Origin of the sequence: Glycomyces arizonensis DSM 44726, assembly GCF_000482705.1 — a bacterium.
Taxonomy (GTDB): Bacteria; Actinomycetota; Actinomycetes; order Mycobacteriales; family Micromonosporaceae; genus Glycomyces; species Glycomyces arizonensis.
In genome coordinates, this window is sequence record NZ_AXWO01000004.1 from 1 (window position 1) to 56,203 (window position 56,203).

Below are 56,203 nucleotides of genomic sequence, written 5' to 3' on the forward strand. Positions count from 1 at the left end.
GGATCGAATTATATGTCGCAACGGTTCAGCGAGTATTGCGCCTCGCATGGGCTGCTGCGGTCGGTGGGGCGGACTGGTATCTGCTTCGATAACGCGATGGCAGAAAGCTTTTTCGCGGCGCTGAAGAACGAACTCGTATCCCGAGTCACATACACGACCCGTCGCGAAGCCAAGCGTGACATCATGCGATATATTGAATTGTGGTACAACACTCGGCGGCTTCACTCCGCTGTCGACTATCGACCACCAGTCGAAGTCCGGGAAGCCTACGAGCTGACCTGATAGGAAGACATCACCCCAGGAAGTTGTCAGCAACCAACTGTCCGAAAAATGCGGGGCACCTCAGAGACAGCTCCGACCCTCACCTGCCCCGTCCTCGCTGACTCGCTTAAAGTCGGGCCGAATACAACCCCGGAGACACAGAGACAGCCCCAGCTCCCGCTTCCCTCTCGATCGCTGACCGATTGAACTCCCACCCGAGCGAGCCTCCTCGCTGGCAGGCCACCCTGAGCACTTCCCCACCTTCCATCGCTGACTTGCCCGAAGCCGGACCGAAAGCGATCTTGAGGACACAGAACCACACCCAACTCTCTCTCACCTCATTGCTTGGTGCCGCGATCGTCGGTGTCGCAACGGTTGTGACCCCGTGTGGTGGCCTTGTCGGCGGTGGCCAGGTTCATCGACAAGTTCATTCCATAGCTCTCCACCGAGGAGGCCAAAGTCGAGATGTGATCCTGAAACGAGAAGCATCTCACCTACAATGAGCTGCGGGTGGGGCGTTTTTTCTGTCTCAGTTTCCCTTCAGTTTCTCGATGTCCTCCATCGTTGCAACGGGGACCCGTCCGGGACGGCGAACGACAGGTCGGTTCTTGATCCGATCCAGCACGCCTTTAATCGGCTTGGCGTCATCTTCACACAGGTCCGCACTGAAGCTGCCCTCCTCGGTCTTGATGGTGTACGGGGCAGCGTCCTTGGACCGGTCGCCGCATATATCGCAGATCGTGAGGTTAATCTTCGCCATTCGGACTTTCTCCTGTATTCGGTGCCGCAACTGGCAACAATCATAGCAATGTGATTGTTGGATTTGACAATAGATCGTTTACCAGTCAAACTTGCATACGTCTCATCGTGAGACGTGACAGTAAGGAGGTCAACATGCCGGCGTCGAAGATCGTGAACGAGCAGGAGGTCATTCGGTGGTTCGAGGAAGGGAGGACCTACCAGTGGATGGTGACGGAATACAAGCGCAAGTACAACATCGACACCGTTCCTTCGCTCTGGGGCAATTTCCGCCGTCGCCGCGGCCTGGAGCGTCGCACCCTTCGCGACGACACGATGCTCCCCTGGGGCATGAAGGATGAGCACCGATGGCTGTTCCCCGCCCAGATGCTGCGAGCTGAGGCCCGGCGCCGAGCGGGCAAGCAGCTTCGCCCCGATGAAGAGAAGCGGATCGACAACTTCATCAACCGCCTCAAGCGAGACGGCCTGGTGGTCCACTACGACATCGACACGAAGGAAGGCTTCTTCTATGTACCGGCCAGGGAGGGGATCGATACCGACCTGATCCGCGAGCCAGAACGTAAGACCACCACCCGACCGCGGGCCGACTAGGAGACCCCCAGCAGCCCGCTGGAGACTCTTCCGTTTCTGCGATCAGTGCCCGTCGGCGCCGCACTCCACCTCCTCCGTCCACCTCCGCGTCGACGGGAATCCTCAGAGTGAGCAGGACCTGGCGCATGGTTCGGTGATCCACCCCCGCGTAGGCGGGGAATCGAAGCATCTCAATACTCTCGCCACGCGATTCTTTCCCATCGTCGCACTACACGGCCGCCAGTAATCCGCCGACGCTCATCCAATAAGTTTCGGATCAATAATGAAGCAGACTCTCCCCCATCCAACCGACCGCTCAGAACCCTTCCCCGCTTTCTATCGCTGCTTCGTTTGAGGTGCAAGGGGTTCACCTCGATTCCAGACCCAACAGGGAATCTCGGTGCGCCGCCAGCTTCGCCGCGGCCGCCATGAAGCCTCGATCGTGGCGTTCGCGGCGCTGCACCTCGAATTGCGGGTCACCGGCCCTGATGCGCTGCCGCAGGAACATCCCGGTCGAGTAGAGGCGCAGAACCGCGTCGTCGACGACGTCCTCCGGGTCGAGTCCGCCGTAGGCGTCGCACAGGAGGGCGAGTCGGGCACGCCGGTCCGGCGGGCGGTCCCACCCCCAGCTCGATATGTCGTCGTCCAAGTGGAACGGGACGAACTGGTGAGCAAGATAGGCCATGTCCCAGGACCGGGTCATCGGCCCGGCCGCGTCCCAGTCGATGATGCCGGTCACTTCGGTGCCCTCGAACACGAGGTTCCATGGGGCCAGGTCGCCGTGTCCGATGATCTCGGTGTCGTGGACCGGTCGGCAGGTCTCGAGCGGATGCCATTCGTGGGTCCCGCGATCGATGAAGGACACCGAGAGGTCATGGATCGTCCGGGTGGCTCGCGCCGCCGAGACGAGTGCTTCCTCTGACCGCAGGTCTTCGGTCAGTGGTGGATAGCCGGTGACGCCGGGGATATAGGAGAGCCGCTCGTGCTGTGCGGATGCTTCGAGTATTCGAGGTGTCAGGCTGCATCCCCGGTCCTCGAAATGTCGGAGCAGTGCACGGGAACCCGAATTCTCGACGGTGGGGTGCCGCACCACGGTGTCGCCTTCGCGGCGTACGCCGGCGAACCGGCCCCGCGCCATTTCATCGTCGATCGGATCGATCGGCATCCTGGACGACCTCTCTGCGCAGGTGGTATTGAGCCGGAATCAGATGGTACCGACGGTGTATCCGGCATGGAGCGCAAGGAAGCAGACCCTCAGGGGAGGCACACTTCTGGACGATGTGGAAGCACGACTGGACGGCGGCCTCCACGCGCTCGCCACCAAGGAGTGCGCGAACCCGTCGCGTCGCAGTCCGACGCCTGGGGCGACGGCTGCACCTCATGCGACCGGCGTCGTGGGCCTTCGGGTCCACTGCATCCCGATCTCAGGCGGTCTGCCTGTCGGTACCATTGGCGGCTCTGTTCCACCGGCGCAGCGGGCCATCGCTGTCGCGGCCCGCCGATTGAGGAAGGCGTGAGGGTATGCCGATCGGCATCTTGCATCCCGGTCAGATGGGCGCCGCCGTGGGCGCTCAGGCCGTCGCCGCGGGCGCGCGCGTGCTGTGGTGTCCCGAGGGGCGCAGTGGCTTGACCGCTGAACGCGCCCGTAAGGGGTCGTAGAAGTATTACTTGAGGGTTTGCTGCTGTGTGTCTGTTTCAGGCGGGGTGGATGGTGTAGTTCCAGGAGCCATGCCATTCGTGGGGTTCGATGGGGAGGCTTGCCATTTCGGCGTCAGTGATCTTGATGCCGGTCGGGTATTCGTGTTCGTCGAGCCAGGCGGTGACCGACAGGCCCTCCTCGGTTTCGGTGCCGCCGATGAGGTCGAGGATCACCTGGTAGTCCGTCAGGGGCCTGCCGCGCCAGTTCATGGACACGAAACTGAACAGGCGATGCTCGACCCGGTTCCACTTCGAGGTGCCCGGCGGGTAATGGAGCACGGTGACGCTGATGCCGGTCTCGGCGCAGAACGCGGCCAGCTCGGCCTTCCAGGCACGGGAACGGTAGCTGTTGGACCCGCCGGCATCGGCGGTCAGGCACAGCCGGTCGATGTGCCCGTAGAGGTCACGTCCGGTGGCATACCACCATTGCCGGAGCGTGTTGACCGCGAACGCGGCGGTCTCGGCCGAGACCCCGACCGAGACCCAGCCTTCGTTCGCGCCGATGTCGTAGATGCCATACGGGATCGCCTTGGGGACCCCGGCGGGGAAGTCGTGGCCGTTGACCTCGACAGGGTTCCCGCCCGGCTGCCATTCCCGTCCAGCCTGGGCGTACTCGCCGACCAACTCTTTTTTCTTGCAGTCGATGCTCAGGACCGGGTCCCCGGTGTCTAGGAACGCGGCGCAGGTGTCGTTGATGTAGCCGAACTGGGCATCCCGGTCCGGATGGTCGGCTCCTTCCTTGGTCTTCTTGACCTTCTGCAGCCGGTACCCCAGGCCCTTGAGCAGGGCCGCGATCGCTTTGATCGAGGCGCGGAACCCGGTCCGGCGCAGCCCCTCCCGCAATTGTTTGCGACTGCGGGTCGTCCACCGCAGCGGCCCGGTCGGCTCGCCGCGCGCATCGGGCTCGACCAGTGCCTCGAGCGCGGCAGTGATGCCGGGCTGTTCGACCTCCAGGCTCGGCCTGCCGCCACCAGGTGCGCGGACCCGGTCGGTGATCTCGGCGCCGTTCTCGATCTCGCGCAGACCCTTCCGGACGGTGTTCGGTGCCGCGCCCGAGGCCCGCGCGACCAACGCGACACCACCGCGTCCCAGGTCAAACGCTTCACTGCCCAGGTACAGACGCCACTGCCGCTCGTTCAAGTGCGGGCGCATCCGGTCGAACTTCTCGGCCAACACCGCCTCATCGATCACACCGGACTAACGAACCAGCCCGAACACGAAGCACGGCCTACCGATTAACTTGTTCAGCCACGAGCCCTTAAAGATCAAGTTAGGCGTGCAGAAGCTCGGTCGAGACCGTCCAGAGTCGCTCGGCGAGAGCGGGGTCGAGCGCCCATTCCTTGACACCATGGGGATGCTGCGCAAGGTCGGCGTCATTCGGCACGGTGTAAGCCTCTTGCGCGTCATCGAGGTAGTGGCCGCCGGAGTGGGCGAAGGCCGGGAAGACGGCCGCCACAATGCTGGTCGCGGCCCCCTGTTCGATCGTCTTGTAGGTGAAGAGGCCGGCGGCCTCGGCGGCGTCGAGCGACTGCCGCTGCTGTGGTGTGAAATTCCTTTGCAGTCCCGTGGCGACGCCGCCGGGGTTCACGGTGTTGGCGACGATCCCATCCGGTGCCCACAGGCGGGTGGCATGGACGGCGAACAGGGAATTCGCCGTCTTCGACTGGGCGTAGGCGATCTGCGGGTCGTAGCTGCGGCGTTGGAAGTGAAGGTCGTCGAAGTCGATGCCCGAACGCATGTGCGCGGTCGAACTCACCGAGACGATCCGGGCGCCGTCTCGGTCGGACGCGCCCAGAGCCAGGGCGCTGCGCAGACCGGTGGCGAGGGCGAAATGGCCGAGATGGTTGGTTGCGAACTGCAGCTCCCAGCCTTCACGGGTTCGTTCGTAGCCGCCGGTGACCACACCTGCGTTGTTGACCAGCAGGTGCAGCGGGCCGCGCCAAGCCTCGACGAATCGTGCGATGGTCGTCGTATCGGCGAGGTCGAGCTGGGCTACCTGGGGCCGGGCTCTTCCAGTGGAGCTCGCGATCGCGTCAGCGACCGTGCCACCCGCAGTGGTGTTCCTGACAGCCAGGGTGACCTGTGCTCCGGCAGCGGTCAATGCGCGAGCGGTCTCGATCCCGATACCGGAGGAACCTCCCGTCACGATGGTGCGGACGCCGGTCAGGTCGAGGCCTTGGAGCACGTCGTCTGCGGTGCTGGCGGCGGTGAAGGGAGTGGAGATGAGCGCAGGATCGGTCACGACGAGAACTATACAAGATATATTCAACTTGTATAGTTAGTATAGGCTCGTATGATCATTCCATGAGCAGTCCCGATCTCGGTCAGCCGTCCCCTACCACCCTCGATATCAGTCGACGGGCCATGGTCTTGGACGCCGCCCTGACCACGTTCGCGCGATTCGGCTACAGGAAGACCTCGATGGAGGAGGTGGCGCGGGCGGCGCACATCTCCCGGCCAGGGCTCTACTTTCTCTTCTCTTCCAAAGAGACCCTGTTCCGTGCCGCGGTCACCCAGGCCCTGGAACGCGACCTCGCCGCGGTCGAGCGCGTTCTGGCCGACACCGGACGGCTCCTGCCGGAGCGCCTCATCGAGGCGTTCGATCAGTGGGCGGGCCGCTACGTCGGCCCATTGACGCGCGATGTCACGGAAGTCATCGAGGCCAACCCGGACCTGCTGGGCGAGATGGTCGCGACCGCGCCACGGCGTTTCGAGGCACTGCTCACCGATGCGATCGCCGCGGAGATCGGGCGGAAGACGGCGCTTGCCGTCGCCCAGACGATGATCAGCGCTTCGATCGGCCTCAAACATCAGGCACCCTCACGGGAGTTCTTTCTCGAACGGCTGAAGGCCGCCATCGCTCTGCTTGTCCGCTGAGCAGGCCCGGGCGTCTTCTGCAGAGGTGAGAGTTCGCGCCAGTCACGGACCTCAATGCCTCATCGTCGCGTACTTCGGCGGGGCGTGTTCGGCTCCTACGGCCGGCCCGGTGCCAATGGCCCCCCATCCCGGTCGGTGCTCCGGGGATCGTCGAGTTCGACGCCGGGCTCAACCGCGAGCAGACATCGGGAACATCGGGGATCACCGTGGTGGTCCCTGTTTTCTTGCCCGACACGGCCTCGGCGCGGCCGTTCCCTACCAAAGTAGGAGGCGGCTCCGCCGGAGGCGGGACTCGGCGCGGCCTCGCGGCTGATGCGGTGACCCGGCCCCGTCGATGAGGCTGGGCGGCATGAGCAAACGCACGCGACGCTTCCTCGTCGTCATCGGCGCCTCGGTCGCCGCGCTGGTCATCTGGGTCCTGGCGGTTCCCCTCGCCGGGGTCGATGTGACCGTGCAGCCGCCCGAATCCCAGCTGGCAGTCGGACCGATCGCCGCGGTGAGCACCGCGGTCGTGCTCGTCCCCGGGCCGGTGCGCCGATGAACCTTCCCTACGGCTACCTGGTGGGCGTGATCGTCCTCGCGATCCCGCTGCTGCGCTTCCGGCGCCTGCCGATGGCGCTGGGCTCCACGGTCTTCCTCGCCAGCGTCGCGATCAGCGAGCTGCCCTTCCTCGCCATCGCCGCGTTCGCGGCCAGCACCGGTCTCGCGTTCGCCGAGGGCGACCTCGCCTCCCCGGTGACGATCGTCGCGGCCGTGCTCGGTGCGGCCTGCGTGGCGCTGACGGCCTGGCGCGGCATGAGGGCGCTGCCGGTCCTGCGGCGCGCCATGGGCACCGCGCCGGTCTCGCGCCGCCTGCCGTGGTCGCGGATCCTGCTGCGGCCCTTCGCGCTTCGTCCCCGCTCGGTCGAGCGCATCGCGAACCTCCCCTACGGTCCGCACGGCAAGCGCAACCTGCTCGACGTCTACCGCCACCGCTCCGCCCCGGGCGGCGCACCGGTCCTGATCCACTTCCACGGCGGCTACTACACGACCGGCCGCAAGAACTCCCAGTCGCTGCCGATGCTCCACCGACTCGCCGAGCGGGGCTGGGTGTGCATCAGCGCGAACTACCGCTTCCGCCCGGAGGCCTCGTTCGAGGACCACCTGATCGACGCCAAGCGCGTGGTCGCCTGGGTCCGGACGCACGGCCGCGACTTCGGCGCCGATCCCGACCGGATCGTCCTCTCCGGATCCTCGGCGGGCGCGCACATGTCGACGCTGGCATCGTTCACCGCCGGCGACCCCTCGTACCAGCCCGGGTTCGAGGACGTCGACACGTCCGTGTCCGCGGTCGTGGTCCTGGGCGGCTACTACCGCGCCTACTTCAATCGGCCCGACACCGAGCCGACGGCGTTCGCCCGGCCGGACGCGCCGCCGTTCCTCGTCGTCCACGGCGACCACGACTCCGTGGTCCCCGTGGACGACGCCCGCCACTTCACCGAACGCCTGCGGCAGATCTCGACGCAGCCGGTGGTCTACGCCGAGCTGCCCGGCGCCCACCACGGCTTCGACCTGTTCCACTCGCCGCGCTTCGAGGCGGTCGTCAACGCGGTCGAGGCCTTCACGGCACGGGCCTTCGCCTCGGCGGCGTCCGTTCGTCTCTCAGCGCGAGGGCGCTCCGAGCCAGGCCGCGAGCGCGGCCGTTAGACCCTGCATGTCCGCTCCGGCCCAGGCGACGACGCCGTCGGGGCGGACCAGCAGGCCGTCGACGTCGGTGTCCGGGCTCTTGGCGCTGACGACGGCCGCTCGGTCGCGGTACGCGTCGGCCGCCTCCCGCAGGTCGGCGCGCCCGGCGAGGTCGAGCAGGAGCGCCCGGCCGTCGTGGAGGTGGTCGGCGAGCGCGGAGCCGTCGGCGAGGGCCAGGTCGGGGGCGCTCCGGCCCACCAGATCGTGGTCGCCGGGCAGGTCGTAGCGGTGCCAGACGCCCGAGATCTGCTTGACGGCGTAGGTGGTTCCCGCGGTGGTGGACAGCAGGTCGTGCACGATGCCCCGCAGCGCGCGAGAGCGCTCGTCGGTGCGCATGAGCGCCACTTGGGCGCGGCTCCAGTCCAGCACCCAGGCGCCGATCGGATGGCGCTCGGCCGTGTAGGTGTCGAGCAGTCCGGCAGGGGCCCAGCCTTGGAGGGTCGCGGCGAGTTTCCAGCCGAGGTTGAACGCGTCGCCGATGCCGAGGTTGAGTCCCTGCCCGCCGAACGGCGAGTGGACGTGGGCGGCGTCGCCCGCCAGCAGGATCCGGCCCTTGCGGTAGGTGGTGGCCTGTCGGGCGTTGTCGGTGAAGCGGGTGGCACTGTGGACGTCGGTGATCGTGACGTCGACGCCCGAGACGTGGCGCAGGCCGGCCTCCAGCTCGGCGGCGGTGATCGGGGCGTCGCGGTCGGCGGGCGGCCCGTCCAGTTCGACGGTGAGGATGCGCCCGGGGAAGGGCCCGTTGGCGTAGATGCCGGTGGGGGTGGTGTTCCAGCCGCCGCCGAGCCGCTCCGCGCCCTCCATCTCGACGATCGCCTGGTGGCCGGTGATCTCGGGGTCGGTGCCGGGGAAGTCGAACGCCGCGAGCCTGCGGACGGTGCTGCGTCCGCCGTCGCAGCCGACCAGCCACCGCGCCCGCAGCGGCCCGGCGCTGGTCTCGGCGGTGACCGCGTCGCCGTGGTCGGTCAGGCCGGTCAGCGCGGTGCCGCGCCGGACGGTCACGCCGAGGCGCCGCGCCCATTCGTCCAGGATGGACTCCATGTCCTGCTGGTTGACCATCCCGACGTCGCCGGCAGGGCCGTGTCCGGCGAAGGCGGGATCGTCCTGGTCGAAGTGCTCGGCGCTCATCATGAGCCCGGCGAAGTGGCCGGCGAACTTCGGCGGGGCCTTGCGCGGCGCGTCGACGCCCCGCGAGGCCAGGAACGACCTGAATCGTTCGAGGTTGCGCTCCTGGGCCGCGGCGAGTTCCGGCAGCAGCCCGCGGCGGTAGAGCGCTTCGGCGGTGGGCGTGTTGATGGCCCCGGCCTTGATGGTCGTGTCGGGCTCGGTCAGCCGCTCCACCACGGCCACGGTGACGCCGCGCAGGCGCAATTCGCAGGCGAGCAGCAGGCCGACGGGTCCGGCACCGCAGACGACGACTTCGAAATCGGTATCAATCATGCGGTTCACTTTACTCGGTTCATTAATGAGTCGGGTATAGTTGTGGTGTGAACGACACGCCCGCACCGCCCACTCGGCGCGACCGCCGCAAGGCCCAGACCCGACAGCGCATCTCCGACGTGGCCACCGTCCTGTTCCTCCGGCACGGCTTCGACCAGGTCACGGTCGGCCAGATCGCCGAGGCGGCCGACGTGTCCAAGGTGACCGTGTTCAACCACTTCCCGCGCAAGGAGGACATGCTCCTCGACCGCGGCCCCGAGGCCGCGCGGCTGATCACCGACGCCGTCGGCGACCGCGCCCCGGGCGAGACGCCCCTGGGGGCGCTGCGCCGGGTGCTGGTCGAGCGCGCCCGCACCGAGGAGCCGCTCGGCGGCTTCGCCGACCGCTTCACCGAGTTCTGGCGGCTCGTCGCCGACTCGCCCGCCCTGCGCGACCGCGCCCGGGAGCTGTACCAGGAACTGGAGTCGGTCCTGGCCGAGTGCCTGGCCGAGGCGAACCCCGAGCGCCGCGCCGACGCCGCGCTGGCCGCGGCGCTGGCCCTGGCCGCCTACCGCACCGCCTTCCACGCCGCGGCCTCGCGCATGCTCGCCGGGACCCCGGCCGCCGAGGTCGTCGACGACCACATCGCGGCGGTCGAGCGGTCGCTTCGCGCTGTTGAACACGCTGTTGAATGCGCTGTTGAACGGGCCGCCGACGAGCGCTGAGCACCGAGCGGCCGTCAGCGGATCAGCGCCTTCTGGAGCGCCTCGGCCGGACCCGCCGCGAAGCGCGCCAGCCACAGCCGCGATCCGACGACGAGGAACGCGCCGATCGCCAGCCAGAGCGCGGCCTCGAACCACCCCGAGCCGCCGAACCGCGCCCCCAAGCCCAGGCCCCAGCCGTAGCAGACCGCCGAGGCCAGCAGGTTCTGCAGAATATAGCCGCTCAGAGCGGTGCGGCCCAGGCTCGTCAGGCCGGTCATGAGCGGTCCGCGGCGTGCGCGGTCGACGATCCAGCCGACCAGTCCGATGTAGCCGATCGCCAGGAGCGGCGCGGACACGTAGCGCTCCACGAAGAACAGATCGGACGGCCCCGCCATCAAGACGGCGGTGAGCGGCGCGCCCGCGCCCAGGCCCCACCGCAGCAGGCGGCCCCGGATCGCGCGGGCGCGCTCGTCGCCGCCGAAGGCCCCGGCGCGGAACAGCTCGACGCCCGCCAGGAACAGGAACACCATCATCGGGAAGGTGATGGCCAGTTCGATGCGGAACACGGGCATGTCGTCGAGCCGGAACTGAACCTGCTCGATCCACGAGCCCGAGGCGTAGAGCGCCTCGATCGAGCGGTCGCGCTCCGGGCCGGACTCGGGCCCGGCGAACATGGCAGCGGTGAGCAGAGCGATGAACGCCAGGTGCAGCGCCAGACTCGTCCACATCACGACGCGGCGGAGCGTGCGCGACCGCGTCAGCATCCAGGCGACGGCGAGCGCGGTGACCGCGTAGCCCATGAGGACGTCCCAGGCGAAGACCAGCGTGAAGTGGACGGCGCCCTCGACGAACAGGAACAGGGCCCGCCAGTGGTAGCGGCCGGGCCAGCGCCGCCCGCGTCCCGCCGCCGATCGGTACTGGATGGCCAGGCCGGCGCCGAACATGAGCGTCAGCATCGAGAAGAACTTGCCGTTGGCCAGGAACTCGAAGACGGCGCCGATCGCCGTCCCCTCGGTGGCCGTCCAGCCGAGGAGCGGACCGGCCTCGCCGTGCGGCGAGGCGAAGATCCAGATGTTGGTGGCGAGCGTGCCGAGGATGGCGACGCCGCGCAGGACGTCGAGCAGCGGCAGCCGCTTCGAGGCCGGTTCGCGTTGCGTCGGTGCGGACTCGGTGGTCACGGAGGTGTGCATGGATGCAAGCCTGTCCGCGCCCGGGCGGTGATGAATCCTCCTGCGGCACGGACTTTCGGCGGCGACGGGCGGACCTGCGTCGCACTCCGGGCCGCATCGAACGGTGGAGGCCGCAGGGCCGGCCTGCCACTTTGGTGGCAGACCGGCCCTGCGGTTCGGGCTGTCGGTCAGGCGTGCAGCGAGCGCCAGAAGCCGAGGTGGTGCTCGTCGGCGAAGTCGATGTTGCGAGCGCCCTCAGGCGAGAGTTCGCGCACGTCGGCGTCGGTCGCGTACGGCTCCCACGGGCCTTCGCCGTCCGGGTCGCCCGAGCGGGCGAACTCGGACCAGCTCGCGATCATGAGCTCGGCGAGCGGCTCCTGCGATTCCCGCATCGGCTCGAAGAAGGCGGTGTCGAACAGGAAGGCGCAGTCGACCATGTGGAAGGCGTCGAGGCGGTAGCCGGGGCGCGGGACGTAGTCGAAGTACGGGGCATCGGACACCGAGAGCTCGTAGGTGAAGGCCGGGACCTGGTCGCCCAGGACCTCCCTCGTCCGCTCCATGCCAGCGGCCCAGTCGGAGTCGGTCATGATGGCGCCCACCGCCTTGGCGGGGACCTCGAAGTCGTCGAGCGGGTACTCCTCGGCGATCGCGGCCGCGTCCTCCCCGAACAGCCCGGTCAGGGCGGCCAGGTAGCTCTCCTCGTCCTCGACGCCCGCGCCGGCCGGGTGGCCCTGCATCTCGTCGCTGTTGACGCCGTGCAGGATCGGGACGCGGTTGAACTCGCCCGAGGCGAGCGCCTCGCCGGTCGGCACCGGCATGACCGGGCCTCCGATGACCGGCTGGGTCTCGAACAGCTCGCTCCCGGCGGCGATGACGTCCGCGGTGTCGATCTGGCGCAGGCACGCCGCGATGTCGCCGGTGCTCTCGTCGCACCCGAGGCCTTCGGCGATGCCGACGGCGAGGGCCTGCCCTTCCTCGCGGCTCGTCGCCCAGTCCGTGGCGCACATGGCACTCTGAACGATCGCCTTGTCGAACAGGCCCGCCGAACCGGCGGAGGCGAGGTGGGCGCACACGTCGTAGCCGCCGCCCGATTGGCCGAAGACGGTGACGCTGCCTTCGTCGCCGCCGAAGGCCGATGCGTTGGACCGGACCCATTCGAGGGCGGCCTGCTGGTCTTGGAGACCGTAGTCGCCCGAGAGGATCTCGCCGTTCCCGCCGTCGAGGGCGGGATGGGCCAGGGTGCCGAACAGGCCTTGGCGGTAGTTCACGGTCACGACGACGACCTCGCCGTCGGTGACGAGCCGCGACGGGTCGTACTGCTCGGCGGCGCCGTAGGCGTTGCCGCCGCCGTGGAACCAGACCATGACCGGCAGGTCGTCGTCGGCGATGTCGGGCGCGTAGACGTTCAGGTAGAGGCAGTCCTCCGCCTCGCTGGGGACGCTCGGCATGCCCATGGCGGATTCGCCTTGGGCGCAGGCGGGCGCGAACTCGTCGGCGTCGCGGACGCCGTCCCAGGATGCGGCCGGCTCGGGGGAGGCCCAGCGGAGGTCGCCGACCGGCGGGGCGGCGTAGGGGACGCCGAGCCAGGAGCGGACGCCGTCGTCGGTGGTGCCCTGGAGCCGTCCCTGCTCGGTGGCGACCAGGGTGGGGTCGGGCTCGTCGGCTTCGGCGGTGCCGCAGGCGATCGTGCCGACGGCGAGACCGGCCGCGGCGATGACGCCGGCGAGTCGTTTGGCGGTGGTCTTGAGGTGCATGGGGAGTCCGTTTCCGTTCGGGACCGGGGTGGTGGTCGCGCTTGCGGGAGAACCGTACCAAGGATTTGGGCAAACGTGCAATGCGATCGCGCAAAAAATTTGCCTAAGGCTCGCGATCTATGCAAATGATCTAGGAAAATGCCCAGTTCATTGCTAGGATCGGCCCATGGGAAATCGCGAGGCGCTGCTCGACGGGGCCAAGAAATGTCTGCTGGAGAAGGGCTACGACCGGACCACGGTGCGCGACATCGCTTCCGCGGCCGGAGTGAGCATGGCCGCGATCGGCTACCACTACGGCTCAAGGGAGGCACTGCTGCAGCAGGCGCTGTTCACCTCGCTGCACGAATGGGACGCCGGGCTGAAGGAGGCGCTGGCCTCGCTCGACGTGCCGCAGGGGTCGGGTCGGTTCGCGGCGGTCTGGAACCTGCTCATCGGGCATTTCCAGCAGCATCGTCCGCTGTGGATGGCCAGTTTCGAGCTGTTCCTCCAGGCGCAGCGGTCGCCGGAGCTGCTGGAGGAGTACGCGAAGGGGCAGCCGGGCGCCTTCGCGGCGATGGCCGCGCTGGCCACCGGCGAGCTCGAGGAAGACGTCGACGACGATACCGGCCGCACGGTCGGCGCGGTGCAGCTGGCGCTGGTGAGCGGGGTCGTCATGCAGTGGTTGAGCAACCCGGACACCGCACCGGGCCCGGCCGAGATCGCCGCGGGGCTGCGCGGCCTGGCGGACACGATCGACTCCTGAGCCGCGCCGAGCCAGGGCCCGCTGCGAGCCATCGGGCCACGAGACCCCCGGCGTCGAAACCGTTCGGCGAATGGGAGACCGCCGGGCGGCATCCGGAAACGGACGCCACCCGTGCCCGGTTTCCCGTCGCGGTCAGGCGGTGGTGGCGGTGGCCTGGCGCGGGATGGCGCTTCGTCTGCGGGACTTGGGGCGCCGGTCGAGCCACCACTGGGCGATCATCAGGTTGACGATCCAGCTGATCCAGATCGAAGCGACGGCGACGTCCGCGAACATCGCCTCCGTGTCACCGGCGTAGTAGCCGTCGACGAACGGCAGCAGCGCCATCACGAGGATCCCGATCCACAGCCGGTTGGCCACGATCGAGAAGCACAGGGCGAAGCTGCGGACCATCCACCGGCGGTGGTCCTTGAAGCGGCGCTGCCGCGCGGCGCGCAGCCCGGCGAAGGTCGTCCAGAACCACAGCGCCGTCAGCATGAGGTTGCCGATCTTCCCGGGCGGGCCCACCACGGACACGACGCTCACCACGCCGGCCAGGATGCCGGAGGGGACCACGCCCGCGAACACGTAGAGGCGCCCCGAGGCGCGGTGGATCCTGGGATGCGCCTTCCGCAGCCACGGCCAGACCTGCATGCTGCACGTCAGCAGCGCGATCGAGCCGAACGCGATGTGGCCGCTGAGCAGCAGGTAGTGCGTTTCGGGGAAGTCCTCCTGGAGCTCGACCAGGGCGTCGCCGGTGTCGAAGCTCAGGTAGGACGGCAGCCGCAGCGCCACGAACAGGACGGCGACCGCGAACAGCGGCACGATCCACGGGCGCTTGTACCACTTGGGCCCGGTCTCGGCGGGCGGCGGTGCGGGTGCGGCGGAGAGCGGGGTGGTGTCCTGCGCCATGGTGCGCTCCGATCATGCGGGGGCGGACGGATGCGTATCTCATACGCTAATTAGCGTAGACTATACGCTAAATCGGTGATGGAGAGGGGCGCCGAGGAACGACGTAGTCTTCAGTTCGCATCACCGGCCGGGAAAGGAGCGCGCATGGGGCAGGACGTCCGCGAACTGCTGTGGGGCGACGCCGCCCGCCCGCCGCGCGGGCGCCCGGCCGGGCTCAGCCGCGAGCAGATCGTCGCCGAGGCCATCGCCATCGCCGACGCCGAAGGGCTCCAGAAGGTCTCCATGAAGCGCGTCGCCGAGCGCCTCGACTGCGGCGTCATGTCCCTCTACCGCCACGTCGACGGCAAGGAGCAGCTCGTCGCGCTCATGCACGACACGGCCATCGGCCCCGCCCCGGACCTGTCGGCCGACCGCGGCTGGCGGGAGGCGGTGGCCGAGTGGGCCAGGGCCACGCGCGCGTACTTCCTCGCCCACCCGTGGGCGCTGCCGCTGGTCACCGAGGACCGGCCCGTCGGCCCCAACGAGGTCTCCTGGCTCGATCAGGGCCTGGGCGCGCTCGAGTCGACCCGCCTGTCGGGGGCGGAGCGGCTGGCCGCGGTCATGGTCGTCAACGGCTTCGTCCGCGGCGGGGTCCAGCCCGAGGTCCAGGAGAGCTACGCCGGTGCGCAGTGGTTCGACTTCATGGCCGACCCGCGCGCCCGCGAGCGGTTCCCCAACACGTCGGCCCTGTTCGCCGACGGCAGCATGTCCTATGAGACGCCCGAACTGTCCTTCGAGTTCGGACTCCAGGTCGTGCTCGACGGGCTGGAACGCCGCATCGGCGACGCGGCATAGCGAAACGCCGCCGACGGCGGCGTCCGGCTCGCCGCGAAGGGGCGAGGCCCCTCCACCGCGGCCGTCCCGGCGACCGCGCTCCCGAAAGTACGGCGTCGCCGGTTCCTGAAACGGATTGCGACCCGGTTCGATACGGGTGGGCTCCGCCGCGCGGCGCAAGGCCGGGGCCGCCGCCTCCCCCAAAGGTCGCAAGCCGATTTCCGACTCGCGCCAGTCGTCGCGGGCCGCTCCTCCCAGTGAAGATGGATTTGTTCGAACGCAAGGGTTTCCCGCACCGATCGCATCGGCGATCAAGCAATTCCTCACAGGACAGACCAACTCACCAGGAGCTGACATGCACGCCAGTGCAACCGCGCCCCGCCGCAAGACGAGCGGCATCGCGGCCCGGATCGGAGCCGCGTTCGGCGCCGCCGCGCTCATCGCGACCACCGCCGCCTGCGGCCAGACCGACCCCGACCTCCCCGAACCTCCGGCAGGCGACAGCGCCGCCCCCGAAGCACTGACAAAGGCGAACGTCGACGCCTGGCTCGACGGCACGCTCCCCGAGCAACTGGAGCGCAACGGGATCGCCGGGGCCGTCGTCGCGGTCGTGAACGACGGCGCCGTCGTCACCACCCGCGGCTTCGGCTACGCCGACACCGGCGACGACGGCTCCGAGCCGGTCGAGGCCGACCCCGAGGAGACGCTGTTCCGCGTCGCGTCGGTGTCGAAGGTCTTCACCGCCACCGCCGTGATGCAGCTGGTCGAACAGGGTGAACTCGACCTCGACGCCGACGTCTCGCGATACCTCGACTTCGAGCTGGAGCGCGAGTACGACGACGACATCACCCTGCGGCACCTGCTCACCCACACCGCCGGGTTCGAGGAGCGCCTCCGCGGCCTCATCGCCTACGGCGACGAGCCCGTCGACCTCCGCGAGGTCCTCGCCACCGACCCGCCCGAGCAGGTGTACCGCCCCGGCACGACGCCCTCCTACTCCAACTACGGCAACGCCCTGGCCGGCTACATCGTCCAGCGCGTCAGCGGCGAGCCCTTCGAGGCCTACATGGAGCACCACCTCTTCGAGCCGCTCGGCATGGACGCCTCCTCGTTCCGCCAGCCGCTCCCAAGCGACCTGAGCGACCGCGTCTCGAACGGCTACCTGGACGGCTCCGGCCCGGCCCAGGAGTTCGAGATGGTCGGCACCCCGCCCGCCGGGGCGCTGTCGATATCCGCGAACGACATGGCCCGGTTCATGCTCGCCCAACTCGGCTCCCTCCCCGAGCAGTCCCTGCTGGCCGACGAGACCCGCGAGCAGATGTTCACCCCGGCGCTCACCGAGGAGTCCCTGGGCGGCTTCGCCGAGTCGGAGCGGATGACCCTGGGCTGGTTCCAGGAGGACCGGGGCGGCCACCGCATCGTCGGCCACGGCGGCGACAGCAACTTCTTCCACTCGCACCTCCAGCTCTACCCCGACGACGGGACCGGGGTCTTCATCGCGCTCAACAGCTCCGGCGGCGAGGACGCCGACACCCTCGGCCTGCGCGCGGACCTCATGGACGGCTTCACCGACCGCTACCTCCCCGCCGACGAGGCCCCGACCGCGACCGTCGACGAGGCGACCATGCGGGCGAACGCCGAGCGGATCGCCGGGACCTACGTCTCCTCGCGGGGCTTCCACAGCACCTTCCTGTCCGCGCTCGACCTGTTCATGACGACCGAGATCACCGCCCTCGACGACGGCCGCCTGTACTTCGAGGCCGACCCCGGCACCGGCAAGCCCGGCGTCTACGAGCAGACCGGCGAGTCCACCTGGCGAGAAGTGGGCGGCGACCGCACGATCGCCGTCCGGACGGACGGCGGCGAGGTCACCGGCATCGTCCACGACGCGGCCTTCACGCTGCTGCCGCTCGAGACCGACCGCGCCATCGGACTGCCGATCCTCATCGGCGCCACCGCAGTGCTCCTCCTCGGGCTGCTCGCCTGGCCGGCCGGCGCGATCTACCGCAAGCTGCGCGGGCGTCCCGCCCCGGAACGCGACGGCCGCCCGATGCGCATCCTGGTCCGAGTCGGCGCCGCCTGCACCGTCCTGGCGCTCGCCGGATGGGTGACGATCGTGCTCACCGTCATGGGCCTCACCGATCCCCCGGCCGCCGCGATCCGCGCCGTGCAGGCGCTCCAGCTGATCGGCGCGCTGGGCATGGTCCCCGCGATCGCCAAGCTGGTCGGCGAGATCCGCCGCAAGTCCGGCTGGAAGCCCGTGGCCGGGACCGTGCTGACGCTGCTGGCCCTGTCGGCGGTCGGCAACTTCGCCGTCCAGTTCCAGCTCCTGTCCCCGAACATCTCCTACTGACCTGAACATCTGCCACTGACGAGGCGGCCGTCGCCGATGCGAAAGGGCGAGTGAAGATGAACCACATGACCGGAAGCCCCAAAGCATCCGCGACGGCCCTGCCGACCCTCCTCAGGCGCCTGGACGCCCTGCTGTCCCGCTTCGGGATCCGCGGGACGTTCCCCCGGGACGCCGTCCTGGCGCTGGTCGTCGCGGTGCTCACCTTCGGGATGTTCGCGACCCTGACCAGGCTGGCTCCGACCGACCCGACGATCGACCTGTCGGCCGCCGAGGGATGGACCATCACCGCGTTCGGCGTCGTCCAATCGCTGCTGCTGTGCCTGCGGCGCCTGCGTCCCGTGCTGTGCGTCGCGGCGGTCATGGCCTGCCAGATGGCCATGACCGCCGTCGCGCCCGGCATCTCGGGCAACGGCATCGGCCCGGCCGTCGCCGTCTACACCATCGGCAGCATCGCGAGCCTCCGGTTCACGATCGCCGTCGCCGCCACCGCGGTGCTCGCCCCGACGGCCGCCGCGGCGGCGGCGAGCCTGGGCGAGGACGCCATGTTCGCCGTGGTGACGAACCACCTGACCTCGAACGCGGTGGTCCTCACCGCCGCCGCGCTCATCGGTATGTACGTGGCGGCCCGGCGCCGCAACGCCGCGCTCGATCGTGAACGGGCGACCGCGGTGCTCCGGGCGCACCGGGAGCGGGCCGAGGCCGCCGTCATCGCCGAGCGGGCCCGCATCGCCCGCGAACTCCACGACGTGGCCGCGCACCACCTCTCGGGCATGGTCATCCAAGCGGCGGCGGTGGAGCGGCTGATCGGCCGGGACGCCGAGGCGGCCAAGTCGGGGGCGGCGTGGATCCGCTCGCAGGGCAAGGCGACACTGGAGAACCTCCGGCAGGTCGTGGGGCTGCTGCGCGACACCGACACCGACGGCAACGCCCCCGTCCCGGGCGTCTCGGCGCTCCCGGCGCTGATGGCCGAGGCCCGTCAGCTCGGATCCGAAGTGGAATCCGAGTGCTCGGGCGAGCCGCTGCGGCTGCCGCCGATCGCCGACATCTCGCTCTACCGGATCGCCCAGCAGGCACTGACCAACGCCAGGCAGCACGCGCCCGGGGCGAGCGTGCGAATCCGGCTCGCCTACGGCGACAAGGACGTGGTGCTCGAAGTGACGAACGGGCACTCGTCGCGCGGCGAGCTCGCCGACGTCGGGCGAGGTGGAACGGGCCTGGTCGGCATGCGCGAACGCGCCGACCTCGTCGGGGCCGACTTCACCGCCGGTCCGACCGGCGACGGCGGTTGGCGCGTGAGGGTGGCACTGCCGGTCCGCGACACCGAGCGGCGGGCCGAGGACATCGAGTTCGAGACGGGAGACCGGACGTGATCAAGACGCTGCTCGTGGACGACCAGGCGGTGGTGCGCGCGGGATACCGCGTGCTGCTGGAGGAGGCCGGGGACATCGAGGTCGTCGGCGAGGCCTCGAACGGCCCGGCCGCGGTGAAGGAGACCGCGCGCCTGCACCCGGATGTCGTCTGCATGGACGTGCGCATGCCCGGCGGCGATGGGATCGAGGCGACGCGCCGGATCGTCGCCGAACGGGACGGGGAGCGCCCCGCGGTCCTGGTCGTCACCACCTTCGACCTGGACGACTACGTCTTCGGCGCGCTGGAGGCGGGCGCGAACGGGTTCATCCTCAAAGACTGCGAACCGGAGGAACTGGCCGAGGCGGTCAGGAAGCTCGCCGCCGGTGAGGGACTGGTCGACCAGGCGGTCACGAGGCGGGTGATCACCGAGTTCGCCAGGCGCCGCAGGAAGGCCGAGCCCTCACCGGGCGCGGCCGAGGTGCTCACCGCCCGGGAGACCGAGATCGTGCTGCTGCTCGCGCGCGGCATGTCCAACGCCGAGATCGCGCGGGAGCTGTTCGTGGAGACCAGCACCGTCAAGTCGCACCTGGGCCGCGCCATGGCGAAGATCGGCGCCAGGGACCGGGTCCAGACGGTGGTGTGGGCCTACCGCAACGGGCTCGTCGACCACTGACGGCGGAGCACGGCCCGATGCCGTGCCCCGCCCGATGGCTGCTAACTCCATTCGACTTCGCGGCGGCTCATGGTTCCCTCCCCTCTGGGGCGCCGGTGGGTTCCAATGGCGCTCCGACGTTCTCGGTCGGCTTCAGGACCAGTCGTGTTCGCGGTTCATCGCCTTCCCTCCGTTCCTGTCGTTTGTCGAGGCGGCAGACCGCGCCGACGGCCAGCGCGCCGAGCGAACCGGTGGCGGCGCAAGCCGCGATCGCCGCCGACGCGGGCATCAGTTCGGCCAGGACTCCGGCGATCAGGACTCCCACACCCTGGGCGGTCCGCAGACCGGCCGAGGCGAGCCCGATCGCGCGAGCGCGCAGTGCGTCCGGCACCAGCTGCGTGAACGCGATCTGAGCGAGGACTGCGTAGTCGGCCAGCAGCCCCGAGAGCGCCCACAGTGCCACGGTCACCGCCGGTCCGGGCCCCGCGAAGGTGGCCAGCAGCGGCACCCCGGTCCCCACCGCCGCGGGCACCAGCAGCCGCTGCCGCAGGACGGGACCGAGCCTGCCGACCAGGAACGAGCCGATCACCATGCCGACCACGTCCGCGGCCATGAGCACCCCGACCGACGCCTCACCGGACCCGATCTGGTGCGCGTACGGCGCCGCCAAAGCCTCCGGCGCCAGGTAGAGGCCGAGAAGATCCACACCAGCGACGCCAGGCCGAGCAGCTTGCGGTCCTTCGCGATCAGCGCGATACCCGCCAGCGCGAACCCGCCGCGGGCGGCGGGCCCGGCGGCGTCGGGCGCCACCAAGGGGCGATGCGGGCGCAGACCCCACCGCAGGAGCGCGGCCGACAGCAGGAACGTGGCGGCGTCCACGGCGAGCACGAGGTGCGGGCTGCCGAAGAAGGCGACGAACGCGCCTCCGGCGGTGAAGCCGAGCACCTGCGCCAGACCGTTGGTCGACGTCATGATGCTCATGCCGACCGGGTAGCGCTCGCCTTCGAGCACATTGGGGAGGGCGGCGCTGCGGGCGGCCGAGAACAGCGGCTGGGGGCAGGTGGCCGCCACGAGCAGGACGGCCACCACCGGCAGCGGCAGGGCGGGGACCGCCATCGACCCGATGAGCGAGGCCCGCAGCAGCTCGATGACCACCATGACCGTGCGCCGGGAGTACCGGTCGGCCAGCCCGGCGAGCAGCGGCGCGGTGAGCAGCGGCGGCAGGAACGTCAGCGCGTAGACCAGCGTCGTCAGCGCCGGAGAGGACGTCCGGTCGAACACCAGCAGCGCCAGTGCGACCTTGGCGAGCTGGTCGCCGATCCGGGACTGCGCCTGGGCGATCCAGAGCACCCGGAACTCCGGCACGGCGAGCGCCTCCCGGTACCTCGCCGTGCGCTGGGACATCGGGTCCTCCAAGGCCGATCGCGGTCGCCGAGATCGGCGACCGAGGCACACTCTGGTGCGCGGTTGCACGGCATCGGCACGCCTGCTGCACGGTCCGACCCCGTGCTCGCGGTCAACGACCGGCTGAGGCGATAAAGCGCGAGGGGCCGCCCCGGACGGGACGGCCCCTCGCTTCAGGAGAGGAGGAAAAGACCTAAGTGGCCGGTTGCAGCTCCGGCTTGAGCGGCTCGGCCTCCGGCGACGGCTTCGCCTCATCGATCGGCCCGTCCAGCGGCTGCGGCGGGGCGTCGTACACCTTCTGGTCCAGCAGCCCTTCGGACTTCGCGACCAGCACCGGGACGGTCATCTGCCCGGCCACGTTGGTGGCGGTGCGGATCATGTCCATGATCGGGTCGATCGCCAGCAGCAGGCCGACGCCCTCCAGCGGCAGACCCAGTGTGGACAGCGTCAGCGTCAGCATGACCGTCGCGCCGGTGAGCCCGGCGGTGGCCGCCGAGCCGATGACCGAGACGAACGCGATCAGGAGGTAGTCCTGGACGGCCAGGTCGATGCCGTAGACCTGCGCGACGAAGATCGCGGCGATCGCCGGGTAGACCGCGGCGCAGCCGTCCATCTTGGTCGTGGCGCCGAACGGCGAGGCGAACGAGGCGTAGTCGCGGCTCACGCCGAGCCGCTCGACGACGGTGCGCTGCGCCAGCGGCATCGTGCCCACCGAGGAGCGCGACACGAACGCGAACTGGATCGCCGGCCAGGCCTTCTTCAGGAACTGCACCGGAGAGACCCTCGCGGCGAAGCGCAGCAGGATCGGGTAGACCACGAGCATCACCAGCAGCGTGCCGACGTAGATGTCGATGCTGAACACCGCGAACTGGCCCAGCAGGTCCCAGCCGTAGGAGTACACCGACTTGCCGATCAGGGCGGCGGTGCCGATGGGCGCCAGGCGGATCACCCACCACAGGGCCTTCTGGACCAGGTCGAGCGCGGACTGGTTGAACTTGAGGAACGCCTCGGCCTTGTCGCCGATCTTCGCGGCGGCCGCGCCGGCGATGATCGCGATGAACACGATCTGGAGGACGTTGACGTTCACGAAGGCGTCGACGACGTTGGTCGGGATGATGCCGGTCAGGAAGTCGGTCCACGAGCCGGTCGTCTCGGGCCGCTCGGCCGCGGCGTCGAGGGCGATGCCCCCGCCGGGGTTGGTGAGCAGGCCGATCGTCAGGCCGATCGCGACGGCGATCAGGGACGTGGCGAGGAACCAGCCGAGCGTCTTGGCGACCAGGCGCCCGGCGTTGGCAAGGTTGCGCAGGTTGGCGATCGAGGCGACGATCGCGGTGAAGACGAGGAACGGGACGATCAGGAACAGCAGCTGCACGAACAGCGTGCCGACCGTCTCCAGGGTGGTGCCGAGCCAGGCGAGCGACCATTGGCGGGCGGCGTAGCCCAAGGCCAGGCCGAGCGCCAGGCCGATCAGGAGCTGCGCGGCGAACGGGATCTTCCGCCGCCGCTTCGGCTCGACCGCGGCATCGGTTTCGGACATGTGAGAGCACCTCTGATATCGGGCAGGCGGCACGGCGCAGAGCGCCGCGCGGTGCGGCTGCCGGAAGACTTGACGATCGCTGGAAGGGGCCCGGTCCAGCGGAGAAGAGGGTGACGTCGGCGAGCCCGCCGGTGAGGTGGATCGAGCTAACGACACAGGACGGTCGACACGCGGCAGAAGTCGAGGTGACGCCTGCGTGTCAGGTGCTGGTTCGTAACGGTGTAGCTCATCGCGGATCAACTCTACGAACCGCGGGGCCGCGAGCGCAAGGTTCGGTGATCGAACGCATATCCGCGCGGCAGCGCTGCGGAGCAGACAGCGCTGCGGACAAGGCGGCGCCGTGGACGCGACGGGGCTGTGGACAAACCTGTGGACAACGCCGCCGCGCAGCGTTTCCTGTCGGACACCGAGCGTAGCGTTGAATAAAGGGGTCCCCCAAAGGGGGCAAATCAGCAAATATCCGCTTTCACGTTTGCCTCGGGGAACGTGAGGCGGGGCGGCCGCTACATTCGAATGGTGCCCCGAAAGCAGCAAGGCCCCCGCTTGAGCCAGGTGCTTCGGGCGACGCCCGGATCGGTGCTCGCCGCCGTCGCCCTCGGCGGCGCCGTCGGCGCACTCGCCCGCCACGGCCTCACCGTCGCCCTTCCCTCCGTGACCGGCTCGTTCGGCGTTGCCGTATTCGACATTGCCACGTTCACCGCCAACCTCGTCGGCGGCCTCCTCATCGGCGTCCTCATGGTCACCATCACCGAGGTCGCCCCCGGCCCGGCGCACCTGAGGCCGTTCCTCGGCGTCGGCGTGCTCGGCGGCTTCACCACCTTCTCGACCTACATCGTCGACATCGGCGCGGCCGCGAACGCCGGCGCCGCACTCCTCGCCCTCATCTTCGCGTTCGCCACCATGGCCGCCGCACTCGTGGCCGCCGCCGTCGGCATGTGGGCGACGCGCCGCCTCCTGGTCCGCAGGAGAGAGGCGGACGAGTGACGCTGCTGCTCGTGGCCCTCGGCGCGGCCCTCGGTGCGCCCCTGCGCTTCCTGACCGACCTCGTGGTCGCCCACTACGCGGGCCGCCGCCTGCCGTGGGGCACGCTCGTGGTCAACGTCGCCGGGTCGGGCCTGGCCGTCTTCCTCGCCGTTGCCGTGGCCGACCCCGGCTGGACCGCGCTGCTCGCCGTCGGCTTCTGCGGCGCGCTGACCACCTACTCCACGCTCTCCTATGAGACGCTGCTGCTCGTCGAGGACGGGCGCTGGAACCACGCACTGTGGAACGTCGCCGCGAACCTCGCCGGTGGGCTCGGGGCGGGCCTGGCGGGGTTCGCCCTTGCCCACCTGCTGTTCATTTAGGAGACACGCCGGGCCCGCGTCCCCCGCTCGCCCCTCCATATGGCCGAACATCGGGGTTCCTGCCACCGAACGGAGAGGACCCCTGATGCCGGGCCACCGCACCCTGGCGCTCGCCGCCGCGCTGCTGCTGCCACTCGCCACGCTGTCCTCGGCGGCGCAGGCCGCCGAGGAGGCGCCGCAGGACGTCTGGCTCGTCGAACTCGACCCCGGCGTCACGGCCGCCGACCTCGAGGACGCCGCCCCGGGCCTGGACTTCACGATCCGCCACGACTTCGAGCGGATCTGGCACGGCGTCTCCATCGACGCCGACGCGGCCACCGCCCACCGGCTCGAAGCGGTCGGCGCCGTCGACCAGGTCTGGGCCGACGTCGAGCTCTCCGGGCCCGCCCGGCCCGACAGGCAGACCGAGCTGGCGCTCGCCACGGCCACCACGGGCGCCGCCGAGGCCCACGAGTACGGCATCGACGGCAGCGGCGTCAAGGTCGGCGTCATCGACACCGGCATCGACTACACCCACCCCGACTTGGGAGGCTGCTTCGGCGACGGTTGCCGCGTCGCGTTCGGCACCGACTTCGTCGGCGACGACTACAACGCCGACGAGCCCGAGACCGCCGTCCCCGCGCCCGACGACGACCCGGCCGACTGCGCCGGACACGGCACCCACGTCGCCGGGATCGTCGGCGCCGACGGCGAGGTCACCGGCGTCGCGCCCGACGTCGAGCTCGGCGCCTACCGGGTCTTCGGCTGCGAGGGCAGCACCAGCGCCGAAGTGGTCATGCAGGCCTTGGAGGCCGCCCTCCTCGACGGCATGGACGTCGTCAACCTCTCACTGGGCCAGGCGTTCCAGTGGCCCGACTACCCGACCGCCGAGGCCGCCGACACGCTCACCGACAAGGGCGTCGTGGTCGTCGCCTCCATCGGCAACGCCGGGGAGTCCGGCGTCTACTCCGGCGCCGCGCCGGGCGTCGGCGCCGACGTCATCGGCGTCGCCTCCACCGACAACCCCGCCGAGCGGTTGAGCGAGGCCCGCGTCGAGGCCCTCGGCCGGTCCATCGGCTACAAGCCCGTCGAGGCGGTGCCCGAGCCCGAACCGGACACGGCCACCGACCCGCTCGTCTGGCTCGGGCGGGCCTGCGCCGAGGACGCCTCCGAGAACGACGTCGACGGCAAGGCGGCCTTGATCGTGCGCGGCACCTGCACCTTCAAGGAGAAGTACGAGCGGGCCGTCGCCGAGGGCGCCACCGGCGTCGTCATCTACAACGACCGGTCCGGGCCCTTCGGCGGCGGCGGGGTCGACGACCTCGGCGTGCCGCTGGTGGGCATCACCCAGGCCGACGGCGAGGACCTGAAGGACCTGGCCGAGATCGGCGCCGAGCCGCGGCTCGAGTTCACCGGCGGCACCGTCATGGTCGACCTGCCGCGCGGCGGGCTCGTCTCGGCGTTCAGCTCCTACGGGCCCGCGCCGGACCTGACGCTCAAGCCCGACCTGTCCGCGCCCGGCGGCGGCGTCTGGTCGACCTACCCGGTCAAGGACGGCTCGTACGCGTCCCTGTCGGGCACGTCGATGGCCGCGCCGCACGTCGCCGGGGCCGCGGCGCTGCTGCTGGAGGTCGAACCCGATCTCGACCCGGCACAGGTGCGGACCCGCCTGGCCAACACGGCGGAGCCCGTCATGTGGGGCGAGAACCCGGACCTGGGCCATCTGGAGGCGACGCATCGGCAGGGCACCGGCGTGATCGACGTGATGGCCGCGCTCGGGGCCGAGGGAGCACTGTCCCCCAGCGGCGTCAACGTCGGCGACGGCACCGGGCCGCGCACGTTCACGTTCGAGCTGACCTCGCGTTCGTGGTCGACCGTGACCTATCGGATGCGGCACCAGATGGCGATCGCCACCACCGGCGACATCCGGGACACCGGCTTCGACGTCGCCGAGTCGTCGGTGAAGTTCGAACCGGAGACCGTCGAGCTGCGCCCCGGTGCGACCGCGGCGGTGACCGTGACGGTCACGCCGAGCGCCGAACTGCCCGAAGGGAGCGTCTTCGGCGGGCGCGTCGTGGCCGAGCCCGAGGACGGCGGCGTGCCGCTGGCGGCCGCGTACTCCGGTTACTTCGGCGACTACCTCGCCATTCCGGTCCTGGAGCACCCCGAGTACCCGAAGCTGGGCGTCGCGATCGGCGAGGACTCCGAGACCGGGGAGGTCGACTACCGCGACCTCAAGGACGGCGAGACCTTCAGCATCGCGGGCGGCGAGCTGCCGTCCGCGATGATCTACCTGAACCACGCCCCGGCCGCGATGGAGCTGAGCGTCGAGCACGTCGACACCGGCGAGGTCGTCGAGTGGCACCGCGAGCGGTTCCTCGGGCGCTCGCCGGGGCCGGACGACACGCTCGTCATAGACCTCGCGGAGTTCGACGAGGCGGTGCCGGGCGTGCTCGAACCGGGGCAGTGGCGCGTCGAGGTCCGCGTGCTCAAGGCCCTCGGCGACGCGTCGAACCAGGATCACTGGGAGCAGTGGACCTCGCCGGCGTTCACGTTGACCGCGTAGCCGCGTCCGCCTCCTCCGGTTCGGGCTCCGGTTCGGGCTTCTTTCCGGTGCGCAGCGGCACGTGCCGCACCAGCACCGCGGCGACGATCCCGAGCACGGAGGCGACGGCGCCCCACAGGAACAGCGAGGCGATGCCCTCGGTGACCGCCCGCTGGAACAGTGCCACGGCGGCGTCCGGGAGGCCGCGCAGGAGCTCGGGGGTCATGGAGTTGGCGCCGGCGGCGATCGCCGCGCCGTCGGCCCCGGCGTCTTCGAGCGAGCCGATGAGCTGGTGGGTGTAGATCGCGCCGAGGAGCGCGACGCCGATCGACGAGCCCATGTTCCGCATGAAGGTGACGGCGCCGGTGCCCGCGCCGATGTCGCGCAGGGCCACGCTGTTCTGCGCGATGAGGGTGCTGGTCTGCATGAGGCCGCCGAGTCCGATCCCGAGCACCACCATGTAGACGCCGGTGGCGATGACGCCGGTGTCGACGTCGACCGTGGAGAACAGGAAGAGGCCGATGGTCACGAGGACGGTGCCGCCGACCGGCAGGGCCTTGTAGCGGCCGGTGCGGCTGATGAAGATGCCGCCGCCGACGCTGACGACCATTGCGGCGATCATCATCGGCATGAGCAGCAGGCCGCTGTTCGTCGCCGAGGAGCCCTGGACGAACTGCTGGAACTGCGGCAGGTAGCCCACGGCGCCGAACATGGCGAATCCGGCGATGAAGGAGATCGCGGAGGCCAGTGCGAAGTTGCGGCTCTTGAAGACCCGCAGCGGCATCACCGGTTCGGCGACGCGGCGCTCCACGATGATGAAAGCGGCGAATCCGGCGACTGCCAGCGCCGCGAGGCCGAGGATCTGGGGCGAGTCCCAGTCGTAATCGGTGCCGCCCCAGCTGATGACGAGCACCAGCGCGGTGATCCACACGGCGAGCAGGCCGGTGCCGGTCCAGTCGATCCTGGCCCCGCCGGTGCCCTTCGGCAGCGTCCGGAGGGTGATCCAGCAGATGACGAGGGCGACCGCCCCGAGGGGCAGGTTGACGTAGAAGGCCCAGCGCCAGTCGAGGTTGTCGGTGATGTAGCCGCCGACGAACGGGCCGGCGATCATGGCGACGGGCATGACGGCCATCATGATGCCCTGGTATTTGCCTCGCTCGCGTGGCGGGATCATCTCGCCGAGGATGGACATGACGCCGACGATCAGGCCGCCGGCGCCGAGGCCCTGGACGGCGCGGAAGGCGATGAGCTGGCCCATGTCCTGGGAGACGCCGCAGAGGATCGATCCGACCAGGAACACGCCGATCGCGCTGACGAAGACGATGCGGCGTCCGAAGAGGTCGCCGAGTTTGCCCCAGATCGGCGTGGCGACGGTGGTGGCGAGGATGTACCCGGTGGCGACCCAGGCGAGGTGTTCGAGTCCGCCGAGTTCGCCCACGATCGTCGGCAGCGCGGGAGCGACGATCATGTTGTCGAGCATCGCGAGCAGCATGGCGATGGCCAGGCTGGACATGGTGACGACGATGCGGCGGTGGCTGAATCCGAGGCCGCCGCCTTCGGTGTCCGGTGGGGTCGCGGCCCCGTGTTCGCTCGTAGTGGTCACGAGGTAGCCTTTCTGGTATGAATCTGCTTACCGACCGGTAAGTCAGTATACTGACTTACCGGTCGGTAAGCAACTGGGGTTCCCGCATGGCGCGTGGCCAGCAGAAAGGAAAGCATTGACACAGCAGAGCGAGCCGACGGTCAGGGAGCGCCGCAAGGGCAGCGACACCCGTGCCGAGATTCGCGACGTCGCCCTGGAGCTGTTCACCGAGCAGGGCTACGAGGCGACCTCGATGCGCGAGATCGCCGAGCGGCTCGGCATCAGCAAGGCGGCGCTCTACTACCACTTCAAGAGCAAGGAGTCGATCGTCGGCGGCTTCTTCGACAGTTACCTGGAGGCCATCGAGGGTGTGCTGGAGCGGGCCGAGTCGCAGCCGCCGTCGCCGGAGCGCTCGGCCGCGCTCGTCTCGGAGTGGCTCTCGGCCGTCGCCGACCCCGGCCTGCGGCTCATACGCTTCGCCGCCATGAACCACGCCGCGCTGCGCGACACCGGGACCGTCGACCGGGAGCGACTGATGGGGCTCCTCGACCGCGCCGCCGACCTGGTCGTCGGTCCCCACGCGCCCGTGCGCAGCCTGTTGCGGGTCCGCATGGCGTTCTTGAGCATCCAGAACGCCGCGATCGCGGCGAAGAACATCGACGTCGGCGACGAGGAGATCCTCGACGCGGCGCGCGAGGTGGCCGCGATGCTGACCGACGGACTGGCCCCGCCGCCGGCGGACTCCTGAGGCCCGTTCTCAGGCGGGGGCCTCAGCCTTCGACGCGGTGGACGATCTGCGCGGCGGCCTGGTCGCGGGGTGTGATCGTGAGCCGGTCGATGTTGACGTGCGCGGGGCGCGTCGCCACCCAGGCGACGGACTCGGCGACGTCGTCGGCGGTCAGCGGCGTCATGCCGCGGTAGACGGCATCGGCCTTCTCGCGGTCGCCCTCGAAGCGGACGACGCTGAACTCGGTCTCGACCATGCCGGGGTCGATCTCGCAGACGCGCACCGGCTGCCCGACGAGCTCCAGGCGCAGGACGCGGGTGAGTGCGGCCTCGGCGTGCTTGGCGGCGTTGTAGCCGGAGCCGCCGGGGTACGGCTCGTGGGCGGCGATCGAGGCGATCGTGACGACCTGCCCGTCGCCGGAGGCGATGAGCCGCGGCAGCAGCGCCTTGGTGACGCGCACGGTGCCGAGGACGTTGACCTCGTACATCCGCTGCCAGTCGTCCAGGTCGGCCTCGGCGACCGAGGCGAGCCCGAACGCGCCGCCGGCGTTGTTGACCAGTACGTCGCAGCGCTCGATCCGGGAGGCAAACGCTTCCACGGAGGTGTCGTCGGTGACGTCCAGCGGCAGCGGCGTCCCGCTACATTCGGCGGCGACTTCGGCGAGGCGGTCGGCGCGCCGGGCGCCGAGCACCACGTCGAATCCGGCTCGCGCCAGGGCTTTCGCCGAGGCGGCGCCGATGCCGCTGCTGGCCCCGGTGACGACGGCGACGGGTCGATCGCTCATGGTTCCTCCGTGCTGGTGCGGTTTCGCCCGTGACGATACCGATCCCGGCCACTGGGAACCAGTGGTGCACGCCTACATGTGCATCGCCGAACGGCCGGTGACGCCATGCCCGCCCGTACCATCGGAGTCGACGCCGGTTCCGGGACGGCGGCCAGTCGCCCCGGCCAAGAGGGAACCTGGTGCGAATCCAGGACTGCCCCGCAGCGGTGAGTGGGAACGAAAGCCGTCAAGAGCACTTGGTCCCGATCCTATAACTTATATTTTATAATATATAACCTGCGATCTTCCTATGTCCTATATCGTATAAGATACGAGTTATAGGATATAAGATGTAATATATGTTATAGCTATAGGATATAATCTATAGGGATGGGACCTGGGAAGCGACGGCCGGTAGGCACCGGGTGAAGGCCCGGCCTCGGTGAGGCTTGCGAGTCGCGAGTCCGTGGAGGAGCCCGCGAGTCCGAATACCTGCCGGTGTGCCGCGCGCATGGGCGCGCGGTCCACGCTGTCGCACGTTCGAGGGAACTGACACATGAACGACTCGAAGAAGACCGTGCACGCCACGGTCCTCGGCTACCCGCGCATCGGCGCGGGCCGCGAACTCAAACGCGCCGTCGAGGCGCACTGGTCGGGGCGGCTCGACGAGGCCGGGCTCGAAGCGGCCGCCGCCGCGATCCGCTCCGAAATGCTCGACGACCTCGCCTCGGCGGGAATGGACTCCGTCCCGACCGGCGTGTTCTCGCTGTACGACCACGTGCTCGACACCGCCGTAGCGGTCGACGCGATCGCGCCCAGGCACCGCCGCGAAACCGAACTGGCCTCCTATTTCGCCGCCGCGCGCGGCGACGACACCGCCGCGCCGCTCGAGATGACGAAGTGGTTCGACACGAACTACCACTACCTGGTCCCCGAGATCGGGCCCGACACCGCTTTCCACGCCAGGCCCGGCAAGGCCCTGGCCGAGTACCGCGAAGCCCGCGAGCGTGGTCTGGACGCCCGCCCCATCCTGCTCGGGCCGGTCTCGTTCCTGCTGCTGGCCAAGGCGACCGGCGACGCCCCGAGCGGCTTCGAGCCGCTCGACCGCATCGGCGAGCTCACCGCCGTCTATGCCGATCTCCTGTCCGCACTCGTCGAGGCCGGCGCCGACCGGATCCAGCTCGACGAGCCCGCCCTGTGCGCCGACCGCACCGAGGCCGAACTCGAAGCGGTCAAGGCGGCCTATGAGCATCTGAACGGCGTCGCGGAACTGCTCGTGACCGGCGGCTACGGGCCCCTTGGCGAATCACTGCCGGTGCTCGTGGAGGCGGGCGTCCCGGGCATCGCGCTCGACCTCGTCCGCGGGCGCGTCGACATCGACGTCCTTGAGTCGCTGGATGTTTCACGTGAAACATTCGTCTCGGCCGGAGTGGTCGACGGACGCAACATCTGGCGCACCGACCTGCTCGCCGCCGCCGCGGACCTCGAACGGCTCCACCGCGTCACCGACCGGCTCGGCGTCTCCTCCTCGTGCTCGCTGCTCCACGTCCCGGTCGATCTGGACGCCGAGACCGAGCTGCCTGCGTCGCTGAAGGAGCGGCTCGCGTTCGCGCGCCAGAAGCTCCGCGAGATCGCGAGCCTCGCCGAAGCGGGCGCCCCGCGCCTCCAGCGCCCGGCGGCCCCGGACGACTGGCGCGACGAGACCGTCCGCTCCCGCCTCGCCGCCCTCCCCGAGGACGCCGACCGCCGCGTCGACTACGCCGAACGCGTCGCCGCGCAAGGCGAACTGCCCACGTTGCCGACCACCACCATCGGCTCCTTCCCGCAGACCGCCGAGCTCCGCAAGGCTCGCGCCGCCCACCGGCGCGGGCTGATGATCGACGCCGATTACCACGCGCGCATGCGCGCCGAGATCGCCGCCGTCATCGCCGAGCAGGAGAAGCTCGGCATCGACGTCCTCGTCCACGGCGAGCCCGAACGCAACGACATGGTCCAGTACTTCGCCGAGCAGCTCACCGGCTTCGCGACCACCGCCGCCGGGTGGGTCCAGTCGTACGGCTCGCGGTGCGTGCGCCCGCCGATCCTCTACGCCGACGTCGCGCGCACCGGCCCGATGACCGCCGAGTGGACCTCGTACGCCCAGTCGCTCACCGACAAGCCGGTCAAGGGCATGCTCACCGGCCCGGTGACCATCCTCGCGTGGTCGTTCGTCCGCGACGACCAGCCGCTGGCCGACACCGCCGACCAAGTGGCCCTGGCGCTGCGCGACGAGGTGGCCGACCTCGAATCGGCCGGGACCGCGATCATCCAGGTCGACGAGCCCGCCCTCCGCGAGCTCATGCCGCTGCGCCGGGACGGCCGAGGCGCCTACAAGGCGTGGGCCACGCGCGCCTTCCGCATCGCCACCTCCGGCGTGCGGCCCGAGACGCAGATCCACACCCACCTGTGCTACTCGGAGTTCGGCGACGTCATCGACGCGATCGCCGACCTCGACGCGGACGTGACCTCGATCGAGGCGTCCCGTTCGAAGATGGAGGTCCTCGCCGACCTCGACCGCGCCGACCACCGACGCGGCCAGGACCAATCCTCCGCTCGCAAGCTTCGCCAAGTGGGCCCGGGCGTGTGGGACATCCACTCCCCGCGCGTGCCCTCGGCCGAGGAGATGGCCGCCTCCCTGCGGCTCGCCGTCGCCGCCGTCGACCCGAAGCGCATCTGGGTCAACCCCGACTGCGGGCTGAAGACCCGCCGGTACGAGGAGGTTCGCCCCGCCCTGGCGAACATGGTCGAAGCCGCCCGAACCGTCCGAGGCGAACTCGCATGAGCGACCGCTGAAATGCGCACCGGCCCGGCGGCCGTTCGGCCGCCGGGCCGGTGGCGGTCAGCCGCCGCAGGCCCGGATGCCGTCCTCCCACACCCTGACGGCGGCCGTCTTGATCCGCATGCCGTGGTCGCTCTCGCTGATCCACGTCTCGTGCTCGTAGTCCGAGATCCACAGGTCGGGATCGCCGCTGGAGAGTCCCGTGAGGAACCCGAACGGCCTCGGCTCGGCGCTGTCGAAGCCGACCCACAGGCGTGGACTGGCGGTGAAGGTGCAGAAGGCCAGGTCCCGGCCTGCGACGGCGGCGGTGCCCAGGACGGTCAGCAGCACGGGGTCGGGCATGCGGGCCGACCGGTCGGGAATCGGCAGCGCGGTCAACGCGCGGAGGTAGGCCGCGCGGACCCGGTGCGGCGCGGTGCGTCCTACGCCCATGCGGCCGCCTCCGTCCGGGCCCGCCGAGCTCCGGCGACGGCGCGGGCCATGGCGGCGGCCCGGTCGGCCCGCGCGGCCCGGTCGACTGGCCCGGCCTGGCGCGGCAGCGGCGGCGGAGCCGTTCGCCTTGCGACAGGAGCTCTCCTGTGCCTGGACTCGGTGGTCGGCCCCGGTTGCGGGAGGGAGCGGCTCCGCCGTTCACCTCGCCGAGCCGGGGAGCCGGTGAACAAGGCGATCAGCCATTGGGCAAGGCCGGTCCACAGTGCCCACCCGAGCCCGGCTTCGCGGCCGATCGCCGAGCGGCGGCTCGGGGGCGTGCGGTGCGCGGCGGCCAGGGGTTCGGAGTCGATCAGCCAGCGGTCCCAGGCGTCCTCGCGGAGGTTGGAGAACCGGTAGGGCTCCTCCTCGGAGTCGCCTTCTTGCCGAGGTGCGGGCCAGAACCGCTGGCGTGCATCGGGGCGGGGTCGGTCGGACTGGAGGGGGCGGTGGGGCCGGGTCGGCTCCTCGTCATCGGTATCGGACGGGAGCGGATCGGGCAGTTCGGCTCGGCGGTGGCGGCCGGTGCGCTGATCCTGGTACCAGCCGGGGGAGCCGTAGGGGCCGGGGTCGTCGGGATCGTATGGCCTGCCGCCGATCTCCCAGTCGTCGCCGGGCCGGTGGCGCAGGTGCGGCGGTTCGTAGCGCGGGTTCGCCGGGTCGGTCTCGGGCGCGGTCGGGTCGCAGGTGGAGGGGTCGTGCCGGTAGCGGTAGGCACCGGGAGTGTCCGGGTCCGGGGAGCCGTCCGGCAGGAATAGCCGCCGCCCGGCGGCGTCGTAGCGGCCCGAGGCCTCTACCAGCCCGAGGGCAGGGTCCGGCCCGCTCACCCGGTGGGAGTGAGCTGGGGAAACGATGGTGTTTTGCTCTGGTGCGGCCGCCTGTTTTTGGCGTAGGCTGATGCTTGCCACGGGAGGATTCCTCTCTGGTGTAGGTAGGCGGGCCGCCAGGAGATGTGGTAATTGATCGGCGGCCCGCCGCCCGTATGGAATTAAGTCTCGGTGGACGTGCCACTGGCACGTCCTATCAGCGTTACATGGCGATCTGTCACAGCGCAAGCGCGACACGCGTTCGTGTCCGAAAACGTCTAGGTCCACTGTCGTGTCACTGTGCGGATTCGCCCGTACCCCACATGTAGCGGTGAGCGAAGCTCTTCGCGTGAACAGCAGTCGTCAAGGGCCGTCCACGATTCACCGTTTCGGAGGTTCCCTCCCTGTGGCCGGATGGCTACACTGATGGTTCTCCTACCCCTTTGGAGCAGACGATGACCTGCCCTCACTGCGGCTTCGCGTTCAACAAGTTCACCTCGGTACTCGGACGTCGTGGTGGCAACGCCGAGCGGTGTCCCGCCTGCGACTACAAGCTCGTGAAGAAACGGCCTGCGCGGCCTCCGAAGTCATACTGTGTCGACTGCTCGCGGGTATGCCGACGAGGGTCTGAGCGATGCGCGGCATGCCAAGAGCGGAAGAGAAAGCAGAAGCGAAAGGCCGCACCGAAGGACAAGCAGCAGCCGAACCCGGCCTGGCAGTCCGGGACCGGGCATCGAGATCGCCGCGAGCCGATACCACGTGGTCAATACACGTTCTCGAACGAGTACGCAGAGGAGCTGCGGAAGACCGGCCGGACGTGGGAACTCGGTGACTAGACGACGTCCCTCGTCTTCCTGACATTGCGGGCGGGCGCGGCCGCTGCCCTCTCCGGCGGTGGGCTCGGTGACCTGCACGTTCGGCCGGTCCGCCGCTCCGGCCCCAGCGTGCCGGGTGTGGCTTGCCGATCGGGCACGTAACCTTGGTGCGTGGCGATTGACAACTATCGGATCGCGTCTGATCCGGTTTCCAGCGACATGTCCGGCACGGCGAAGGCGAGCATGGACTGGCGCCGCCTCGCTCACAACGTCGAGACGCTGGCCGCGCTCACCGAGGCACCGCTCATGGCGATGGTCAAGGCCGACGCCTACGGCCACGGCATGATCCCCGCCGCGCGCGTCAGCGTCGAGGCCGGAGCCGCGCGCCTCGGCGTCGCGACCCTCCGCGAGGCCTGGCGGCTGCGGCGCCTCCCCGACCTCGCCGAGACCCCGGTCATGGCCTTCCTCTACGCCCCCGACCAGCCGGGCCTGGCCGAGACGATCGAGGCCGGCGCCGAGCTCGGCGTCTCCTCCCTCGCGAACCTCGCCGCCGTGGCCGCCGCCGCCGAGCGCACCGGCACCGCCGCCCGCGTCCACCTCAAGGGCGACACCGGCATCTCCCGCGGCGGCGTCGCCGAGCACGAGTGGGAGGCCTTCGCCGAGGCCGCCGCGAAGCACCGGGCCGCCGGGACGATCGCGATCGTCGGCGCCTGGAGCCACCTGGCCTGCGCCGACGAGCTCGGCCACCCCGCGAACGCGCTCCAGAAGGCCGCCTTCGAGCGCTTCCTCGCCGCGCTCGCCGCCGCCGGAATCGCCCCCGAGGTCCGCCACCTCGCCAACTCGGCCGCGCTCATCGCCGACCCCGAGACCCACTACGACCTCGTGCGGCCCGGCATCGCCCTCTACGGCTACAACCCGGTGCCCGAGATCCCGGTCGCTCTCGAACCGGTCATGGAGCTGCGCAGCCGCGTCGCCACCGTCAAGCGCCTCCCGGCGGGCACCGGCATCTCCTACGGGCACACCCACCACCTCGAACGCGACGCGAACGTGGCCCTGGTGCCGCTGGGCTACGCCGACGGCATCCCGCGGGCCGCCTCCGGCAGCGCCGAGGTCTACCTGGCCGGACGCAGGCGCCGCGTCCTGGGCCGGATCTGCATGGACCAGTTCGTGGTCGACCTCGGCGACGACACCGTCAGCCCCGGCGAGCCGGTCGTCCTCATCGGCGCCGGCGAGCACCACCCCGACGCCGACGACTGGTCGGCGTGGGCCGGCACCATCCCCAACGAGATCCTCACCGGGATCGGCGGTCGCGTCCCGCGCTACTGGAACCGGGGCGTGGAGTGAGGCGCCGGAGCAGACTGCGCCGCCTCGCCGTGGCGGGGGGCATCACCTGCGGCGTCGCCGCGGGCGCGGCGCTCGCCATCGGCGTGCCCCGCTACCTCGCCCGCCGCACCCGCTCGTCCTCGAACGACCCCTACGCGAGCGAGCCGTTCGAGCTGCCGCCGACCGACGAGGTGCGCACCGTCATCAGTCACGACGGCGTCCCGGTCCACGTCGAGACCGTCGGCCCTGAGGACGCGGCCCTGACCGTGGTCTTCGCCCACGGCTACCTCCACGACGCCTCCACGTTCTACTTCCAGCGCAAGGCGATCGCCAGGGCGGTCAATGCGGGCGCCTCGCTGCGGGCGGTGTTCTACGACCAGCCCGGCCACGGCCGCTCCGGGCCGCTGCCGCGCACCGAGTACTCCATGGACGAGCTCGCCGAGACCCTCCACGACGTCATCGCCACCGTCGCCCCGCGCGGCCCGCTCGTCCTCGTCGGGCACTCCATGGGCGGCATGGCCGTCCAGGCGTTCGCCCGCCGCAGGCCCGAGGTCGTCGCCGAGCGCGTCAAGGGCGTCGCGTTCCTGTCGACGAGCCCGGCCGGGCTCGACACCGTCGAGACCAAGCCGATGCGGGCGCTGCGGCGGATGCGGCGCACCGTCCTGCCGATGCTCCAGCAGATCACCGGGTGGACGCCGCAGCTGATCGACCGGGCCCGGCTGCTGTCGGGCGACATCGGCTGGCTCGTCACCCGCCGGGCCGCGTTCGCCTGCCTCGACCCGCCGCATTCGCTGGTGAGCCTGGTCGAGCGCATGAACCGACACACGCCGGTGCAGAGCGTCGTCGGCTATGTGCGCGCTATTCTCGATCACGACGAGCTGGCGGCACTGGGGCGGTTCGCCGACATCCCGGTGCTCGTCGTCGTCGGCGACAGCGACATCCTGACGCCGCCGCGGCATTCGCACCGCCTCGCCGACGCGATCCCGGGGGCCAGGTTCGTGCTCGTGGCCGAAGCGGCCCATTCGCCGCAGCTCGAGTATCCTGGTGAGATCTCACAACTATTGTTGGAGATGATCGACAAAGTCATTGCCGGAATCGACACCGTCGATGACGGCGACGCCGTGGAGACGACCACGGTCGGCACCACCGCGGCCGGTGGGGCGAGGAGCGCCCGACCGAGGCGCGCCAGAGACGGATCGCACCCGTCGCCGAGGTGGAGCTGGACCCCGTTCTCCCGCCATGCCGAACGCGGAACCCATACGCACACAGAGGAGTGACATCGTGAGGCTGAGCATGCCGACGGCCGAAGACACCCACGAATTCGGGAAGCGCCTCGCAGGCCTGCTGCGCGCGGGCGACCTCGTGATCCTCACCGGCCCCCTCGGCGCCGGCAAGACCGCCCTCACCCAGGGCATCGGCGCCGGACTCGACGTCGACGGCCGCATCACCAGCCCCACCTTCGTCATCGCCCGCACCCACCGGGCCGGTTCGAACGGTCTCCCCCTCGTCCACGTCGACGCCTACCGGCTCGAAAGCCTCGACGAGCTCGACGACCTCGACCTCGACACCGACGTGGCCACCTCCGTCACCGTCGTCGAATGGGGCGCCGGACTCGCCGAGCGCCTCGCCGAGTCGCACCTCGAGATCGCCATCGAGCGCGCCGCCGACGAGAGGCGCACGCTCGTCCTCCACGGCCGCGGCGGCGACTGGGTCGACCGCCTCGCCGCCTTCGACGCGCCGATCGGGGCGGCCGCATGCTAGTCCTCGCCCTCGACACCGCCACCAGCGCCGTCCAGGCCGCGCTCGTCGAGATCGACGGCGACGAGCTGTTCCTGGGCGCCTTCCGCCGCGAGATCGACAGCCGCGGCCACGTCGAGCGCCTCGCCCCGTTCATCGACCAGTGCCTGGACGAGGCCGGCCGCTCGAAGCGCGACGTCGCCGCCGTCGTCGCCGGTGTGGGGCCCGGCCCGTTCACCGGCCTGCGGGTGGGCATGGTCACCGCCGCCTCGTTCGCCGACGGGCTCGGCATCCCCGTCTACGGCGTCTGCTCGCTCGACGGGATCGGCGCGAACACGCGCGGGCGGGCGCTCGCGGCCACCGACGCGCGCCGCAAGGAGATCTACTGGGCCGTCTACGCGGGCGGCGAACGCCAGGGCGAGCCGCGGGTCGGCAAGCCCGCCGAACTGCCCGACCTCGACGTCGACTACGCGATCGGCGAGGGCGCCTCCAAGTACCCCGGCGAGCTGGCGATGCCCGCCGAGGTCGAACCGGTCTACCCCGACCTGGTGAAGCTCGTCGAGCTGGCGGGGCCGCGCCTCCTCGCGGGCGCGCCGACCGAGAAGCTCACGCCGCTGTACCTGCGCCGCCCGGACGCGAAGCCGGTCCGTGCGTTAGGGCCGGTGGGCGCGGTGATCACTCGTCCCGTGGCCGGCGGCCGCCGGCCGTGGTGAAGACTGGAATGATGGACGGCGACTTGCACATGGGTCGGCTGCGCTGGTGGCACCTGCCGGTCGTGGCCAGGCTGGAACGGGTGGTCTTCGGGCCCGAGGCGTGGAGCGAGGGCCTGCTGTGGACCGAGCTGGCCGCCGGGCACGACTACCGGGCGGTCTTCGAACAGGACCGCCTCGGCACTGACCGCGTCGTCGGCTACGCCGGGGTGGCCCTGGCCGGGAACGAGGCCTGGATCAACAACATCGCCGTCGACCCCGAGCGGCGGCGGCAGGGCATCGCGACGATGCTCATGGACGACGTCGTCGCCCGCGCCCGCGCGGCCGGCGCGAAGGCGGTGTTCCTGGAGGTCGCCGTCGACAACGAGCCGGCCCAGCGGCTGTACGACCGGTACGGTTTCTACGGCATCGGCGTGCGCAAGAACTACTACCAGTTCACCGGCACCGACGCCGCGGTGATGAGGATGGATCTTTAGATGAGCGAACCACTGGTGATGGGCATCGAGACCTCGTGCGACGAGACGGGGGTGGGCATCGTGCGCGGCACCGAGCTGCTGGCCGACGCCATAGCCTCATCGGTCGAGGAGCAGGCCAGATTCGGCGGCGTCGTCCCCGAGGTGGCCTCCCGCGCGCACCTGGAGGCCATGGTCCCCACCGTGCGGCGCGCGCTCGACGAGGCGGGCGTGGCCCTGGCCGACCTCGACGGGATCGCCGTCACCGCCGGGCCGGGCCTGGCCGGGGCGCTCATGGTCGGCGTCGGCGCGGCGAAGGCGTACTCCCTCGCGACGGGCGTGCCGCTCTACGGCGTCAACCACTTGAGCGCCCACATCGCCGTCGACACGCTCGAGAACGGGCCGATCCCCGAGCCCGCGATCGGCCTCCTGGTCTCGGGCGGCCACTCGACGATCATGATGGTCGAGGACCTGGCCGGGAAGGTCACCCAGCTCGGCGCGAGCATCGACGACGCCGCCGGTGAGGCGTTCGACAAGGTCGCGCGCCTGCTCGGCCTGCCGTTCCCCGGCGGGCCCTACATCGACAGGGCGGCCCGCGAGGGCGACAGCGCCTATGTCGAGTTCCCGCGCGGCCTGAGCGCCGCGAAGGACATGGAGCGGCACCGCTACGACTTCTCCTTCTCCGGCCTCAAGACCGCCGTCGCCCGCTGGATCGAGGCGCAGCAGGCCGAGGGCCGCACCGTTCCGGTGAACGACGTGGCCGCGGCGTTCCAGGAGGCGGTGTGCGACGTGCTGACCCGCAAGGCGATCCTCGCGGCCAAGGAACACGGCGTCGACACGATGCTGCTGGGCGGCGGGGTCGCGGCGAACTCGCGCCTGCGCTCGCTCGCCACCGAGCGCGCCGAGCAGGCCGGGATCAACCTGCGCTACCCGAAGCCGAAGCTGTGCACCGACAACGGCGCGATGGTCGCCGCCCTCGGTTCGCACCTCGTCTCGTCCCAGGTGGCGCCGTCGCAGCTGGAGTTCCCGGCGAACTCCTCGATGGACGTGACGATCGTCAGCCTCGCGAACGACCTGGCCTGAGCGCCGCGGCCGCAGTGCGAAGGTCGCGAACGCCGCTCATGAAGCTGCGGTGAGGACTTCGAGACGCCTGCGCCGCTAGGCGCTGTCGGCCGAATCGAGCAGCTTCGTGTGCAGCTCTTCGAGGTTCTCGGCGTGGAGGTCGAACGAGTCGCCGGGGCCGGGCGGATCGCCGTCGGGGCGCGGCACGTACGCCGTGCGCATCCCGGCGGCCGCGGCCGCGCGCAGGTCCCAGGCGTGGGCGGCGGCCATGAACGGCGGTGCGCCACCGGCGGGCGCGCTGGCCACGGCCAGCTCATAGAGCGCAGGGTCGGGCTTGTAGGTGCCCGCGTCCTCGGCGGAGAGCACCTGGTGCCACCGCATTCCAGAGGCGCCGCTGAGGCCGGTGAGGACGCGACGGCTGGCATTGGAGAGGCCGAGCACGGTGACGTCGGCGGCGAGGAGGTCGAGACCGGCGACGGTGTCCGGCCAGGGCTGAAGCCGCAGCGAGGCGTCGGCGAGCTCGCCGACGCGGTCGCGGGGCAGCAGTCCTTCGTCGGCCAGCCGGTGCAGCGCTTCGCGATCCAGCTCATGGCTCGGCGCGAACGCGCGGCGGCGCTCGACGATCGCGTGCTCCTGTTCGGCGACGTGGCCGAGCCAGTCGCGCACCACCGCCGCGGCCGTCTCGCCGTCGACTCCGATCGCGTCAGTGACCTGCCGCTCAAGGCTCCCGCCCTGATCCACCAAGGTGCCGAGCACGTCGAACACCACGACCGGCCGGGACACCGCTTTTTCTTCTGCCACGTGCACAACACTAACGGCTGCGGCAAGTGTGTCCGAGATCGCGAGGCGGACCGCTCACACGCCACTGCGGAGGTTATAGGCTATATGGGTCATATAGCCTATAACCTCCGCAGTGTGAGGATCGCGATTCCGGCTCACCTTCGGACCAGAGCGAGTGGCCGCCGGTTCGGGGCGCGACCGGTGCCGAAGGGCCGACGGGAGTCGCTCGCTCGGGTGACTCCCGGCGGACCGGCGGCTACTTCGTCTCGGGGCGGTCGATGATGCGCTTCCACGTGCCGTCGGGCTGCCGCCGCAGCACCTGGACGCGGGTGCCCTTGCCGTCGGCCGAGACCGTCGAGGCCAGCGCCAGGTCCTCGAAGTAGACCGTCGGCAGCTGGTGCTCGTCCGTGCCGAACTGGACGTTCTGGTCGGCCATCGCCTGGTAGATCGCCTTGATCGCCTCGACGCCGGTGGTCGGGTTGTCCGGCGGGTAGGCCAGGACGGCGTCGGGTTCGTACAGCTCGGCGATCCCTTCGACATCGCCCGCGTTCAAACGCTCGGCGACCAGCCGCGTCACCTGTTCGGCCTCGGTCGCCCGCTTGCCGTCTGCTGCCATCGGAGACTCCTTCATCGCATGCGGATCGGTACGCCTCCCAGCGTCGCACCGATCGGCGACAAAACAGCCGCATTGCCGGAAACGGGGCCGCGTTCGAGTTGGGCCCCTTCAACCTCCGGATAGGCTTGCGTCTATGAATCCCACCCCTGACGGCCTCATACACCGCCGCGCGGCGCGGATCCTCATCGTCGACCGGGACGACCGCGCCCTCCTGTTCTTCGGTCCCGGGCTCGCCCGCCAGGACAAGGACTACTACTTCACCGTCGGCGGCAGGGTCGAGGACGGCGAGTCCCTCGCCGAGGCCGCCGCCCGCGAGGCGTTGGAGGAGACGGGCCTGCGCGTCACGCCCGAGGCACTCGGGCCGGTGGTGGCCCACACCGAAGGCGCCCGCGTCACCCACGACGGGATCCGCTTCTACTCCGACGACAGCTTCTTCTTCCTGCGCACCGACCACTTCGAGGCCAGCCTCGACGGCATGGAAGAGGAGGAGAGCAAGGAGATCAGCCGCTGCGAATGGCTCGGCCTGGACGACCTGCTCGCCACCGACGCGTACGTCTTCCCGATCGGCCTGGCCGGCGTCCTCAAGCGGCTCATGGGCGGCGAGGTCTTCACCGAGCCGATCGAACTGCCCTGGCTCGACCTCGGCCCGCAATAGCCGATTCGCCGCCGCGTGCGGATACTCGAACGGTGAGTGCCGCACCGGAACTTCCCACCACCAGGCGCCGCTGCGCGCGAGTGCTGCTCGTCGACGAGGACGACCGGCTCCTGCTGTTCTACAGCAACGGCTTCGTGGCGCCGGGCGTCGAGTACTACGTCACCGTCGGCGGCGGCGCCGAGGACGGCGAGTCCCTCGCCGAGGCCGCCGTGCGCGAGGTGCTGGAGGAGACCGGGCTGGTCCTCGACCCGGCCGATCTCGGCCCGGTCGTCGCGCGCACCGCGGGCGTCTGGTCGGACACGCCGGACTCGCTCGCGTACAACGACGAGTCGTACTTCCACTGCCGCGTCCCGCACTTCGCTCCCGTGCGCGACGGGCTCGAGGAGGTCGAGCGGCAGGAGTTCAACGAGGCCCGCTGGCTCACCGCCGAGCAGCTCGCGGCCGCCGACGGGATCGTCTTCCCCGCTCCGGTCGCCGGTCTCCTCAAAGCACTCAACGCCGGTTCGGTACCCGTTGCGCCCGTTGTACTCCCATGGGGCGCTTGGTGCTGGGACGCGAATAGAGGGTGGACGGCGATCGAGCGCCCCGGGATACTCGAGCGATGAGCGCGATCGAAGCGACGCCGCGAATCGACCGGCGCGGCGCCAGGGGCATCGTGGCCGACGAGCACGGCCACGTCCTGTTCATAGGCGGTTTCGCGAGGGCCGATCGACCGGCCAAGTGGCTGCTCCCCGGCGGCGGCGTCGACCCGGGCGAGACGCTGGCCGAGGCCGCGAGCCGCGAGCTGGGCGAGGAGACCGGCCTGCGCGTCGCCCCCGAGGACCTCGTCGGCCCGGTCGCCCGCCAGCTCTACCTGGGCGTGCGCGAGGACCGCCCGTGGGTGCAGGAGAACCACTTCTTCTTCACCCGCGCCGAGCGGTTCGAGCCGCGCATCTGCGGCGGCGACGCCTACGAGCGGGACTTCGAATTCCAGTGGATCGCCGTCGACGACTTCACCGCGACCGAGGGCCTCCATCGCATCGACTCGCTCACCGTCCTGGTCAAACGGCTCCTGGGCGGCGACATCCCGACAGCGCCGGTCGAGCTGGAGCACAGCGGCCCCCGGGCCGCATCGGAGGAGACCGCCGCATGAGCATCGAGTCCGAGACCGGGGCGGCCTTCCGTCCCGCCGCCCGCGTCATCCTCCTCGACGAGCACGACACCGTGCTCCACATGGGAGGCGACGAGTGCCTCGACGGCGTCACCCGCTGGTTCGTCCCCGGCGGCGGCGTCGAGGAGGACGAGGACCTGGCCACCGCCGCCGTCCGCGAGGTCGCCGAGGAGACCGGCCTGGCGATCGACCCCGAGGCGCTCATCGGCCCGGTCGGCTACGGCGTCCTCACCGCGTTCCCGCACGGGCGCCTGCTGGTCCAGAAGAACTGGTTCTTCTTCCACCGCGTCCGCCGCTTCGAGCCGCGCGTCGACAGCGACGTCGCCTATGAGCAGGACCTCGGCTTCGCGTGGTTCCCGATCGACCGGTGCGGCAGCACCGACGGCACCATCGCCCCCGAGCGCCTGGTCGCGCTCGTCAAACGCCTCCGCGACGGCGACGTCCCCGCCGAACCGGTCGAGCTCGGCGGCACCTACTGCCCCCGCTTCGGCGACTGAACGGCGGCGAACGCCGGTCGCGGTCACACGTGGTCCGGCCAGTGCCGGTGCAGCCAGACCGTCTCCTCGCGGTCGAGATCGGTGAACCCGAATTTCCGGTACAGCCCGTCCGCGTCGTCGGTGGACAGGATGATCCGGCGCACCTTCATCGCCTCGACGTCCGCCATGATCCGCTCGACCAGGAACTTGGACAGTCCGCGTCCGCGCATCGACCGGTCGATGTAGACGTCCCCGAGCCAGGCGAACACGGTCCGGTCGGTCACCAGTCGGGCGAAGCCGACCTGGCGGCCGTCGGGGTGGTAGAGCCCGTAGCAGATGGAGTGCTCCAGGGCGCTGGCGACGCGCTCGCGGGGCCGTCCCGGCGCCCAGTACGTGTCGGTGGACAGGCACCGATGGATCCAATCGAGGTCGAGCCGTTCGGGATCGGTGGAGATGGCGAAGTCCTCAGCCTCGTGCATGGGTGTCCTTCCGCTTGAACCGGCGCCACCTGCCGTCGGTCGCTTCGGACCCGGCCAAGCCGTGATCGCGCAGGAGGCGCCGAATCCGATCGGCGTGGCTGTTCCCGATCCCACTGTACAACTCCTCGGCCGATCCGAGCGCTGCCGCGGCCTCCTCCGATCGACCCAGCCTGAGCAGGGTCTCCCCTTTGCCCGCAAGGGCGTCGGCGGTGCCGACGTGGTCCAGAATGCGCCGGTAGAGCTCGACGGCGGCCTCGAAGTGCTCCAGGGCCTCGGCGTCGTCGCCCTCGGCCGCCGCGAGGTCCCCCAGGCCGCGCCGCGTGTCGGCCTCCACGAGCTGGTCGTGGCTCGCGCGGGCGAGGTCGAGCGCCGCGTCGTAGAGCCGCACGGCCGTCTCCAGCTCGCCGCGCAGGCGCGCCACCTCGGCGCGGCCCCAGCAGGACTCGGCGACGCCGCGCATGTCGTGGTGGTCCTGGAAGAGCCGCCCGGCCTGGCGGTAGAGCTCGAAGGACTCCTCGAACGCCGGAGCGTCGCGGACCATCGCGATCTCCGCCAGCCCCAGCAGGCATTCGGCTTCGCCGCGATCGAGTCCGAGCGCCGAGTAGCCCTCCCGCGCCTCCTCCAAGTGCCGCGTCGCGGCGTCCCAGTCCTCGCGCAGCCGGGCGATGTGCCCGAGCCCGCCGCGGGCGGCGGCCTCGCCCTCGCCGTCGCCGAGGGCGGCGTACAACTCGACGGCCTTCGCGAGCTCCGTCTCGGCCTCGGCGTATTGGTCGGACATGCGCAGGACCCGCCCGCCGAGCGCCCGCCTGGCCTCGGCCTCGTGCAGCCGGTCGTCGAGCTCAACCGCCAGCGCCACCGCGGCCCGCAGGAACAGCTCCGCGTCGCGCGTGTAGCCGATCCGCAGCAGTGACGGACCGATCAGCAGGCACAGGTCGGCCAGGACGGTCGGCGTGTCCGGCTCGGCGTGCTCGCGGTGGTAGTTCAGGGCGTCGATCAGGTTGCGCCGCTCCATGGTGAGCCAATGGCGCGCCTCGTCGGCATTGAGCCGCAGGTCGCTCGAGGGCAGGCGGGACCGGCGGCCCTGGGCGTCGTCGAAGCAGGCGTGGACGGCGAGGGCGTAGTCGCATTGGCGACGCAGCAGCCGCAGCCGAGCGGTCCGGCGCTGGGACGCGGAGGCGTAGCGGTCGAGCTCGGCTTCGATGTGCAGGTAGGTGCGGTCGTGGAAGCCGTAGGCGCCATCGGAGCCGGTCTTGAGCAGCCCGAGCTCGGTGAGGGTCTCGAGGCGGGCCGCGGCCGTGTCGACGTCGGTGCGGTCGAGCGCGGCCAGGACCTCGGCGGTGAGGCGGAATCCCGGTTGCCCCGCGAGCAGCCCGAGGGAGCGGCGCGCGTCGGCGTCGAGCCGTTCGACGGCGAAGCGGTGGGCGGCGGCCTCGAAGTCGCCGGCGCCCGCGACTTCGAGCAGGTTGCCGAACTCGGGCTCGGGCCTGCCGTCGAGGAAGCGGATCAGGGGGATCGCCAGCGGCGTGGCGGCGATGCCGCGGATGAGGCCGTCGATCCGGTCGGCGTCGCCGTCGCCGAGCCCGGCGAGGTGGCGCAGGACCGTCTCGATGGGCAGCGCGGGGATGGCCACGCGGTGGGCGAGCAGGCCGGGCGGGGCCACGCGGCTGGAGACGATGACGACGCAGCGGCCGTCGCCGGGCAGGAACGGTTCGACCTGGCCGATGTCGAGGGCGTCGTCGAGGACGATCGCCTGGACGTCGCGTCTGCGCACCACGGTCTTCCACTGGGCGCGCAGTTCGGCCTCGGGGAGGCGGTCGGCGCCGACGACGTCGTAGCGGCGCAGCAGGTCGGCGAGGGGCCGGTGCGCGTCGGTGTCGCGGAAGGCGCCGCCGCCCAGTTCGCGGGAGGAGGCGCGCAGGCGGACGAAGGGGACGGCCAGGCCGTCGCGCTCGTCGAGGCGGCGGGCGAGTTCGACGGCCAGCGTGGTCTTGCCCGAGCCCGCTTCGCCGTGGATCCAGATGACGGTGGCTCCGGCGGCGGTGCGGCAGTGGTCGAGCAGGTCGGCGATCGCCTCCTCGCGGCCCAGGACGGCGTCGTCGGACACGGGCAGGGCGAATCCGCTGCCGGTGAAGTCGATGTCCCCGGAGTCGCCGGGGCCGAGGTAGGACTTGCGGGCGTCCTGGATGCGGTCGTGGAGGTGCTGGAGGGCGCCGCCGGTGCCGCCTTGGAGGCCGACTTCGTCCAGGAGCGCCTCCCGGAGCGCCCGGACGAACCGGGCCGGGTCGGCGCCCGCGAAGGACTCGGGGGCGGTGTCGCCGAGGCGGCGGGCGAGGCTGTCGCGCAGGATGAGGTTGCCGTAGTCGTCGATGAACTCGTCCTCGCGGAGGCCGGCGAGGAGGCTCCGCAGCGCGGGGACCGCGCCGGGTCCGCCGCCGGAGGTATTCAGGGCCTTGGCGATCGAGCGGTTCACGGCGCGTTGGAGGGCCCGGCGCACGCGCAGCCGGGGGAGCCGCTCGCGGAAGGACAGCCCGAGGAGGTCTGAGATGAGGCCGACGATCTCGAAGACGAATCCCATGGGTTTGGGCTCCAGACGGGGCAGGGGGCGGAGGCGGGACCGCTTTCCAATGTACCGCGACCGATCAAGCCCCCCAGGGCATTCGAGCCGCTGACGACGGGAGGGGCGGGCCGGAGCCCGCCTCTCCCGCTCGGTTCGTTCGGGTCGAGATGGCCGACCGCCGATGGTCGTGGGACGGGGCGGCCGGTGCGGCGGTCGTTCCCCATCGCCGCGGTCGACGCGAGGACGCGCGCGGCGACGCGGGAGCACACTCCTCTGGCGCCCTGATCGAGTCGGCGACCGACCCTCTGGACGGGTAGGTTGTTCCCGTCCCCGGCGGCGCACACCGACGGCGCCGCGGGGCACGGGACGCGGAAGGGGGGCACCGGCCTTGATCGACTCGTTCTTCGAGCCGCTCGGCGCCGTCGCGCACGCGCACATCAGGGACCTGGACGACGGCCGCTGCCTCGGCGTGCGGGAGACCGAGCCGGTCATCCTCGTCTCCGTGGTCAAGGTCTTCATCGCCTGGGAGTTCCGGCGCCAGGTGGAGGAGGGCCTGATCGACCCCGGCGCGCCGGTGCGGGTCACGGCCGCCGACCGGCTCGGCGGGACCGGCACCGCCGGTTTCCGGCACGACGCCACCCTCAGCGTCGAGGACCTGGCCGCACTCATGATGGAGGTCTCGGACAGCACCGCCGCCGACCTGGTGACCAAGCACATCGGCGCGAAGGCGCTGCGGAGCCTGCCCGCCCGGCTGGGGCTGGAGGGCACGCGGCTCATCGGCAGCCCCCGCGCGATCCTCGAGCACGTGGCCGACGACCTCGGCCTCTCGGACCTGGAGGCACTGGCCCACGTGCTCGCGAACGGGGCGGTCACGACCGAGGAGCTGCGCGGCACGAGCGCGTGGGACCCGCTGCGCACCAACGTTTCGACGGCCGCCGACATGACGGCCTTCCTGGATCACGTGTGGGCCGGGCCCGAGCCGGTCCGGCGCGACGTCCGCACCTGGATGGGGCGCCAGCTCACCGGCGGGCGGCTCACCCGCCTGGCACCCAGCGAGGTGCGCTCGTTCGGGCGCTCCGGCTCGCTCCCCGGCTGGCTCAACGAGGTGGCGGTCTGGGAATGGCCCGACGGCCGCCGCCACGCCATCGCGGTCTTCGTCCGGATCGGCCGCGGGAACTTCCGCGAGGTCGAACTGGCCATGAGCCGCGCCGCCCTGCACCTCACCGAGCAACTCGGCAGTCGGTAGATCTCCGATCGGCGGTCAGTAGATCTCCGACCACGGGCGCGGCGGCTCCGCCCGCTCCTCGGCCGCCGCCCGCCCGACGAGCGTCCGCATCCGGCGGTACCGGCTCAGCAGCTCGGGCGCCTCGCGCATGAGCGTGTGACCCGCCGAGGTCAGGGACACCTGCTTCCCGCTCCGGTCGAACAGCTCGGCGCCGAGCTCCTTCTCCAGGCGCCGGATGCGCTGGCTCAACGGCGGCTGCTCCATGCCGAGACGCTCCGCCGCCCTGCCGAAGTGGCGTTCCTCACCCACCGCCAGGAAGCACTCCAGGTGTCGCATGATGTCCATGCGGCGACGATATCAATCTTCGTATCGGTCCATATCACCGTTGATATTGGACAGAACCGGGCGAGGTCGGCTTGACTGCCGCCATGGAACGACAACGCACCCGAGTGACCAGGCGCCGCCTGTGGATCACCGCAGGAACCGGCGTCGCCCTCGTCGCCGGCTCGAAGCTGGTCGGGGACACCGTCCTCACCGCGTCGGCCGACGAGGCCGAGCCGGGGGACCGACCGCCGGTCGAGGCCCGGTGGCTCGGCACCAACGCCTGGGAGCTCAAGAGCGAGCACGCCACCGTGCTCATCGACCCGTGGGTGAGCCGCTTCCCGACCGGCGCCTACAAGGACGGGGCCGACCCGGAGACCCGCATCGAGGTCTACCCGGCGGTGATCGACGAGCACATCGGCGGCGCCGACTGCGTGCTCGTGACGCACGGGCACTGGGACCACATCGCGGACGTCCCGTACATCGCTACCGAGACCGGCGCGACCGTGCTGGGCACCGAGACGCACCTCAATCTGCTGCGGGCCCTGGACGCCCCCGAGGAGCAGCTCGGACAGGTCTCGGGCGGCGAGCGGTACGGGTTCGACGGCTTCACCGTCGAGGTGTTCCGGTCCTCGCACGCGCCGAGCGGCGAGCACAAGCAGATCCTGTTCTCCGGCAGCCGCCTCGGCGGGGTGCCGGATCGCCCCAAGCGGATCGGGGACCTCGTCGAAGGCGGCAGCCTGACCTACCTGGTGGACTTCGGCGGTGTCTCCTTCTTCAACGCGGGCTCGGCGAACGTCCTGGAACGCGAGATCGAGGGCATCCGCCCGACGGTGCTGTTCCTCCAGCCCGGCGGCGGCCACACGCCCGACTACGTCGAGCGCCTGCTCGAGGCCACCGGCTACCCGCCGTACGTCGTCCCGACGCACTGGGACGACTTCGACGAGCCCCTGACCGAGCCCGCCGTGCCGGGCAAGGACTGGAAGACGGTGCGCGACCGCGTCGCCGCCGCCAGCCCCGATTCCGAATTCGTCCTCATCGACCACCTGGAGCGCCATGTCTTCAACTGAGATCACCGTCCGCTGGCTGGGCACGAACGCCTGGGAGATCACCGGGAACGGCGCGACCGTCCTCGTCGACCCGTGGGTGACGCGCTTTCGCACCGGCGCGCCGAAAGGCGAGGAGTGGGACATGGACACGCCCTTGGAGATCGACGAGGCGGCCGTGGACGAGCACATCGGCGGCGCCGACTGCGTGCTCGTCACGCACGGGCACTGGGACCACATCACCGACGTCCCGTACGTGGCCGCCAAGACCGGCGCGACCGTGCTGGGCACCGAGACGCACCTGAACCTCCTGCGGGCCCTGGACGCCCCCGAAGCACAGCTCGGGCAGGTCTCGGGCGGCGAGCGGTACCGGTTCGACGGCTTCACCGTCGAGGTCTTCGGCGCCCACCACAACCCCGGAGGCAGGCACAAGCGGCTGCTGTTCGCGGGCAGCCGCGTCGGCGGGGTGCCGAAGCGTCCCAAGACCGTCAGGGACCTGGTGGAGGGCGGCAGCCTGGCCTACCAGGTGACGATGGGGGAGGCGACGCTCTTCATCGGCTGCACGGCGAACTTCCAGGAACGCGAGCTCGAGGGGATCCGCCCCACGGTGCTGTTCATGCAGTCCGGCGGCGCTGGCGAGCGCGGCGCGCGGTACGCCGAGCGCCTGCTGAACGCCGCGGGGCATCCGCCGTACGTCGTGCCGACGCACTGGGACGACTACGAGGAGCCTCTGACCGAGCCGGCGGTCGACTGGCTGGGGGCGCACGCCTTGGGGGAGCAGGTGGCCGAGTTCAGCCCCGAATCGGAGTACGTCCTCCTGGACCACCTGGAGTCCTTCACGTTCGAGGGCTGAGGCGCCGCGGTCGGGCCTGCCGTGCTTCCCCGCACGGGGATGACGTGATCGTCGACGACTGCGCACCGTACGGCGAAGAGGGTCTCGATGCCCTGACGCTCATGCACGCTTCAGGCAACGAGACCCTCTTCTTCACGCCCCGATCGACCGTCTACACCGTCTCTTCGGTGCGGTCGCCGGACCAGTCGGTGTGGAAGACGCCCTCGCGGTCGACGCGCTTGTAGGTGTGCGCGCCGAAGAAGTCCCGCTGGCCCTGGATCAGAGCCGCCGGGAGGCGCTTGGAGCGCAGGCCGTCGTAGTAGGCCAGCGCCGACGAGAAGCCCGGCGTCGGGATCCCGGCCCGCACCGCGGCGGCGACGACGCGGCGCCACGCGTCCTGCGCGTCGGTGACGATCCGCGTGAACTCGGGGGCGGCCAGCAGCGTCGGCAGCTCCGGGTTCTCGCGCCACGCGGCGGTGATCTTGTCGAGGAACCGCGCCCGGATGATGCACCCGGCCCGCCACAGCGCCGCGCACGAGCCGAGCTCGATGTCCCAGCCGTACTCGTCGCTGGCCGCGGCGATCTGGTCGAAGCCCTGGGCGTAGGCGACGATCTTCGAGGCGTACAGCGCCTGCCGGACGTCGTCGACGAAGCTCTCGGGCAGGTCGATCTTCCCGTCGGGGCCGGTCAGGACGCCCACGGCGCCCTCGCGCTGCTTGACGCCGCTGGACAGCGCCCGCGCGAACGTGGCCTCGGCGATGCCGGTGACCGGGACGCCGAGGTCGAGGGCGTTCTGGACGGTCCAGCGCCCGGTGCCCTTCTGCCCGGCCTGGTCGAGGATGACGTCCACGAGCGGCTTGCCGGTGGCGGCGTCGGTGTGGCCGAGGACCTCGGCGGTCACCTCGATGAGGTAGGAGTCGAGGTCGCCGGAGTTCCACTCGGCGAAGATCTTCGCCAGCTCCGACGGCTCGATGCCGAGCCCGCGCCGCATGAGGTCGTAGGCCTCGCCGATGAGCTGCATGTCGGAGTACTCGATGCCGTTGTGCACCATCTTGACGAAGTGCCCGGCGCCGTCGGGGCCGAGCCGCGTGCAGCACGGCGTGCCGTCGGGGGCCTTGGCGGCGATGGCCTCCAGGATCGGGCCGAGGCTCTCGTAGGACTCCGCCGAGCCGCCGGGCATGATCGCCGGGCCGAGCAGCGCGCCCTCCTCGCCGCCGGAGACGCCGGTGCCGACGAAGTGGATGCCCTTGTCGCGCAGGGCGGCCTCGCGGCGCCGCGTGTTCTCGAAGTGCGCGTTCCCGCCGTCGATGATCATGTCGCCGGGCTCCATGAGCTCGGCGAGCGAGTCGATGACCGCGTCGGTGGCGTTCCCGGCCTTCACCATGATCATGGCCTTGCGGGGCCGCTTCAGCGAGGCCACGAAGTCGGCGAGCTCCTCGGAGGGCACGAAGTCGCCCTCGCCGCCGTGCTCGTCGATGAGCTCGGTGGTCTTGGCGTAGGTGCGGTTGTAGACCGCGACGGTGAAGCCGTGGCGGGCGAAGTTGCGGGCGAGGTTGGATCCCATGACGGCCAGCCCGACCACGCCGATGTCGGCGGTTCCCATGTTGTCTCCCTACTGGTTCGAGCGACTCCCTGGAGCCGTGTTGCCATTGCGTGTGTGCTTCGTGATTCTCGCGGAACCGCCTCGCGGTGGAGCCGCCACGGCACATCGTATCCACGCTGCGGGATCGGGGCGGACCCGACGATGACACGGCCCCGACTGCGGACGGGGCGCCCGGCAGGGGCCTAGGCTGGGGGCGTGCAGTATTACGACTCGGTGCTCGACCTCATCGGCGACACCCCGCTGGTGCGGCTGAACGCGGTCACCGACGGGGTGGCCGCCACGGTGCTCGCGAAGATCGAGTACCTCAACCCCGGCGGTTCGGTCAAGGACCGCATCGCCCAGCGCATGATCGACGAGGCCGAGGCCTCCGGCGCCCTGAAGGCGGGCGGGACGATCGTGGAGCCGACGAGCGGGAACACCGGCGTCGGCCTGGCGATGGTGGCCCAGCGGCGCGGCTACCGGTGCGTGTTCGTCTGCCCGGACAAGGTCTCCGAGGACAAGCGGAACGTGCTCAAGGCCTACGGCGCCGAGGTCGTGGTGTGCCCCACCGCGGTCGACCCGGAGGACCCGCGCTCCTACTACAAGGTCTCGGACCGGCTCTTGACCGAGATCGAGGGCTCGTGGAAGCCCGACCAGTACTCGAACCCGGCGAACCCGGCCTCGCACTACCACCGGACCGGGCCCGAGCTGTGGGCGCAGACCGAGGGCCGCCTGACGCACTTCGTGGCCGGGATCGGCACCGGCGGCACCATCACCGGCACCGGCAAGTACCTCAAGGAGGCCTCCGAGGGCCGGGTCAGGATCGTCGGCGCCGACCCCGAGGGATCCGTCTACTCCGGAGGGACGGGGCGCCCGTACCTGGTGGAGGGCGTCGGCGAGGACTTCTGGCCCGAGAACTACGACGCCGGGCTCCCCGACGAGATCGTGGAGGTCACCGACGCCGAGGCGTTCGAGATGACCCGCCGCCTCGCCCGCGAGGAGGGCCTCCTGGTGGGCGGCTCCTCGGGCATGGCCGTGGTGGGCGCGCTCGCGGTGGCCCGCAAGGCGGGGCCAGAGGCGGTGGTCGTGGTGCTCCTGCCCGACGGCGGCCGCGGCTACCTCTCGAAGATCTTCAACGACGAGTGGATGACCGAGTTCGGGTTCCTGGGCGCGGGCGGCGACGTCACCGTCGCCGAGGTCCTGGCCGGCAAGGGCGGCGAGATCCCCGAGCTGGTCCACGTGCACCCCAACGACACCGTGCGCGAGGCGATCGACATCATGCGCCAGTACGGGGTGAGCCAGATGCCGGTGCTCAAGGCCGAGCCGCCGGTGATGAGCGGCGAGGTGGCCGGGGCGGTGGCCGAGCGGGATCTGATGGACGCGCTGTTCAAGGGCGAGGCGACGCTGCACGACCCGATCGAGCGGCATGTCGGCAGGCCGCTGCCGACGATCGGCTCGGGCGAGCGGGTCGACCGGGCGGTGGAGGTGTTGGAGAACCACGACGCGCTCATGGTCTTCACCGAGGGCAAGCCGACCGGCGTGCTCACGAGGCAGGACCTGCTCGGCTACGTCGAGCGGTAGTCACTCCTCGCCGTGAAACGGTGAACAACCCGTACTGATGGCGGTTGCCCGGCCGTGGGAGCGGTGGGCAAATCGGGTGAGAGGGAATTTTCGGCGTCGGAGGGCTTGACATGGCATCGGCGTATGGACAACCATGATTGTAATTTCTTTAAGGAATATTTACGAATCATGGAGGGCGCCTTGAACCGCACCCGAAGAGCGGCGCTGATCGCCGCCTCCGCCCTGGTGGCCGCCACCGCCGCGGCCGTCCCGATCGCCTTCGCCACGGGCGCCTCCGCCGAGGCCGCCTGCGAAGGCGCCCCCTGGCGGGCCGACGAGATCTACGTCGGCGGCGACCTCGTCAGCCACGAGGACCAGGAGTACCGCGCCAAGTGGTGGACCACCGGCGAGGAACCCGGCACCACCGGCCAGTGGGGCGTGTGGGAGCCCCTCGGCGCCTGCGACGGCGCCGACGACCCCACCGATCCGACCGACCCGCCCACCACCGACGAGCCGACCGATCCCCCGACCGGCGACGGCGACGCCACCCTCACCGGCTACTGGCACAACTTCGACAACGGCTCGGGCACGATGCACCTCTCGGAGGTCCCCGAGGAGTACGACATCATCGCCGTGGCCTTCGCCGAGGCCGTCGCCAGCCCCACCGGCGCCGTCGACTTCGCGCTCGACCCGGTGCTGAACTACGCCGAGGCCGATTTCAAGGCCGACATCGCCGCCATCCAGGCCGAGGGCCGCAAGGTCATCATCTCCGTCGGCGGTGAGCGGGGCAACGTCATCGTCAACGACACCGCCAGCGCGAACGCCTTCGCCGACTCGATCCTGTCCCTGATGGACGAATACGGCTTCGACGGCGTCGACATCGACCTCGAGCACGGCATCAACGCCGCGGCGCTGGAGACCGCGATGCGCCGCATCCACGCCTCGGCCGGATCGAGCCTGGTCTACACGATGGCCCCGCAGACCATCGAGTTCCAGTACACCAGCGGCGGCTACCGCGACCTCGCGGTCAACACCAAGGACATCCTGACCATCGTCAACATGCAGTACTACAACTCGGGCACCATGCTCGGCTGCGACGACCAGGTCTACGGCCAGGGCGATGTCGACTTCATCACCGCCCAGGCCTGCATCCAGCTGGAGGCCGGGCTCGACCCGAGCCAGGTGGGTCTCGGCCTGCCCGCCGTCCCGAGCGCGGCGAGCAGCGGCTACGTCGACCCGTCGATGGTCAACGACGCCCTCGACTGCCTCTCCCGGCTCGTCAACTGCGGCGACTTCACGCCCGATCAGGCCTACCCGGGCATCGGCGGCGCCATGACCTGGTCGATCAACTGGGACGCCACGAGCGGCTACCACTTCGCGAACACCGTGGCCGGCCACTTCGCCACCCTCCCGTGACCCGCTGAATCCGTGTCGGCGGGCACGAGGCGGCGGGGCCGACGTCCCATGAGGACGCCGGCCCCGCCGCCTGCGGCCTACCGAAGCCCGGGCTCCATGCCCTGCTCGATGGCCGCGAGCCGCTGCTCGGTTCGCAGCTCCTCGGGGGTCGGGACGGTGACCACCGTGAAGATGAGGAACAGCAGCACGATCGCCGTCAGGGTCGCCATCGGGAAGATCATGTCGATCGAGTGGGCGCCGTGGAGCGGCTCGCTGGTGGTCCCGGTGGTGCGCACGCCCATCATGGCCGTGTAGTGCAGCAGGTTGACCGCCAAGGCCATCACCGCGGCGGCCAACCACATCGACGAGGTCCGTTCGAGCCGCCACGCCAGCCACAGCGACACGGTCGCGGCGCCGACCGCGATGGCGACGGCCGCGGCGACGAAGCCGGTCTCGTTGCGCAGCTCGACGTTGGAGTTGATGGCGGCCATGCCGGTGTAGTGCATGGCGGCGATGCCGACGCCGGTGAACAGGCCGGCCGCGAGCAGCTTCACCGTCGAGTACCGGCCCAGGCCGATGATGAGCAGGCCGCAGGCGACGACGGCGACGGCGAGGAGTGCGCTGAGCACGGTCAGGCCCGGGTCGTAGCGCAATTCGGCGTCGGTGATGGTGAAGCCGAGCATGGCCACGAAGTGCATGACCCAGATGCCGGTGCCGCCGAGGGCGAACGCGGCGAGGAAGAGCCACAGGACCCGGCGCCCGCCGGTGGCCTGGCGGCGGGCGTGCCTGGCCAGGAGCAGGCCGAGCGCGGAGCCGGTCATGGAGACCAGGAAGGCGATCGGAAGGGTGAGGTATCCATAGGAGAAGTGGTCGATCATTTCGGGCTCCGGGGAAGTAGGATCGGAACGGCTGCGGCCCGAATGCTGAGCAGTCTTCCGAAGCCTACAACCGGCAATTCGACAACGGTTTCTCCGAGTGTTCCGTTTACGGCGCCTTCTACCTCCGATTGACCGGTATAAATGTCTACCTTGGGTGTTATGCCTGGTGGAAGCGTGTCCATGGGGGCGGTAAATAGGTCTTAAACAGCATTCGCCCGACAATAGAATGTCATTCCCCCGACAAATGGCGAGCCGATTCTGTCCGTTCGAATTGAACCGGACAATTGCCTGTGATTCACTTCATCTCCCGCCATTTGCATCCATTGAGCCTTTTCAGGCAACGGGTCATGTGCGTTGAGTGAGGATGAGTCGGTTCCGCTCCCGCTGGTCCTCGCTGAGCTTGCCGTCCTTGGGGACCTTCTCGGGCACGACCACGGCCGGGAAGGCCCGGAGCTTCTCGTACCCGAGATCGGCCAGGACCAGCAGCCGTTCGGGCTCCTCGACGCCGATGTCGAGCAGGGCGATCTCGGCTTCGACACCGGTCTTGCCGGCGGTGTTGGCGTCGTGCTCGCGGACGGGCCTCGCCTCGGACACCCACGGTGGATACCCGTCTGGCGCGGGCGCGGGCGCGGAGCGGAGTGCTGCGCCCGGTCACTCGAAGAGGCTGAGCACCATGGCGATCATGGCTTCGACATCGGCGTCGGCCATCGGGCGGCCCGTCATGCCCATGCGGTGGAGGAGGGTACCCGTGATGACGTCGATGAAGAGCACGATGCGCTGCTCGGACTCGCCCAGGTAGTCCTTGAGCACGATCAGGTAGGGCTCCTGGAATCTCGTGGAGAGGAG

The 56,203-nt window shown here is 70.4% G+C and carries 55 protein-coding genes and 1 riboswitch (1 of these 56 cut by a window edge); of the genes, 31 read left to right on the forward strand and 24 right to left on the reverse strand.

Features of this window, described 5'->3' with window-relative positions:
• Positions 1-282 (forward strand): integrase core domain-containing protein (locus H613_RS29860; protein ID WP_211234726.1); only part of this gene is annotated, 282 nt, incomplete at its 5' end.
• Positions 283-790: 508 nt separating this feature from the next.
• Here the strand turns inward: H613_RS29860 and H613_RS0106125 are convergent.
• Entirely contained in the window at positions 791-1,021 is a 231-nt protein-coding gene (locus H613_RS0106125) for a hypothetical protein (RefSeq protein ID WP_026923123.1), read from the reverse strand.
• Between the two features lie 134 nt (positions 1,022-1,155).
• On the opposite strand from H613_RS0106125, the gene H613_RS0106130 reads away from it, so the two are divergent.
• Positions 1,156-1,611 (forward strand): hypothetical protein, encoded by a 456-nt coding sequence (locus H613_RS0106130; protein ID WP_026923124.1) that lies wholly within the window; start codon positions 1,156-1,158, stop codon positions 1,609-1,611.
• A gap of 346 nt (positions 1,612-1,957) precedes the next feature.
• Here H613_RS0106130 and H613_RS29865 read toward each other — a convergent pair whose 3' ends face one another.
• The 3 genes from H613_RS29865 to H613_RS0106150 all read right to left on the reverse strand — a co-directional run bounded on the left by H613_RS29865 (position 1,958) and on the right by H613_RS0106150 (position 5,530).
• Complete coding sequence (locus tag H613_RS29865; RefSeq protein ID WP_026923125.1) at positions 1,958-2,755, reverse strand: phosphotransferase; 798 nt, start codon at positions 2,753-2,755, stop codon at positions 1,958-1,960.
• 530 nt (positions 2,756-3,285) lie between these two features.
• Positions 3,286-4,479 (reverse strand): ISAzo13 family transposase, encoded by a 1,194-nt coding sequence (locus H613_RS24715; RefSeq protein ID WP_051393013.1) that lies wholly within the window; start codon positions 4,477-4,479, stop codon positions 3,286-3,288.
• A gap of 79 nt (positions 4,480-4,558) precedes the next feature.
• Positions 4,559-5,530: an SDR family NAD(P)-dependent oxidoreductase gene (locus H613_RS0106150; RefSeq protein ID WP_026923126.1), complete on the reverse strand. Its 972-nt coding sequence runs from the start codon at positions 5,528-5,530 to the stop codon at positions 4,559-4,561.
• A 62-nt stretch (positions 5,531-5,592) separates the two neighbouring features.
• On the opposite strand from H613_RS0106150, the gene H613_RS0106155 reads away from it, so the two are divergent.
• From H613_RS0106155 to H613_RS24725, 3 genes are all read left to right on the forward strand, one after another.
• Entirely contained in the window at positions 5,593-6,165 is a 573-nt protein-coding gene (locus H613_RS0106155; protein ID WP_035736633.1) for a TetR/AcrR family transcriptional regulator, read from the forward strand.
• A 349-nt stretch (positions 6,166-6,514) separates the two neighbouring features.
• Entirely contained in the window at positions 6,515-6,706 is a 192-nt protein-coding gene (locus H613_RS24720; protein WP_035736635.1) for a DUF6069 family protein, read from the forward strand.
• Positions 6,703-7,851, forward strand: a complete 1,149-nt coding sequence (locus tag H613_RS24725) for an alpha/beta hydrolase (protein ID WP_084546401.1) — start codon at positions 6,703-6,705, stop codon at positions 7,849-7,851. The genes H613_RS24720 and H613_RS24725 overlap by 4 nt, the downstream gene beginning before the upstream one ends.
• Here the strand turns inward: H613_RS24725 and H613_RS0106170 are convergent.
• A complete protein-coding gene (locus tag H613_RS0106170; protein ID WP_035736764.1) occupies positions 7,807-9,330 on the reverse strand; it encodes an FAD-dependent oxidoreductase in 1,524 nt (507 codons plus the stop codon). The two genes, H613_RS24725 and H613_RS0106170, sit on opposite strands and share 45 nt — an antisense overlap.
• A gap of 47 nt (positions 9,331-9,377) precedes the next feature.
• Between H613_RS0106170 and H613_RS24730 the strand changes: the two genes are divergently transcribed.
• The gene (locus H613_RS24730; RefSeq protein WP_051393014.1) at positions 9,378-10,034 is read left to right on the forward strand and encodes a TetR/AcrR family transcriptional regulator; all 657 of its coding nucleotides are present in this window, start codon (positions 9,378-9,380) and stop codon (positions 10,032-10,034) included.
• A 14-nt stretch (positions 10,035-10,048) separates the two neighbouring features.
• Here H613_RS24730 and H613_RS0106180 read toward each other — a convergent pair whose 3' ends face one another.
• Positions 10,049-11,203, reverse strand: a complete 1,155-nt coding sequence (locus H613_RS0106180) for a DUF418 domain-containing protein (protein ID WP_035736638.1) — start codon at positions 11,201-11,203, stop codon at positions 10,049-10,051.
• 167 nt (positions 11,204-11,370) lie between these two features.
• Complete coding sequence (locus H613_RS24735; protein ID WP_051393015.1) at positions 11,371-12,936, reverse strand: carboxylesterase/lipase family protein; 1,566 nt, start codon at positions 12,934-12,936, stop codon at positions 11,371-11,373.
• Between the two features lie 166 nt (positions 12,937-13,102).
• Between H613_RS24735 and H613_RS0106190 the strand changes: the two genes are divergently transcribed.
• Positions 13,103-13,678, forward strand: coding sequence for a TetR/AcrR family transcriptional regulator (locus tag H613_RS0106190; RefSeq protein WP_026923130.1), 576 nt, complete (start codon positions 13,103-13,105; stop codon positions 13,676-13,678).
• Positions 13,679-13,810: 132 nt separating this feature from the next.
• Here the strand turns inward: H613_RS0106190 and H613_RS24740 are convergent, their stop codons facing one another.
• Complete coding sequence (locus H613_RS24740) at positions 13,811-14,566, reverse strand: DUF2306 domain-containing protein (RefSeq protein WP_035736640.1); 756 nt, start codon at positions 14,564-14,566, stop codon at positions 13,811-13,813.
• A gap of 144 nt (positions 14,567-14,710) precedes the next feature.
• On the opposite strand from H613_RS24740, the gene H613_RS0106200 reads away from it, so the two are divergent.
• The 4 genes from H613_RS0106200 (at position 14,711) to H613_RS0106215 (ending at position 19,755) form a co-directional block, all read left to right on the forward strand.
• Positions 14,711-15,400, forward strand: a complete 690-nt coding sequence (locus tag H613_RS0106200; protein ID WP_026923131.1) for a TetR/AcrR family transcriptional regulator — start codon at positions 14,711-14,713, stop codon at positions 15,398-15,400.
• A gap of 334 nt (positions 15,401-15,734) precedes the next feature.
• Positions 15,735-17,732, forward strand: coding sequence for a serine hydrolase domain-containing protein (locus H613_RS0106205; protein ID WP_026923132.1), 1,998 nt, complete (start codon positions 15,735-15,737; stop codon positions 17,730-17,732).
• Between the two features lie 65 nt (positions 17,733-17,797).
• Positions 17,798-19,102, forward strand: a complete 1,305-nt coding sequence (locus H613_RS0106210) for a sensor histidine kinase (protein WP_169731959.1) — start codon at positions 17,798-17,800, stop codon at positions 19,100-19,102.
• Positions 19,099-19,755, forward strand: a complete 657-nt coding sequence (locus H613_RS0106215; protein ID WP_026923134.1) for a response regulator — start codon at positions 19,099-19,101, stop codon at positions 19,753-19,755. Before H613_RS0106210 ends, H613_RS0106215 begins: the two co-directional genes overlap by 4 nt.
• Before the next feature lie 67 nt (positions 19,756-19,822).
• Here H613_RS0106215 and H613_RS28945 read toward each other — a convergent pair whose 3' ends face one another.
• The 3 genes from H613_RS28945 to H613_RS0106225 all read right to left on the reverse strand — a co-directional run bounded on the left by H613_RS28945 (position 19,823) and on the right by H613_RS0106225 (position 22,675).
• Positions 19,823-20,347 carry an MFS transporter gene (locus tag H613_RS28945; RefSeq protein WP_245598493.1) on the reverse strand — a complete coding sequence of 175 codons (525 nt, stop codon included), beginning with the start codon at positions 20,345-20,347 and terminating at the stop codon, positions 19,823-19,825.
• Positions 20,320-21,138 carry an MFS transporter gene (locus H613_RS24745; RefSeq protein WP_051393018.1) on the reverse strand — a complete coding sequence of 273 codons (819 nt, stop codon included), beginning with the start codon at positions 21,136-21,138 and terminating at the stop codon, positions 20,320-20,322. The genes H613_RS28945 and H613_RS24745 overlap by 28 nt, the downstream gene beginning before the upstream one ends.
• A 193-nt stretch (positions 21,139-21,331) precedes the next feature.
• A complete protein-coding gene (locus H613_RS0106225; RefSeq protein WP_026923135.1) occupies positions 21,332-22,675 on the reverse strand; it encodes a dicarboxylate/amino acid:cation symporter in 1,344 nt (447 codons plus the stop codon).
• 552 nt (positions 22,676-23,227) lie between these two features.
• On the opposite strand from H613_RS0106225, the gene H613_RS0106230 reads away from it, so the two are divergent.
• The 3 genes from H613_RS0106230 to H613_RS0106240 all read left to right on the forward strand — a co-directional run bounded on the left by H613_RS0106230 (position 23,228) and on the right by H613_RS0106240 (position 26,563).
• Positions 23,228-23,659: a fluoride efflux transporter FluC gene (locus H613_RS0106230; RefSeq protein ID WP_245598500.1), complete on the forward strand. Its 432-nt coding sequence runs from the start codon at positions 23,228-23,230 to the stop codon at positions 23,657-23,659.
• Positions 23,656-24,018 carry a fluoride efflux transporter FluC gene (locus H613_RS0106235; protein WP_026923137.1) on the forward strand — a complete coding sequence of 121 codons (363 nt, stop codon included), beginning with the start codon at positions 23,656-23,658 and terminating at the stop codon, positions 24,016-24,018. Before H613_RS0106230 ends, H613_RS0106235 begins: the two co-directional genes overlap by 4 nt.
• Before the next feature lie 85 nt (positions 24,019-24,103).
• On the forward strand, positions 24,104-26,563 hold the full coding sequence (locus tag H613_RS0106240) for a S8 family serine peptidase (protein ID WP_026923138.1): 2,460 nt from the start codon (positions 24,104-24,106) through the stop codon (positions 26,561-26,563).
• Here H613_RS0106240 and H613_RS24750 read toward each other — a convergent pair.
• Positions 26,547-28,145 (reverse strand): MDR family MFS transporter, encoded by a 1,599-nt coding sequence (locus H613_RS24750; RefSeq protein WP_084546405.1) that lies wholly within the window; start codon positions 28,143-28,145, stop codon positions 26,547-26,549. The genes H613_RS0106240 and H613_RS24750 overlap by 17 nt on opposite strands.
• A 115-nt stretch (positions 28,146-28,260) precedes the next feature.
• On the opposite strand from H613_RS24750, the gene H613_RS24755 reads away from it, so the two are divergent.
• A complete protein-coding gene (locus H613_RS24755; RefSeq protein ID WP_035736655.1) occupies positions 28,261-28,872 on the forward strand; it encodes a TetR/AcrR family transcriptional regulator in 612 nt (203 codons plus the stop codon).
• A 22-nt stretch (positions 28,873-28,894) separates the two neighbouring features.
• Here the strand turns inward: H613_RS24755 and H613_RS0106255 are convergent, their stop codons facing one another.
• Positions 28,895-29,635: an SDR family NAD(P)-dependent oxidoreductase gene (locus H613_RS0106255; protein WP_026923139.1), complete on the reverse strand. Its 741-nt coding sequence runs from the start codon at positions 29,633-29,635 to the stop codon at positions 28,895-28,897.
• 117 nt (positions 29,636-29,752) lie between these two features.
• A riboswitch (cobalamin riboswitch) is annotated at positions 29,753-30,128 on the forward strand.
• 42 nt (positions 30,129-30,170) lie between these two features.
• Between H613_RS0106255 and metE the strand changes: the two genes are divergently transcribed.
• A complete protein-coding gene (metE, locus tag H613_RS0106260) occupies positions 30,171-32,435 on the forward strand; it encodes a 5-methyltetrahydropteroyltriglutamate--homocysteine S-methyltransferase (RefSeq protein WP_026923140.1) in 2,265 nt (754 codons plus the stop codon).
• Between the two features lie 57 nt (positions 32,436-32,492).
• Here the strand turns inward: metE and H613_RS0106265 are convergent, their stop codons facing one another.
• Positions 32,493-32,864, reverse strand: coding sequence for a hypothetical protein (locus H613_RS0106265; protein WP_026923141.1), 372 nt, complete (start codon positions 32,862-32,864; stop codon positions 32,493-32,495).
• Complete coding sequence (locus H613_RS0106270) at positions 32,855-33,727, reverse strand: hypothetical protein (RefSeq protein WP_026923142.1); 873 nt, start codon at positions 33,725-33,727, stop codon at positions 32,855-32,857. The genes H613_RS0106265 and H613_RS0106270 overlap by 10 nt, the downstream gene beginning before the upstream one ends.
• Before the next feature lie 965 nt (positions 33,728-34,692).
• Here H613_RS0106270 and alr point away from each other — a divergent pair.
• From alr to tsaD, 6 genes are read left to right on the forward strand one after another with little or no spacing between them, the layout of a single operon-like run.
• On the forward strand, positions 34,693-35,865 hold the full coding sequence (gene alr, locus H613_RS0106275; protein ID WP_245598494.1) for an alanine racemase: 1,173 nt from the start codon (positions 34,693-34,695) through the stop codon (positions 35,863-35,865).
• Positions 35,862-37,121, forward strand: a complete 1,260-nt coding sequence (locus tag H613_RS24760; protein ID WP_156925856.1) for an alpha/beta fold hydrolase — start codon at positions 35,862-35,864, stop codon at positions 37,119-37,121. Before alr ends, H613_RS24760 begins: the two co-directional genes overlap by 4 nt.
• A gap of 16 nt (positions 37,122-37,137) precedes the next feature.
• Entirely contained in the window at positions 37,138-37,605 is a 468-nt protein-coding gene (tsaE, locus tag H613_RS24765) for a tRNA (adenosine(37)-N6)-threonylcarbamoyltransferase complex ATPase subunit type 1 TsaE (protein ID WP_439330240.1), read from the forward strand.
• The gene (gene tsaB, locus H613_RS0106290; RefSeq protein ID WP_026923144.1) at positions 37,599-38,294 is read left to right on the forward strand and encodes a tRNA (adenosine(37)-N6)-threonylcarbamoyltransferase complex dimerization subunit type 1 TsaB; all 696 of its coding nucleotides are present in this window, start codon (positions 37,599-37,601) and stop codon (positions 38,292-38,294) included. The genes tsaE and tsaB overlap by 7 nt, the downstream gene beginning before the upstream one ends.
• A gap of 11 nt (positions 38,295-38,305) precedes the next feature.
• On the forward strand, positions 38,306-38,767 hold the full coding sequence (gene rimI / locus H613_RS0106295; RefSeq protein WP_026923145.1) for a ribosomal protein S18-alanine N-acetyltransferase: 462 nt from the start codon (positions 38,306-38,308) through the stop codon (positions 38,765-38,767).
• A complete protein-coding gene (gene tsaD, locus H613_RS0106300) occupies positions 38,768-39,826 on the forward strand; it encodes a tRNA (adenosine(37)-N6)-threonylcarbamoyltransferase complex transferase subunit TsaD (protein WP_026923146.1) in 1,059 nt (352 codons plus the stop codon).
• A gap of 75 nt (positions 39,827-39,901) precedes the next feature.
• Here tsaD and H613_RS0106305 read toward each other — a convergent pair whose 3' ends face one another.
• Both H613_RS0106305 and H613_RS0106310 read right to left on the reverse strand, forming a co-directional pair.
• Entirely contained in the window at positions 39,902-40,606 is a 705-nt protein-coding gene (locus H613_RS0106305; RefSeq protein WP_026923147.1) for a haloacid dehalogenase type II, read from the reverse strand.
• Positions 40,607-40,841: 235 nt separating this feature from the next.
• Positions 40,842-41,201, reverse strand: coding sequence for a YybH family protein (locus H613_RS0106310; protein WP_026923148.1), 360 nt, complete (start codon positions 41,199-41,201; stop codon positions 40,842-40,844).
• A gap of 133 nt (positions 41,202-41,334) precedes the next feature.
• On the opposite strand from H613_RS0106310, the gene H613_RS0106315 reads away from it, so the two are divergent.
• From H613_RS0106315 to H613_RS24780, 4 genes are read left to right on the forward strand one after another with little or no spacing between them, the layout of a single operon-like run.
• Complete coding sequence (locus H613_RS0106315) at positions 41,335-41,856, forward strand: NUDIX domain-containing protein (RefSeq protein ID WP_035736661.1); 522 nt, start codon at positions 41,335-41,337, stop codon at positions 41,854-41,856.
• A 32-nt stretch (positions 41,857-41,888) separates the two neighbouring features.
• Positions 41,889-42,461 carry an NUDIX hydrolase gene (locus H613_RS28950; RefSeq protein ID WP_169731961.1) on the forward strand — a complete coding sequence of 191 codons (573 nt, stop codon included), beginning with the start codon at positions 41,889-41,891 and terminating at the stop codon, positions 42,459-42,461.
• Positions 42,458-42,988: an NUDIX domain-containing protein gene (locus tag H613_RS24775; protein ID WP_051393022.1), complete on the forward strand. Its 531-nt coding sequence runs from the start codon at positions 42,458-42,460 to the stop codon at positions 42,986-42,988. The genes H613_RS28950 and H613_RS24775 overlap by 4 nt, the downstream gene beginning before the upstream one ends.
• Positions 42,985-43,503 (forward strand): NUDIX hydrolase, encoded by a 519-nt coding sequence (locus H613_RS24780; RefSeq protein ID WP_035736663.1) that lies wholly within the window; start codon positions 42,985-42,987, stop codon positions 43,501-43,503. The genes H613_RS24775 and H613_RS24780 overlap by 4 nt, the downstream gene beginning before the upstream one ends.
• A gap of 23 nt (positions 43,504-43,526) precedes the next feature.
• Here H613_RS24780 and H613_RS0106335 read toward each other — a convergent pair whose 3' ends face one another.
• Both H613_RS0106335 and H613_RS0106340 read right to left on the reverse strand, forming a co-directional pair.
• Positions 43,527-43,961, reverse strand: coding sequence for a GNAT family N-acetyltransferase (locus tag H613_RS0106335; protein WP_026923150.1), 435 nt, complete (start codon positions 43,959-43,961; stop codon positions 43,527-43,529).
• Positions 43,948-46,536 carry a tetratricopeptide repeat protein gene (locus H613_RS0106340; RefSeq protein ID WP_026923151.1) on the reverse strand — a complete coding sequence of 863 codons (2,589 nt, stop codon included), beginning with the start codon at positions 46,534-46,536 and terminating at the stop codon, positions 43,948-43,950. The genes H613_RS0106335 and H613_RS0106340 overlap by 14 nt, the downstream gene beginning before the upstream one ends.
• Positions 46,537-46,906: 370 nt before the next feature.
• On the opposite strand from H613_RS0106340, the gene H613_RS0106345 reads away from it, so the two are divergent.
• Positions 46,907-47,764: a serine hydrolase gene (locus H613_RS0106345; protein ID WP_051393023.1), complete on the forward strand. Its 858-nt coding sequence runs from the start codon at positions 46,907-46,909 to the stop codon at positions 47,762-47,764.
• 15 nt (positions 47,765-47,779) lie between these two features.
• Here the strand turns inward: H613_RS0106345 and H613_RS32335 are convergent, their stop codons facing one another.
• Positions 47,780-48,088 carry a LysR family transcriptional regulator gene (locus H613_RS32335; RefSeq protein ID WP_026923153.1) on the reverse strand — a complete coding sequence of 103 codons (309 nt, stop codon included), beginning with the start codon at positions 48,086-48,088 and terminating at the stop codon, positions 47,780-47,782.
• An 83-nt stretch (positions 48,089-48,171) separates the two neighbouring features.
• On the opposite strand from H613_RS32335, the gene H613_RS0106355 reads away from it, so the two are divergent.
• Together H613_RS0106355 and H613_RS24785 are read left to right on the forward strand one after the other, a co-directional pair.
• Complete coding sequence (locus H613_RS0106355; protein WP_026923154.1) at positions 48,172-49,134, forward strand: MBL fold metallo-hydrolase; 963 nt, start codon at positions 48,172-48,174, stop codon at positions 49,132-49,134.
• Positions 49,121-49,963: an MBL fold metallo-hydrolase gene (locus H613_RS24785; protein ID WP_051393024.1), complete on the forward strand. Its 843-nt coding sequence runs from the start codon at positions 49,121-49,123 to the stop codon at positions 49,961-49,963. The genes H613_RS0106355 and H613_RS24785 overlap by 14 nt, the downstream gene beginning before the upstream one ends.
• Before the next feature lie 151 nt (positions 49,964-50,114).
• Here the strand turns inward: H613_RS24785 and gnd are convergent, their stop codons facing one another.
• A complete protein-coding gene (gene gnd, locus H613_RS0106365) occupies positions 50,115-51,545 on the reverse strand; it encodes an NADP-dependent phosphogluconate dehydrogenase (protein ID WP_026923155.1) in 1,431 nt (476 codons plus the stop codon).
• A 195-nt stretch (positions 51,546-51,740) separates the two neighbouring features.
• Between gnd and H613_RS0106370 the strand changes: the two genes are divergently transcribed.
• Both H613_RS0106370 and H613_RS0106375 read left to right on the forward strand, forming a co-directional pair.
• Positions 51,741-53,105, forward strand: coding sequence for a cystathionine beta-synthase (locus H613_RS0106370; protein WP_026923156.1), 1,365 nt, complete (start codon positions 51,741-51,743; stop codon positions 53,103-53,105).
• A 180-nt stretch (positions 53,106-53,285) separates the two neighbouring features.
• On the forward strand, positions 53,286-54,500 hold the full coding sequence (locus tag H613_RS0106375; RefSeq protein ID WP_026923157.1) for a glycosyl hydrolase family 18 protein: 1,215 nt from the start codon (positions 53,286-53,288) through the stop codon (positions 54,498-54,500).
• 77 nt (positions 54,501-54,577) lie between these two features.
• Here H613_RS0106375 and H613_RS24790 read toward each other — a convergent pair whose 3' ends face one another.
• From H613_RS24790 to H613_RS0106390, 3 genes are all read right to left on the reverse strand, one after another.
• Positions 54,578-55,357 carry an MHYT domain-containing protein gene (locus H613_RS24790; protein WP_051393025.1) on the reverse strand — a complete coding sequence of 260 codons (780 nt, stop codon included), beginning with the start codon at positions 55,355-55,357 and terminating at the stop codon, positions 54,578-54,580.
• A 345-nt stretch (positions 55,358-55,702) separates the two neighbouring features.
• Complete coding sequence (locus H613_RS0106385; protein ID WP_026923158.1) at positions 55,703-55,951, reverse strand: hypothetical protein; 249 nt, start codon at positions 55,949-55,951, stop codon at positions 55,703-55,705.
• A gap of 57 nt (positions 55,952-56,008) precedes the next feature.
• A protein-coding gene (locus H613_RS0106390; RefSeq protein WP_026923159.1) for a TetR/AcrR family transcriptional regulator crosses the window boundary here: on the reverse strand, positions 56,009-56,203 show its 3' end. 360 nt of this gene lie beyond the right edge of the window; 195 of the gene's 555 nt are visible here — the last part of the coding sequence; its start codon lies beyond the right edge, outside the window; the stop codon is at positions 56,009-56,011.

Coding starts and splice junctions, on each gene's coding strand:
- H613_RS0106125 (WP_026923123.1), bottom strand. CDS start 1,021: ATGGCGAAGATTAACCTCACGATCTGCGATATATGCGGCGACCGGTCC.
- H613_RS0106130 (WP_026923124.1), top strand. CDS start 1,156: ATGCCGGCGTCGAAGATCGTGAACGAGCAGGAGGTCATTCGGTGGTTC.
- H613_RS29865 (WP_026923125.1), bottom strand. CDS start 2,755: ATGCCGATCGATCCGATCGACGATGAAATGGCGCGGGGCCGGTTCGCC.
- H613_RS0106155 (WP_035736633.1), top strand. CDS start 5,593: ATGAGCAGTCCCGATCTCGGTCAGCCGTCCCCTACCACCCTCGATATC.
- H613_RS24720 (WP_035736635.1), top strand. CDS start 6,515: ATGAGCAAACGCACGCGACGCTTCCTCGTCGTCATCGGCGCCTCGGTC.
- H613_RS24725 (WP_084546401.1), top strand. CDS start 6,703: ATGAACCTTCCCTACGGCTACCTGGTGGGCGTGATCGTCCTCGCGATC.
- H613_RS0106170 (WP_035736764.1), bottom strand. CDS start 9,330: ATGATTGATACCGATTTCGAAGTCGTCGTCTGCGGTGCCGGACCCGTC.
- H613_RS0106180 (WP_035736638.1), bottom strand. CDS start 11,203: ATGCACACCTCCGTGACCACCGAGTCCGCACCGACGCAACGCGAACCG.
- H613_RS24735 (WP_051393015.1), bottom strand. CDS start 12,936: ATGCACCTCAAGACCACCGCCAAACGACTCGCCGGCGTCATCGCCGCG.
- H613_RS0106190 (WP_026923130.1), top strand. CDS start 13,103: ATGGGAAATCGCGAGGCGCTGCTCGACGGGGCCAAGAAATGTCTGCTG.
- H613_RS24740 (WP_035736640.1), bottom strand. CDS start 14,566: ATGGCGCAGGACACCACCCCGCTCTCCGCCGCACCCGCACCGCCGCCC.
- H613_RS0106200 (WP_026923131.1), top strand. CDS start 14,711: ATGGGGCAGGACGTCCGCGAACTGCTGTGGGGCGACGCCGCCCGCCCG.
- H613_RS0106205 (WP_026923132.1), top strand. CDS start 15,735: ATGCACGCCAGTGCAACCGCGCCCCGCCGCAAGACGAGCGGCATCGCG.
- H613_RS0106210 (WP_169731959.1), top strand. CDS start 17,798: ATGACCGGAAGCCCCAAAGCATCCGCGACGGCCCTGCCGACCCTCCTC.
- H613_RS28945 (WP_245598493.1), bottom strand. CDS start 20,347: ATGGCCGCGGACGTGGTCGGCATGGTGATCGGCTCGTTCCTGGTCGGC.
- H613_RS24745 (WP_051393018.1), bottom strand. CDS start 21,138: ATGTCCCAGCGCACGGCGAGGTACCGGGAGGCGCTCGCCGTGCCGGAG.
- H613_RS0106225 (WP_026923135.1), bottom strand. CDS start 22,675: ATGTCCGAAACCGATGCCGCGGTCGAGCCGAAGCGGCGGCGGAAGATC.
- H613_RS0106240 (WP_026923138.1), top strand. CDS start 24,104: ATGCCGGGCCACCGCACCCTGGCGCTCGCCGCCGCGCTGCTGCTGCCA.
- H613_RS0106255 (WP_026923139.1), bottom strand. CDS start 29,635: ATGAGCGATCGACCCGTCGCCGTCGTCACCGGGGCCAGCAGCGGCATC.
- metE (WP_026923140.1), top strand. CDS start 30,171: ATGAACGACTCGAAGAAGACCGTGCACGCCACGGTCCTCGGCTACCCG.
- H613_RS0106265 (WP_026923141.1), bottom strand. CDS start 32,864: ATGGGCGTAGGACGCACCGCGCCGCACCGGGTCCGCGCGGCCTACCTC.
- tsaE (WP_439330240.1), top strand. CDS start 37,138: ATGCCGACGGCCGAAGACACCCACGAATTCGGGAAGCGCCTCGCAGGC.
- tsaB (WP_026923144.1), top strand. CDS start 37,599: ATGCTAGTCCTCGCCCTCGACACCGCCACCAGCGCCGTCCAGGCCGCG.
- rimI (WP_026923145.1), top strand. CDS start 38,306: ATGGACGGCGACTTGCACATGGGTCGGCTGCGCTGGTGGCACCTGCCG.
- tsaD (WP_026923146.1), top strand. CDS start 38,768: ATGAGCGAACCACTGGTGATGGGCATCGAGACCTCGTGCGACGAGACG.
- H613_RS0106310 (WP_026923148.1), bottom strand. CDS start 41,201: ATGGCAGCAGACGGCAAGCGGGCGACCGAGGCCGAACAGGTGACGCGG.
- H613_RS0106315 (WP_035736661.1), top strand. CDS start 41,335: ATGAATCCCACCCCTGACGGCCTCATACACCGCCGCGCGGCGCGGATC.
- H613_RS24775 (WP_051393022.1), top strand. CDS start 42,458: ATGAGCGCGATCGAAGCGACGCCGCGAATCGACCGGCGCGGCGCCAGG.
- H613_RS24780 (WP_035736663.1), top strand. CDS start 42,985: ATGAGCATCGAGTCCGAGACCGGGGCGGCCTTCCGTCCCGCCGCCCGC.
- H613_RS0106335 (WP_026923150.1), bottom strand. CDS start 43,961: ATGCACGAGGCTGAGGACTTCGCCATCTCCACCGATCCCGAACGGCTC.
- H613_RS0106340 (WP_026923151.1), bottom strand. CDS start 46,536: ATGGGATTCGTCTTCGAGATCGTCGGCCTCATCTCAGACCTCCTCGGG.
- H613_RS32335 (WP_026923153.1), bottom strand. CDS start 48,088: ATGGACATCATGCGACACCTGGAGTGCTTCCTGGCGGTGGGTGAGGAA.
- H613_RS0106355 (WP_026923154.1), top strand. CDS start 48,172: ATGGAACGACAACGCACCCGAGTGACCAGGCGCCGCCTGTGGATCACC.
- H613_RS24785 (WP_051393024.1), top strand. CDS start 49,121: ATGTCTTCAACTGAGATCACCGTCCGCTGGCTGGGCACGAACGCCTGG.
- gnd (WP_026923155.1), bottom strand. CDS start 51,545: ATGGGAACCGCCGACATCGGCGTGGTCGGGCTGGCCGTCATGGGATCC.
- H613_RS24790 (WP_051393025.1), bottom strand. CDS start 55,357: ATGATCGACCACTTCTCCTATGGATACCTCACCCTTCCGATCGCCTTC.